Below are 56094 nucleotides of genomic sequence, written 5' to 3'. Positions count from 1 at the left end.
CCGGCCTGCCGACGACGCAGATCTGCCTGACCTGCCACTCGCAGCTGTACCGCGATGCGCCGATGCTGGCGCCGCTGCATGAAAGCGCTCGCACCAACACGCCGATCCGCTGGAACCGCGTGTACGACCTGCCGGATTTCGTGTACTTCGACCACAGCATCCACGTGAACAAAGGTGTGGCCTGCGTCGAGTGCCACGGCCGCATCGATCAGATGCCGCTCACGCGGCGCGTGGCATCGCTCGACATGCAGTGGTGCCTGCAATGCCATCGCAGCGCGCCGCAGCATATCCGTCCGAAGCAGGAAGTGTTTTCCATGACCGGAAGCCGTCCGCACACGCCGCAGGAGGTGGAGCGACTTGTACGGGCATACCACTTGCAGGACACGCGCCGGCTCACCGATTGTTCGACCTGCCACCGCTAGCGATGACGCATCGACCCCACATTCCGATCACAGCTGCTGGCGACGAGCCGCAGAGCGCCGAGCGCCGCGCCTTCCTGAGGATCATGGCGGCGTCGATGGCGCTGGCTGGCGCGGGATGCAGCGGGCCGCCGCAGGAAGTCATCGTGCCCTATGTGCAGATGCCGGAGGAACTGGTGCCCGGCAAGCCCTTGTTCTATGCGACGGCATTCGTGCATCGCGGCCTGGCGCAGGGCGTATTGGTGGAAAGCGACATGGGCAGGCCGGTCAAGGTGGAAGGCAATCCGAACCATCCGGCCAGCCACGGCGCGACCGGCGTGTTCGCGCAGGCCTCGGTGCTGCAACTGTGGGATCCGGACCGTTCGCAGGAGGTACGCCAGGCGGGGGCCTTGTCGACCTGGGATGCGTTCAAGCGCACCTTGCTCAGGCAGCGCGCCGAATGGCAGGCCAGCGGAGGAGCGGGCCTGCGTATCCTCACCGGCAGCGTGGGTTCGCCGACGCTTGCGGCACAGATTGAAGCGCTGCTCAGGCAATATCCGAAGGCGCGCTGGCACTGCCACGATCCGTTGCATGACGACGCCGGCTACGACGCAGCGCAACTCGCGTTCGACAGGCCCGCCGACATGCTGTATCGCTTCGACCGCGCGGCGCTGGTGCTGAGTCTCGACGCCGATCTGTTCGGCGACTGGCCTGGCGGGGTGCGCCATGCGCGCGATTTCATGCAGAACCGTCGCAGCAGCGCGCCACAGTTCGACAAGCGCCTGTATGCGCTGGAAGCTTCGCCGGGGCTGCTCGGCGCGATGGCGGATAACCGCCTCGCCATGCCGCCGCATGCCATCGAACGCACCCTGTGGCGCATCGCCGGGCGGCTCGGCATACAAGGGCTGCCGGGCGACGTGCCGCCGGCGGAAGACCCGCGCGCCGCGAAGTGGGAAACGGTCCTGGCCGATCGTCTCTCGAAGCAGCGCGGCAGCTCGCTCATCGTCGCGGGCCGCAGCATGTCATCCTCCACGCGCGCACTGGTGCACCTGATGAATGCGCATCTCGGTAACCTTGGCAAGACGATCATTCCGATTGCGCCGGTTGAAGCCAATCCACTGGACCACGTCGAGTCGATTGCCGCGCTGGCGGACGATATGCGTGCCGGCGCGGTGCGGTCGCTGGTGATGATCGACACCAATCCTGTGTACGATGCGCCGCCCGACATCGGCTTCGACGAGGCGCTGCGCAAGCTGCCGTTCTCGGCGCATCTCGGACTGTACCGCGACGAAACCGCGCGATCTGCCGTCTGGCATCTGCCGCAGGCACACACCTACGAGCAATGGAGCGATGGCCGCGCCTTCGATGGCACGGCGTCCATCGTGCAGCCGCTGATCGCGCCCCTGTACGGCGGCCGTTCCGCGCATGAGCTGCTGGCGATGCTGGCCGGTGAGGAATCGCAATCCGGCTACGCGCTGGTGCGGCGCTTCTGGCGGGCGATGACGGGCGCGGAGGAATTCGAGCAGTTCTGGATGGACGCGCTGCGCACGGGCATCATCGCGGATTCGGCCAGCCCCGCGCTGTCCTTGCGCCCGGTGCGCGTGGTGCCGCCACCGGATTTCGACGGCCCCGCCTTGCGCGCCCTGTTCGTGGCCGATCCCTCGGTGAGCGGCGGCGAATATGCCAACAATGGCTGGCTGCAGGAATTGCCGCGCCCGTTCAGCACCATGACCTGGGACAATGCGGCGATCATCAGCGTGAATACGGCGAAGGCAAATGGCCTGCGCAACGGCGATGTGGTGCACCTCTCGCTCCAGGACGAACCGGACAGTGTGGTGGATGCGCCGGTATGGGTCTGGAACGGACATGCGGACGGCGCGGTGACGCTGTATCTCGGCTATGGGCGGCGCGCGGCGGGCCATGTCGGCAACGGTGTGGGCTTCGACGCATACCGCCTGAGGACGTCGGACGGCCTGCAGGCCTTGAAGCTGGAGAAGACAGGGCGACATGTGGATTTCGCCGTCTCCGAATACCACCAGCGGATGGAAGGGCGTGACATCGTGCGCATGGCCATGCTGGAGGAATACCGGCGCAATCCGCATTTCGCCAACGACGAGCCGCGCGAGCGCACTCCAGCCATCACCATCTATCCCGAATGGCAGTACAAGGATTACAAGTGGGGCATGGCGATCGACCTGAATGCTTGCATCGGATGCCGAGCCTGCACCATCGCCTGCCAGGCGGAGAACAACATACCGGTAGTCGGACGCGAAGAGGTCAAGCGCGGACGGGAGATGCACTGGATTCGTGTCGACCGCTATGACACCGGAACGGCGGCGCATCCGCGCAGCGTGTTCCAGCCGGTGCCCTGCATGCATTGCGAGACGGCGCCGTGCGAGGAAGTGTGCCCGGTCGGCGCCACGGTGCACGACAGCGAGGGCCTCAACGTGCAGGTCTACAACCGCTGCGTGGGCACGCGCTTCTGCTCGAACAACTGCCCATACAAGGTGCGCCGCTTCAATTTCCTGAAATACACCGATACCTCCATCGACCGTCCGCGTCCTGCGTACAACCCGGACGTGACGGTGCGGCGGCGCGGTGTGATGGAAAAGTGCACGTATTGCCTGCAGCGTGTTACCCGCGGCCGCATCGAAGCGGAAAAGCTCGGACGCCGCCTGCGTGACGGGGAAGTCATCACAGCCTGCCAGGCGGTCTGCCCGACCGAGGCCATCGTATTTGGCGATTTGAACGATCCCGATAGCAAGGTCAACAAGGCCAAGGCATCGCCGCTGGACTACACGCTGCTGGCGGAACTGAATACACGGCCACGCACGACCTATGCGGCGCTGGTGCTGAATCCGGACAAGGACCTGGGAGAGGAGGGGTAGTGGAGATGCAGCCGCACGATTTGATTGAGATTCGGGGGAAGACGTGCAAGGCATTGTGCGGTTTGACTGGGGGCTCAGATATTCGGTTTGGCATCTCCCTTTCCCCGTCGTCCTCGCGAAGGCGGGGACCCATAGGGAGCTTGGGCACCCTCATGTGCCTGTTCGAGGGAGCCTCAGTATCGACCGCGTCATGGGTCCCCGCCTTCGCGAGGACGACGGGGAAGAGGATCACTAAATTGGACTTGCAGCACCCGCCCGCGAGCAATACCCGTACGGACAAGAGCTTCTCACACGCCCGTGAACGACGACAGGAACGATGATTCAAGACCAAGTGTGAACTGAGGCTCGCAACTGAGGGTCACGCATGCATCCGCAGAGAAATGACTGAATCAACCATGAACCCCACATCCGAACAACCGCCCGTCTCGAAGGACATTGGTGTGCTGCGCGCCGGCTGGGGCTATGCGAGCGTGTCCGACAAGATCGCGGACATCGTGCTCAAGCGCCCGGTGCGCTGGCCGTGGATGACGGCTTTCCTGTTCACCTTCGCGGGAACGCTGGTGTTCTTTGGCGCGATTGCCTACCTGTTCGCGGTCGGCGTCGGCATCTGGGGCGTGGATATTCCGGTGGCGTGGGGATTCGCGATAGGCAACTTCGTCTGGTGGATCGGCATCGGCCACGCAGGCACCTTCATCTCTGCCTTCCTGCTCCTGCTGCGGCAGAAGTGGCGCACCTCGATCAATCGCTTCGCCGAGGCGATGACACTGTTCGCGGCCAGCATCGCGGGCCTGTTCCCCATATTGCACCTCGGCCGGCCCTGGTTCTTTTACTGGCTGATTCCCTATCCCGACGTGATGAACGTATGGCCGCAATGGCGCAGCCCGCTGGTGTGGGACATCTTCGCCATCAGCACCTACCTGATCGTCTCGCTGCTGTTCTGGTATGTCGGCCTGATCCCTGACCTGGGTACTTTGCGCGACCGTGCCATGGCGTCGGGCAGCCGCTTCAAGCAGATCGCCTACGGCCTGCTGGCGCTCGGCTGGCGCGGCGAGGCACGCCACTGGTCGCGTTTCGAGAGCGCCTATCTGCTGCTTGCCGGGCTCGCCACGCCGTTGGTGATTTCGGTGCACTCGGTGGTGTCGCTTGACTTCGCGATCGGCAACACCCCGGGCTACCACTCGACCATCTTCCCGCCTTACTTCGTCGCTGGTGCGCTGTTCTCCGGCTTCGCGATGGTGCTGACGCTGGCGATTCCTTTGCGCTACTTCTTCGGCCTGGAAGACTTCATCACGCAAAAGCATCTTGCCAACGGGGCGAAGATGATCCTCGCCACCTGCCTGATCGTGGCCTACGGCTACGCTTCGGAAATCTTCACCGCGTTCTACAGCGGTGACGAATTCGAGGAGTACATGACGCTCAACCGCTGGACCGGCCCCTACGCGCCAGTGTACTGGTCGATGCTGGTCTGCAATGTCGTGCTGCCGCAAATACTGTGGTTCCGGCGCGTGCGGCACAGCGTGCTGACGCTCTTCATTCTCAGCCTGGTGATCAACCTCGGCATGTGGATGGAGCGCTTCCTGATCGTGGTGTCCAGCCTGCACCGCGATTTCATGCCGTCTGCGTGGGGCATGTTCTATCCGACCATCTGGGACTGGATCACCCTGTTCGGATCCATCGCCTTCTTCGTCTGGCTGTTCCTGCTGTTCGTGCGCTTCCTTCCCGCGATTTCGATCGCGGAAATGCGCGAGCTGGTGCACGAGAGCGCGGAGAAGAAATCATGAGCGCAAAGCTCTACGGGCTGATCGCGGAATTTCGCACCGGCGACGCACTGCTGGAAGCGGCAAAGCGGGCCCGCGACGAGGGCTATCGTGAGGTCGAAGCCTATGCGCCGTATCCGGTCGAAGGCATCGCGGAAGCCGTCGGATTCCGCAGTAACCGTGTGCCGCTGATCACGCTGCTGGGTGGCATTGCCGGCGGCGCCGGCGGCTATTTCCTGCAATGGTATTCGGCCGTGATCGACTTCCCGATCAATGTCGGTGGCCGGCCTCTGCATAGCTGGCCATCCTTCATTCCCTCGACCTTCGAGCTGACCATCCTTGGCGCCGCGCTGGCCGCCGTGTTCGGCATGCTATTGGCCAACGGCCTGCCGCGCCTGCACCACCCGATATTCAACGCGCCCGATTTCGAGCAGGCCACGCGCAATCGTTTCTTCCTTTGCCTGCCGGCTCACGATCCGCATTTCGAGCTGAAGCGCAGCAGGGATTTCCTGCAGGCGCTGCAACCGATGGCCGTCAACGAGGTGCCGACATGAGGGCGGCATTCTTCCTGTTGTGCATCTGCTGCCTGGCCGCGTGCGAGAAGGCCAAGCAGGACATGTACGACCAACCGCGCTACAAGCCATTCGCAGAGAGCAATCTGTTCAGCGACGGCAGCTCCTCGCGCACACCGCCGGACAATACCGTGTTGTACTCGCACGGGCCGTTTTCCGACACGTCGAGTGGACGCGCCGGCACGGCCGAAGCGGCGGAGGACATCGCCGCCATGCAGGCGAAAACCAATCCCTATCCCGTCACCATGGCCTTGCTCGAGCGCGGGCAGGATCGCTACACGATTTATTGCCTGCCTTGCCATAGTCCTGCCGGGGATGGGGACGGCCTGATAGCACGGCGCGGTTTTCCGCACCCACCGTCCTATCACATCGACCGCTTGCGGCAGGCGCCGGACCGGCATTTCTTCGACGTCATGAGCAATGGCTACGGCATCATGCACTCCTATGCCGACCGTGTTGCGCCACCTGACCGCTGGGCCATCGTGGCCTACATCCGGGCGCTGCAACTGAGCCAGAATGCCGACGCGAAAAACCTGCCGCCGCAAGTGCAGCAGCAATTGGCAAAAGCACCGGAGGGACCGCGATGAATGCGCGCTCGATACTCGTGCTCATTATCCTGGCGGCCATCTGTGTTGCGGCGTGGCGCTATGCACCGGCCGCGTTTTTCGCAGCCTACCTTGCTGCCTGGTGGTTCTGCACGGGGCTGGTGATGGGCGGCCTTGCCAATGTGTGGGCGCACAACCTCACGGGAGGGCGATGGGGCGAAGCGATACGCGGTCCTTTGCTTGATCTGTCGCGCCTCATGTGGCTGCTGGCCTTGCTGTTCCTGCCGCTGCTGTTCGGTATGCGCGAACTCTACCCCTGGGCCGGGCTGGCCGCGCAGGGGCCGCAACGCTGGGCGGGCGAGCTGCCGCTGCATAGTGCCGGGTTCAAGAGCGCCTGGCTTTCTCCATCGTTCTTCGTGGTGCGCAGCATCGCCTATCTCGTGCTCTGGACGCTGCTGGCGCACCTGAGCCGGCGCCCACGCCTGGAACGTTCGGCGCGCTTCGCTGCTGCCGCGCTGATCCTGTACGGCCTGAGCGTCAGCCTCGCGGCCGTGGACTGGATCATGTCGCTGATGCCGCTCTGGTATTCGAGCGCGTTTGGCCTGGTTGCTGGCACCGGGCAGATGCTGGCGGGAATGGCACTGGCCGTCGTGCTGGCGGCACGGGCGAACCTGCGTGCTGAAGCGTCGCTGCCGCCCATTGTCTTCCGCGACCTCGGCAATCTGTTGCTGATGTATGTGATGACCTGGGCCTATCTCGTCTTCACCCAGTTCCTGATCATCTGGGCGGAAAACCTGCCGCATGAAATCGTCTGGTACGTCGCGCGCATGAACGGCGGCTGGCTGGTCGTGGCATGGCTGCTCACGCTGTTTCATTTCTTCGTGCCGCTGGTGATCCTGCTGTTCCGTAACGTCAAGCAGGCGCCGGTCCTGCTCGGCTGGATCGCGGCCGGCCTGCTCGCCATGCATCTGCTCGACGTGTGGTGGATGATCCTGCCCTCACTTGCAGTGGAATGGATGCAATGGCTGTGGGCTGCGCCGCTGGCGATCCTTGTCTTCGGCGCCATGGCGTGGGCGCTCGTGCGCGGCCCCTATCCAGTGCAGCTGGAGGAGATGAAAAATGGCTGACAGGCAGCAGGAGCAATCGATGCACCAGCCGTCCGGAATGAACGTGCGCAGCGTGCTCTGGGGCGGAGCGGCGATCGCCATCGGCGTCATGCTGGCAGCACTCGTGTCTTATCTGCTATGGAACCTGTGGAGCGCGCCGTCGGGAGCGCAACTGCTTGGCGGGCCGAATACGCGCCTGCGGCCTGCGGTCACGCCGCCCGTGCTGGAGAGCGCACCGCAAATCGACCGCACACAGTATTTTGCCGAAAAGCAGAAGAAGATCGGCTCGTGGGAATGGATCGACCGGCAGAAGGGCATCGCCCGCATTCCGGTGGAAGAGGCGATGCGGATCATGGCGGCGCGCGGGCAGGATGGGCGCAGCCAGAAAGGGCAACCATGATGCGCCTGCCTTTTGCCTTGCTCTTGCCCGCATCCGTCGCTCTTGCCGGGCCGATGGCGGCGCCTGCACCGCCGCAAACGGAATACGTGCAACTTCTCGATGCGCAACTGCCGCTGTCCGGCGCCTTCAACAACGATGATGGCAGCCCGGTGCGGCTCGGTGCATTCTTCGGCCGCAAGCCGGTCGTGCTGGTGCTCGGCTATTACCATTGTCCGAACCTGTGCAGCACGCTCATGGACGGTGTGCTGGAAGGCCTTGCCGATGTGCGCCTGCCGCCGCGTGCTTATCGCGTCGTGGGCGTCAGCATCGATCCGTCCGAGAATGCGGATATCGCCGCGCGCAAGAAGGCGTCCTATGAGCCGCTGGTCGAGCGCGCGGGCGGCGACCTGCATCTGCTGACCGGCATGCAGCCGCAGATCGATGCGCTCGCGCAGAGCGCAGGGTTCCACTACGCGTACGACGCCTCGCTGCGCCAGTATGTGCACCCGGCCGGCTTTCTCATCGCCACGCCGGAGGGACGCATTTCGCATTACTTCATGGGCGTGCGCTTCGATCCGCGCGACCTCCGGTTGGCGCTGGTCGATGCCTCGTCCGGCCGCATCGGTTCGCCGGTTGACCGTCTGCTGTTGCTCTGCTCGCATTACGATCCCGCCACCGGCCGTTACAGTACGGAAGCGATGAACGTGGTGCGGGCAGCCTGCATCGCAGTGCTGGCCGCGCTCGGCGCATGGATGTGGCGCGCGCGCCGCAGGAGGGCGGCATGAACGGCGTTTTTCATCTGTTCCCGCCCAGTGCGTCGACCGCAGCCGGACGCTTCGACACGCTGTTTCTCGCACTGTTCCTGCTGATCAGCTTTGTCGCGATCGCGGTGACCTTCCTGATCGTCTATTTCTCGGTGCGTTATCGCCGCAATTCGCGTGCCGACCGCACTGCGGCGCCGGCGCGCGGCCGCAGGCTCGAGATCGCGTGGACGGTGATACCGCTGCTGCTGTTCCTCGCCATCTTCGCCTGGGCCGCCTACGACTATACAAGGCTGTACCGGGTGCCGGAGAACGCAATGCCGGTGTTCGTGGTGGCCAAGCAATGGATGTGGAAGCTGGAACATGTGAACGGCCGGCGCGAGATCGATGAGCTGCATGTGCCGCTCGGCCAGCCGGTGCGGCTGGTGATGACCTCACAGGACGTGATCCACAGTTTCTTCGTTCCGGCCTTCCGCATCAAGCAGGATGTCGTGCCGGGACGCTATACCACCATCTGGTTCACGGCGACGCAGGCCGGTGAATTCCATCTGTTCTGCGCGGAATACTGCGGCACCGACCATGCCGCCATGCGCGGGCGCATCGTTGTCATGCAGCCAAACGAATTCGCGGCGTGGCTGCAGAGCGGCAATGCGCAAGCGGGCATGGCTGCGCACGGCTTTGAGCTCTATCGCCGTTACGGCTGCAGCGGCTGCCATGAGCCGCAGTCCTCGGTACATGCGCCCGACCTGCACGGCCTGCTGGGACGCACCGTGCACCTGCAGGACGGGCGCACCATCGTCGCCGACGAGACCTACATCCACGATTCGGTGCTGCTGCCGAAAAAGGATGTCGTCGCCGGCTTCGACCCCATCATGCCGTCCTTTGCCGGCCAGATCAGCGAGGAAGACCTGCTGGCCATCATCGAATTCATCCGCTCTACGGGAGGCCGCGATGCACGCACGCGTCAATGAGCCGGCAGCAATCAGTTACCTTGACGAAGGCTTCTCGCTCAAGTCATGGCTGACCACGCACGACCACAAGCGCATTGCCTGGCTTTACCTGGTGTCGATCACCGCCTTCTTCTTCGTCGGCGGCGCGGCGGCCACCATGATCCGGCTGGAGCTCGCCACGCCCCAGGGCGACCTCGTCACTGCCGACACCTACAACCGTCTCTTCACCGCGCATGGCGTGATCATGGTCTGGCTGTTCCTGATCCCCTCCATTCCCTCGACGCTCGGCAACTTCCTGATGCCGATGATGATCGGCGCGCGCGACCTCGCATTCCCGCGCCTGAACCTAGCAAGCTGGTACATCTATGTCCTGGGCGGCATCTTCACGCTGGGCGCGCTGATCCTCGGCGGCGTCGATACCGGCTGGACCTTCTACACGCCGTTTTCGACCATGTTCTCGAACAGTAACGTCATCATGGCGATCACCGGTGTGTTCATCATCGGCTTTTCTTCCATCCTGACAGGCCTGAATTTCATCGTCACCGTGCACACCATGCGCGCGCCTGGCATGACCTGGTTCCGCCTGCCGCTGTTCGTGTGGGCCAATTACGCCACCAGCATCATCCTCGTGCTGGCCACGCCGGTACTGGCGATGACGCTCGCGCTGCTGGCCGCCGAGCGCCTGCTGCACATCGGCATCTTCGATCCCGCGCTGGGCGGCGATCCGCTGCTGTTCCAGCACCTGTTCTGGTTCTATTCGCACCCCGCCGTGTACATCATGGTCCTGCCGGCCATGGGCGTGGCCAGCGAGATCATTCCCTGCTTTGCGCGCAAGCATGTGTTCGGCTACCGATTCATGGCCTATGCGATTCTCGGCATTGCCTCGATCGGTTTCCTCGTGTGGGGCCATCACATGTTCGTCTCCGGCCAGTCGGTCTACGGCAGCATGGTGTTCTCGATCCTGAGCTTCCTCGTCGCGATCCCTTCGGCCATCAAGGTCTTCAACTGGACGGCAACGCTCTACAAGGGTCGAATCAGCTTCACCGCCCCGATGCTGTACGCGCTCGGCTTCGTCGGTCTGTTCACCATCGGCGGCCTGACCGGCCTGGTGCTGGCCGCGCTTGCGCTCGACGTGCATCTCACCGACACCTACTTCGTCATCGCGCATTTCCACTACATCATGGTCGGCGGCTCGGTGATGGCCTATCTCGGCGCCGTGCATTTCTGGTGGCCCAAGATGACCGGGCGCATGTATCCGGAAATGTGGGGGCGCATCGCGGCGCTCATGATCTTCTTCGGCTTCAATCTGACCTTCTTCCCGCAATACCTGCTCGGCTACGAGGGTATGCCGCGCCGCTACCACGAGTACCCGCCGGAATTCCAGGTGCTTAACATCCTGTCCTCGGCGGGTGCATCGATCCTGGCCATCGGCTACCTGCTGCCGCTGGGTTACCTGCTATGGTCTATGCGCTACGGCGCGCGCGCCGACTCGAATCCGTGGCATGCGACCGGCCTTGAATGGCAGACCGCGTCGCCGCCGCCGAAGCATAACTTCGAGCGCACGCCCACGGTCGAGCACGAAGCCTACCTGTACGATCCGGTGACGGGCAGGGAGACGCCGCAATGAATGACCACGTCTTGCCCGTCGCAGAGCAGTTCGATACCCGGGACCAGCAGGGCGAGGCCGCCGCGCTCGGCATGTGGATCTTCATTGCAACCGAACTGATGTTCTTCGGGCCATTGTTCTTCGGCTACTACTACGTGCGGTTCGAATACCCGGAAGGCCTTGCCGCTGCCAGCCGTCATACCGAAGTCATGATCGGCACCATCAACACCGGCGTGCTGCTCACCAGCAGCCTGTTGATGGCACTCGCCGTGCATGCGCGCAAGGCCGGGTTGCTGCGACTCACGTCGAGACTGATGCTGTTCGTTGCAGTGCTCGGCATCGTGTTCCTCGTCCTCAAGGGTACCGAATACTGGATCGAATGGCAGGAACATCTCGTGCCCGGCGCGGGGTTTGCCTTCCCGGACGCGCCACATGCGCATGCCGCCGAGCTGTTCTATTTCCTCTATTTCGGCATGACCGGCCTGCATGCGCTGCACCTGATCATCGGCATCACGGCAGTCTGCACCTTTGCTGTCGGCCTCATGCGCGGCGCCGAGCGCTTCGCCGCACCTGACCGGATCGAAGTGGCCGGCCTGTACTGGCACTTCGTGGACGTGGTCTGGATCTTTCTCTATCCACTGCTTTACCTCGTCGGAAGGAGCGCGACATGAACGATGCATTTCGCCGTTCCCTGCGACGCAGCGTCCTCGTGTGGGTGGCACTGATCGTGTTGCTGCTGCTGACCTTCGGCAGCGCATGGCTCAAGCTCGGGCCGTGGAACAGCGTCATCAATCTCATGATCGCCGTCGCAAAGGCATTGCTGGTGGCGATCTTCTTCATGCACCTGCGCGGCGGCCCGCCCTTGCTGCGCATCGTCGCGGCCACGGCATTGCTCACGCTGTCGCTGCTGTTCGGCGTCAGCCATGCGGACTACGCGACACGGGTCACGCAGCGAGTGCCGTGGCAGACGCCGCCGGTGGAGCAGAAGTAGAACAGGAGCAAAACCCATGGCAGCAAAAATCGTCGTCGTCACCGGGTCGTCAGGCGGCATCGGCCGCGCCACTGCCATCGAATTCGCCAAGCACGGCTGGCGCGTCGGCCTGCTTGCACGCGGCATCGACGGCCTCGAGGGTGCGCGCAAGGATGTCGAGCGCGTCGGCGGGCAGGCGATGGTGTTGCAGGCCGACGTGGCCTACCATGACCAGGTCGAAGCCGCCGCCGCCCGCGTCGAGCGCGAATGGGGCCCGATCGACGTCTGGGTCAACGATGCCATGTCCACCATCTTCTGCGACTTCCTGCACACCTCGCCGGAGGATTTCAAGCGCGCCACCGAAGTCACCTATCTCGGCGCGGTATGGGGCACGCTCGCCGCGCTCAGGCGCATGAAGCCGCGCGACAGCGGCACCATCGTGCAGATCGGCTCCGCGCTCGCCTACCGCTCGATTCCCCTGCAGGCGCCGTACTGCGGCGCCAAGAGCGCGATCCGCGGCTTCACCGACTCGCTGCGCTCGGAACTGATCCACGACAAGAGCAGGGTGCACCTCACTATGGTGCATCTGTCCGCCTTCAACACTCCGCAATTCGACTGGGGCCGCACCTGCTTTCATGAACAGCCCAAGCCGCTCGGCAAGATCTTCCAGCCGGAAGTCGCCGCGCAGGGCATCTACTGGGCGGCGACGCATCGCCGCCGCGAACTCTGGGTCGGATGGCCGGCGGTACAGGCCATCCTCGGCACCCGCGTGATTCCCGGTTTCCTGGACCGCATGCTCGCGCACAAGGCGTACGAAGGGCAGGAGGGCAAGAAACCGGTGTCACCGCAACGGCGCGACAACCTCTACGAACCCGTGCCGGGCGACCACGGCGCGCATGGCCGGTTCGACAGCAAGGCGGTGAACTGGAGCGCGCAGCTATGGCTGGATACGCATCGATGGGTGATGGTGCTGGCCGCGCTGGTGGTGATATTGCTGATTGGAGTGGTGCTTGCGGTGTAGGGTGCAATGTGCGCGAGATGCCACCGTATTTCTCGCTACCGGCTTACTGGTTGGACGGCTGCTTGATCCATCCGGAGATGGTATCCACAGCCTCCTTCTCCATGCCGATGAATCCATGCCAGTGCAGCGCCTCGCATGAATTCCCGCTTGGATTCGCGCCGCCGCTGACCATGATCTGCTTCTTCACCGGCGCGTTCGTCAACCCGTCCAGGATGGCCGGCACTCCGCTCGGGAAGCAGACATTGCATGCGTCCAGGGTGTGATGCATGACAAGTACCGGCATCCTGATTGCAGCCAGATCCTGTGTCGGCACCGCGCCGACCTTCTTGTAGCTGACGACACTCGACGTCAGCACCAGCCCGGCGATGGCTGGATCGTGGATATGGATCGCCGCCGCCGTCGCCGAAATCGTTCCTCGGCTGGTGCCGACGAGCCAGATCGGTGCCGCACTCTGCGTCTTCACATAGTCGAGCGCCGCGTGGATGTCGGTCATATGCGCTTCGCTGATGCGGTCGGGATAATCCAGCTTGTCGAGATCGCTCGACTTGCCGAAGATCGCCACGTTGAAACCGTTCTCCAGGAAGTTCGGCACCGTCCGCACAAGGAAGTTGCGGCTGGTCGGCCTGCCGTCCTCCACCTTGCCGAAGCCGCCCCCGCCGCCGGGAAAGAGGAACACTGTCGCCTTTGCGCCGCCATGTGCTTCCCAGAAGATGTTCGTGGTGATGTCGGGGCGGGTGGGGAGTTTGACGAGTTGGCCTGCGTGGGCGAGGAGGGTGGTGAGGGCGAAGAAAATTGCGAGGCATGTTTTTCTAGTACTTTGGTTGGCGATTTCGCGAAAGTCCAGCAAGTGTTTCCCCTCGTTTCGGCTGGGATGCAATCCCAGCATAATTTGAACGTTTGCCGCTTGCCGGGATTTCATCCCAGCCTACCTGGCTATCTGGCTTGTCAGAATTTTTGCGTCATTCTTCGCAGACTGTGCTGACCTGCAAGGTGCCACTAACTCCGGCCGAAATCCTCTCGTATTAATCGGCACCACTTTCATCTTCTGGTGCGCCATCAACCGTGCTTCTATACTTCACACTATTAAGGCCAGACGCAGCCTCCACCTGAAAAATATCGCCAATGCCCGTTGATCCGGATTCGAATTTTCTTGTTACTAAGTTTAATGACCACAGGCTCCATCGTCGCAATATGTGGATATTGGGTGGCATGGTCGGCTGCAGCCTATGGATATGGGATTACATTGTAGATGCTGTCGGCGCGCAAGAGACATGGGGATTACGCCTGCTCTTCGCAGCCGTCGCATGGACTGCCGCTGTCCTAATGGACTTTCGATCAATCTCCATGCGGCTTTCCCAAACCATTGGTATTGTCGCCTTCCTGATATGTAACGCAATTTTTTTCTTCATACTCATGCGACTCCAGGGCGGCATGGTTCATGGCATTGCCGGATTTGTGTTCTTGCAGATGGGGCTATTGGTGTTCCAGGGCTTTTCCATGGCCACGATCATCTTCCTTCATCTTTCCGTCGCGGCCTTACCCCATTTGCTTGGCCTGAGTTTTCCGAACTCCGGCTTTTTGCATGCTGAATACGCAGTGCTAATGTGGCCGGCGGCCGTCGCCACGATCATCTCCCATTATGGGCTTCACCTTGAATACTGCCGCGCCTACTCGCTGAATAAAAAGCTGGAGATATTGGCAAGAACAGATCCTTTGACGGGTGCATTGACCAGGCGATTCTTCGATGAACTCTCCGGTAAAACATTAAAGATGGCCCACCGCTACTGCAGGCCGACGGCTGTCATGATATTGGACGCAGATCATTTCAAACGGGTCAATGACACCTATGGACATGCAGTAGGCGATAAGGTGTTGCAGATGCTCGCTGATGTGACACGAAAGACACTTCGTGAAACCGACCTGCTTTGCCGTTGGGGTGGAGAGGAGTTTGTGGTGCTGCTGCCTGAATCTGATCTGACCGGGGCAATCAATACGGCAGAACGGCTGCTTGGTTCGGTGCGGGAAACCGCAGTCGCAGTGGAGGGCGCTTCGCCCATCCACGTTACGCTCAGCATTGGCATTTCCCTCGTGCGCCCGGGCGAGCAGGAACTCGCACCAAGCATCGCTCGCGCGGATGAAGCTCTGTATCGCGCAAAGTCCCTCGGGCGAAATCAGATGCAGTTTGATGAATGGGAATTGGCATCGTCTGCTTCAGAACGTAGGTTGGGCTGACGAAGGAAGCCCAACATCGGCCACCCGTAAGAGTCAATTTTCTTATTCGCCCCAGAGGTCGTTTTCATTTTCAGGCAGCAGCTCCCGACTACCGGCCAAATATTCCCGATGAGCTGGGGGGAAGATTGGACTTTTCAGCCCGGTAGGGTGGGATGCAATCCCGGCATGATTTGATCGTTTTTCGGTTGCTGGGATTGCCTCCCAGCCTACAAGCCTACCGGGCTGCGGAGCTCGTTTGTCACAGTGATGAAGTCCAAATATCCTCATGGACGATGAGGATCGGCAGCCCTTCTCGCTTGTACTGCATGGCCTTTTCGATTTTTCTTCCAAAGCTGCCGTGCTTCCATTCGGGGCTCCCAAGACCACCCACAACCAGGTAGCTCAATTTCTTCGTTACGCCGCCAACAATGCCGCCTCGGCTTTCGATAACCTCCGCACATTTCTCTCGTGGGGCGTAAACAAATTCACCCGTGAGGCAAAACCGGGCATCTGGAAATTCAATGCGATCGACGTTATCGAAAGCGAGACTGGTTACATGAGTTGATTCGGCAAGCTCATCAAGGGTGCCGCCGATCAATTGCGTAAGTGTCTCCACCAGATGCGTTCGCTCGCTCTCGGTGATGATGCCGTCGGCGAGTGCTTCCCGAACACGAGCGTGAATGACGTCTCCGGGCCATCTGGTAGCGATCGCATCGTTTTGTACGAGCCAGGCATCCAGAAAACGGATTTCTTCGTCGGTGAGCTGACCATCACACAAGAGCCCTTGCGCTATACCCACCAGAGCACCGAGTGAGCGCTTCATGTCGTTTGCGTAGGCAGCGGCCTGCCTTAAGAAGAAGTTGCTCATCGATTGATGCTCCTCTTTTAGACGGCTTGCGAGTCAGGTAGGCTGGGATGTAATCCCGGCATATTTTGATCGTTTGCCGGTTGCTGGGGTTGCATCCCAACCTACCGCGCTAAGGTCGTGAAATATCTACATGAGCCATCTGACGTTAACTTTCCAACCGCTCGCCGAGAACGCCGGTAAAAGAACGGCTTCTGCATTCCGCTTTGCCGTGGCCACAACTTCAGCACTGCCACAAACTCTTGCTATTTCCTGCTGAGCTTTTCCTAAGGCTGCATCTATTGCTTTAGTTCGATTGGCTGAGCCAGGAATAATGGGTTCAATACCTGTGGCGGTAATTGCGTAGAAATACGAGCCGCCTTTCTCCCGCGGGTCGTGATTGACCCGTGCTGAGAGGGATTTGGGCGCTGGAAGAACAAGCACGGCAGACCTCGAAGTCTTGTCCACCTCCTGGTATTTCGCCAATCGAAAATCTGTGCCGACCAAACAGTCTCCACGGGCTACCAACAGAACTTTGGTTCCACCAAAACGTAGTTCCCAGTTCGTCCAAGGGATGTCTTTAGTTAGTTTTTCGGTAAATTCAATAACATTCGCATAATTGACCTTCACAGATACCAGATGTCCCATTTGTTCGAGCGACATCAGAGGGGGTTGTGGCGGTTGGGTGTTCGAGAGTTTCGGTACGATTAACCACGTTCCGAGTGCGCCAAGTGCAATGGCACCAACTATAGACAAGAGTTTGGTCATTTATGCGTTATGTACCGAGACATGATGTGTGTCGCACAACTTGCGCCCACGATCTTGTGAAGCAATGGCAGGCAGCGCAGATAACGCCAACCAGTGTAAAAAATAAATTTTCAACAAGCAATAAAACAAGCCCTCGCATTGAGCACGAGCGGTAGCTTTACAGACAAATCCCTATCACGCACTGCTCTCCGCTTAACATTCTGTTCAATTGGAGTTACACCCCAAGACATCACCGCCCCGCAACCACCACCGGCCGCATCAACGTAAACCCCTTCACCGGCAACCTCAACGCTACCCCCGCCGCAAACAGCAGCAACGCCCCCGCCGCACCAAACGCAATCCAGTGCGTCCCGAACTTCTCATACCCCCAACCACCAAGCCACGAGCTGATCATCGCGCCGACCTGGTGCCCGAGATAGGCCCAGCCATAAAGCAGGCCGACGAGTCGCACGCCATACACATCCGCCAGGATGGCGGAGGACAGTGCGATGCTTCCGGCCCAGGCGATGCCGCCGATCGTCGCGGCGGCGTACAACTCCCAGTGCGTGCCGACGAGCAGCAGCGCGAAGAAGCCGAGGCCGCGGATGAGGTAGATGGCGGCGAGGATGTTCCGGCGCGGGAGGCTGTCGGAGAGGCGGCCGAGCACTTGCGTGCTGAAGATGGCGACGAGGCCGATGAGGCCGATGCCGAGCGAGCTGGTCATCGCATCGAAGCCGTGGTCCATCAGCATGGGGACGCCGTGCGTGCCGAGCAGGTTCATGCTGAAGCCGCAGGCGAACAGGCCGAGGACGATCTTCATGAAGGGCGCGGTGCGGATCGCTTCGCTGAAGGGGAGGCTTTCCGCGGCGGGTGCCGGGCCTTTCGGTGCCGCGGCGATCTGGTCGGGCAGCAGGTCGGTGTGCGGTGGCGCGGTGTCGCGGATGACGAAGAGGGCGACGGGGATGGTGAGCGCGGCGAAGGCGGCGGCAAAACCGATGAGGGTGCCGCGCCAGCCGGCCGACTCGATGGCGAAGGTGAACACCGGCGTCATGACGGCGATGCCGGCCATCGAGCCTGTCGAAAGAAAGAACAACGCCATGCCGCGCCGGCGCGTGAACCAGCGGCTGATGACGGGCGTGAGCGCGACCGGGCTGGTGAAGGCGAGGCCGATGGACATCAGTACGCCGAAGGCGAGCGTGAAACTGACGGGGTTGGTAGCGGTGACGGTCCAGAGGATGGAGGCGATGACGATGGCGGTGCCGAGCAGCAGCACAGGTCGCGTGCCGTGTTTGCCAACGAGATAACCTGCGATCGGCATGCCGATGCCGTAGCAGATCATGCCGATGGCGACGATCCCGGCGAGCAGGCTGCGGCTGAAGCCGAGGTCTTTGGCAATCGGCAGGAAGAAGGGGCCGATGCCCATGCGCATGCCCACGGTGAGCAGCGTGAGCAAGGTCGCTCCCGCCACGATGTTCCATCCGAAATACCAGCTCCCGTTGCGGCCTTGATCCATGTTGCTGCTTCCCCTGTGTGCGAACGATTGAAGCATCATGCGTTGCGCGTGATGCGTGCGTAGAATGAAATTGTCCGATATTTCGAGATGTAATGCTGAAGGCTGCGCGATGGTTCGCCACGCGGACCACATTGGCTGTCGCCAGCGGATCGGTCCGATAGGGAAGGACTGTCCACGAAAAACACGAAAAACACGAAAGACATGAAATTCAAGAATGCTTTTCGTGTTTTTTGTGTCTTTCGTGGACAAGGGTTTGCAAGTGGTTTCGCAGGATGTGCCGCGCGTGCCACCACTGGTGGCGCACCCTACGTCTGATTAGCGTGTGATGTCCACGAAAGACATTCTTCATGTCCGTGTTTTCCGTGTCTTCCGTGGACAAATGTTTTTTCGCGGCGTTGACAAACCTACGGCCTCAGCTCCACCTTCAGCCATCCAGGTTGCCTCGTATCGAACGCCTTGTACGCATCGATCACCGAGTCCATCGGTTTCTGCTGCGTGACCAGTGCGCGCGGGTCGAATACGCCGGTGCGGATCAGGTCGATCAGGCGGGGGATGTATTTGCGGTGGTTGCAGTTGCCCATCCTGATGGTGAGGTTCTTGTTCATCGCCATGCCGATGGGGAAGGCGGTGTCGCTGGGCGGGTAGACGCCGATGATGGCGAGCGTGCCGGCCTTGGCTAGCGCTTCGATGGCCCATTGCTGTGCCTGTGTCGGCGCATCGCCTGGATGCCAGTTGTGTCCCACGCGGTTCTGCTTCGGCGCGACCATCTGCTGGACTCTGTGGAATTCCTGCTCCTGCTGCTTCGCTTTGTCCGCGGCGGGGCCGTGGTGCGGGTGCTCGGCATCGACGCCGACGGCATCGATGGCGCGGTCTACGCCTATGCCGCCGGTGAGGTCCTTGATCGTCTGCACCGGATCGTCTTCGTTGAAGTTGATCACTTCCGCGCCTTGGCGCTTCGCCATCTCGAGCCGGTCGGGGATGCTGTCAATGGCGATCACGCGGCCGGCATCCATGAGCTTTGCCGATGCGATGGCGAATTGGCCGACGGGGCCGCAGCCGAAGATGGCGACGGTGTGGCCGGGCTTGATGTCGGCGAGGTCGGCGCCGAAGTAGCCGGTGGGGAAGATGTCCGAGACGAGGATGGCTTGGTCGTCGCTGACTTCGTCCGGCAGTTTCACGAGGTTGATGCTGGCGAAGGGAATGCGCGCCTTCTCCGCCTGCAAGCCGTTGAACGCGCCGCTTTGCTGCGGGCCGCCGTAGAAGGCGGTGCCGGCCGCCGCGCCGTTCGGGTTGGCGTTATCGCACTGTGCGTAATAGCCTTCGCGGCAGTAAGAGCAGTAGCCGCAGGCGATGGTGGAGGGAATGACGACGCGATCGCCGACGGAGATGTTGCGCACTTCGCTGCCGACCTGTTCCACCACGCCAACGCCTTCGTGGCCGAGTATCGTTCCTTCCTGCATGCCGCTGACGGTGCCGCGGATGAAGTGCAGATCGGTGCCGCAGATGGCGCTGGCGGTGAGCCGCACGATGGCATCGGTGGGCTGTTCGATGCGTGGCTCGGGCACGTCCTCGAGGCGGATGTCGCCGACGTCATGGAACACAACTGCTTTCATGGAATCCTCCTTGCAGAAAGACGGTGAAAGAGGGCGCGGGCATGCAAATTGGGTGCCCGGGCTGTTGCGGCGATGAACGGGAACCGCCCTTCGCTTGCATGGTCGGAAAGGAGGATGCGCGCAGACAGGCATCGCGCGCCGACAAGGCAAACAACAATGGCTGAATCGCGGATCGTCGTCTACGGCGCCATGGCGGGCAACGTAGCGATCGCAGTAACCAAGTTCATCGTGGCCGGCATCACGGGAAGTTCGGCCATGCTCTCCGAAGCGATCCATTCGAGCGTCGATACAGGCAACAGCGTGTTGCTGCTGGTGGGGCTCAAGCGCAGCCAGCGCGCGCCGGATGCCGAACATCCCTTCGGCTACGGCAAGGAGCTGTATTTCTGGAGCCTGATCGTTGCCGTGCTGATCTTTGGCGTCGGCGGCGGCATATCCGCCTATGAGGGCGTGCTGCACATGCTGCATCCGGAGCCGATGAGTGATCCGTTCTGGAACTATGTGGTGCTCGGTTCAGCAGCAGTGTTCGAGGGCATCAGTTTTTCCATCGCACTGCACGCGCTGTGGAAGGAGAAGGGCAGCAAGCCGCTGTGGAAGGCGCTGCACGCGAGCAAGGACCCGAGCACCTTCACCGTGTTGGCGGAGGACAGCGCAGCACTGGCCGGCCTGTTGATCGCAGCGGTTGGCGTGTTCGCCAGCCATTATTTCGACATGCCGGTGCTGGATGGCGCAGCATCGGTGGCCATTGGCATCCTGCTGGCCGGCGTGGCAATGTTGCTGATCTACGAAAGCCGCAGCCTGCTGGTGGGTGAGGGCGTGGACCGCGACATGGCGCGGGCGATCCAGAAAATGGCACTGGAAGACGAAGCGGTGGCGTCGGCCGCGCAGCCGCTGACGATGTATTTCGGCCCGGACGAAATCCTGCTGACGCTCGATGTGCGGTTCAAGCGCGGTACCTCCGGCAGCGATGTCGCCGCAGCGGTGGACCGCATCGAGCGCAACATCCGTGTGCGCTTCGAGGCTGTGAAACGGATTTATATCGAGGCCAAGCCGATCGCAGCAGCGGCACACGACGCGCCCGCATGAAGGCTGAATGATGCTGGACATCAGCGGCTCCCTTCTCGCGCTCACCGCCCTGCTTGCCTACGTCAACCGCAAGTTCATCGGGTTGCCGCCGATGATCGGCGTGATGGGCATCGCGCTTCTGCTGTCGGCAGCGCTTCTGTTGATGGAAGCTCTCGGGTTTGGCATGTTGCGCAACATGGAAGCGTCGATCCTGAAATCGATCAATTTCTCCGAGGTGCTGATGCAGGGAATGTTGTCGGTGCTCCTTTTTGCCGGCGCCATGCACGTGGACCTCAGCGAGTTGAAAGCGTATCGCTGGCAGGTGGCTGCTCTCGCGGTACTCGGCACGACGGCATCGATGCTAATCGTTGGCTTCGGCTTGTGGTTTCTTTTTCCGCTGGCCGGCATGGCGCTGCCGTTGTCCTATTGCCTGCTGTTCGGCGCGCTGATTGCACCGACTGATCCGATCGCCGTCACGGGCATCCTCAAATCGGCGGGCGCGCCGGAGAGCCTGGAAATCGTGATCTCCGGCGAGTCGCTGTTCAACGACGGCGTGGGCATCGTGCTGTTCTCGCTAGCGGCAGGCATGATTGGCAGCGATAGCGCGCCTTCATTGTCACACGGTGCCGCACTGTTGCTGAGAGAGGCAGGAGGCGGCATTGCGCTCGGCCTCGTGACTGGCTATGCGGCCTATGTTCTCCTGAAAACCCTCGACAGTTATCATGAAGAAGTACTGATTACGCTGGCGGCCGTCATCGGCGGCTATGCGCTTGCCAATCGCATGCACGTGTCCGGGCCGCTGGCGATGGTGGTGGTCGGGCTGATCATTGGCAACCATGGGCGTCAGCGTGCGATGTCGGACCAGACCCGGCGCAGTGTCGATATGTTCTGGGAATTGCTTGATTCGATTTTCAATGCGGCGCTCTTCGTGCTGATCGGCCTGGAAGCGATCCTGATTTCATTCACCCGTGAAAGAATGCTGGTCGGACTCGGTGTGATCATGCTGACGCTCGCGGCGCGATGGCTGACCATCGGCGTGCCGATTGCGCTGCTTCGGCAACATGCCGGACTGCCTCAGGGCGCATGGCAGGTCCTGACGTGGGGCGGCCTGCGCGGCGGCATCTCGGTGGCACTCGCCTTGTCGCTGCCGGCCGGGACCGAACGAGACATCGTTGTGACGATGACTTATATCGTTGTCGTGTTTTCCATTCTGGTACAGGGCCTGTCGATCGGTCGTGTGGTGCGACGACTGGTGCCGTGTGACAAGTGAGCACCGGCGATCCAGGTCCGTCAGCGCATCTTGAAGCGACGCAGGGTCCAGACAGCGATGCGCTGCAGCACGATCAACACCGCCGTGACGGCGACAGCCATGAGGAACAGCGCCAGGTTGCTTTCATCGCCGGCGCGCAGGCCGAACACCAGCGCGGTGGACACGGCGGGCGGATGCATGGCATCCAACGTGACCATGGCGATGATCGCCAGCACCATGGCGACCCCGCCCGAGAAGTAGCCCGGCCCGAGCAGCAGGTAGCAGGCGAGCCCGAGGCTGGCGCTGCCGGCCTGCGCCAGCACCAGCGTGCGGACGTGGTTGATCGCGCCTTCCGGATCGAGGTAGATAAGGAAGGCGCTGGAGGCAAGCGATGCGAACAGCAGGCGTTGCCGGCTCAGGGTTTCGACCAGTGCCAGCACGAAAAGTACCGTGAGCGTGGGCATCAGCGCGAGCAGCATTTCGCCCTTCAGGCCAAGGCGGCGCCGGCGTTCACCGAGTTTCATTGCTGCCGCTCGCCATCGCCGCCGGCCAACTCTTTGGCATGCTGCTTCAGGGCGGGTTCGTCGCTGGCGCGTTCGTCCTTCATTTCCATGCTCAGGAAGTAATTCAGCGCGGTGCGGATGACGGCGATCGCGGCGAGCTTGCCGATGCGGTCCCACGTCGGTGCGACCGAGGTGGACAGGATGTCCGCCGCGAGTTGCAGTTCGAGCGCGAGCGTCAGGAAGCGCGCGAAGGACAGGCGGATCGGCGTGAAGGAACGGCCGCGCTGGAAGGCGAAGTGGCGCAGTATGCCGACGGCTGCCACTGCCACGCCCGCAGCGATGACCAGGGCGCCCATGGTTTCCACCAGCAAGCGTAGCCATTCCACACCGGAGCGTACCTGTTCTTCGACCTGGTCAAACATGTTCGTCTCTTGTGCCTCCGCTTATTCCATCGTGTTATTCCATCTTGTTATCCCATCTTGCTCAGCACGAAGGCCGCGAGGAATCCGAGGACGGTAATCAGCCCGCTGAAGTTGTGCGCGGATTCGAAGGCCTCGGGAATCATGGTGTCAGCGAGCATGGTCAGGATGGCGCCGGCGGCGACGGCATTGGTCGCGGCGATGACGTCATCCGAAAAGTTGCTGAACACTGCGTAGCCGATCCACGATGCCACGCCGCAGATGATGGCGATGCCGAACCACAGGCCGAAAATATAGAGGCGGGATCGGCCTGCCTTTTTCATGCCGGCCGCGCTCGACAGTCCTTCGGGAATGTTGGAGAGGAACACGGCGACCACGGCCACGACGCTGACGGTGCCGCCGGCGATCATGCTCACGCCGATGACGATCGATTCGGGAATGCCGTCCAGTAGCGAGCCGATCGCGATTGCCATGCCGCTGCTGCTTTGCTGCGATTCGGACTCGGCCTGCTGCTTGCCGGAGCGCTTGCGATGTTTCGCGCCAAAGTGGGCGAGGATGACGTTGGCGAGCGTGTACACGGCGGCGCCCGCGACGAATCCGATGGCGGTCGAGTCGAAGCCGCCGCGTTCAAAGGCTTCCTGCATCAGTTCCAGGGACAGTGCCGAGATCAGTACGCCGCTGCCGAAAGCCATGACGCCGGCCACGACGCGTTGCGGGAGGTTGGTGTAGTAGGCGACGCCGGCGCCGATGACGAGTGCCAGGCCGGCGACCAGGCCCCAGAACAGGGCTTGCAGGGAGAGTGACATGGTTCGGCCGCGGCTTTGCTTGGATGGAGCGCGAGATGCAGCAAGGGGCGTACCAGAGTGTCGCATGGCAGGCCCGGCTCGCAGAAGGCTGGTATTTTCTGCAGGAAATCGATTTGGGTAAATACGATTTACACGGTCTTTGTAAATTCTGTCGGTCGCTGGGCAGCCGTTATGCAGGCGCGCTGTTCCGTGCCGCGCCTGCGCTGGCTGGCCGCACGGGGCAGGGGTTACGACATGGTGGTATGAAACATGCAAGTGAACAGCGTGCGGGGAGATGTCGCAGGCATCGCCAATGGGAAATGTTGCCATGGCGCCTGCGCAGCGTCCGGTCTTTCTCAACTATCTGGAAGAAAGGAACCATCATGAAAAATCCGAAATACCTGATTCCGCTTTGTCTCGCGCTCCTGCTGGGCGCGTGCGCTCCGGGGCCGAATTCGCGCTCGACGGGCCAGGCGCTCGACGATGCATCCATCACCACGCGGGTGAAGACCCAGATCGCAAAGAATGAAAGCTTCGGCAAGGCCATGGCGATCGATGTGGATACGTATCGCGGCGTCGTGTCGCTCAGCGGCTTTGTGGACAACACCCAGCAGGCGAGCGAGGCAGTCAAGACCGCCAAGCAGGTGGCGGGCGTGGAGCGGGTGATCAACAACCTGCATGTGAAGCCGCAGGCGACGGGGTCGTCGGGAACTTCTGGATCGTCGGGGTCGTCGTCGAAGTGAGTCCTGGCGGATGCATGACCGCTGCTTCTTCGAGCAGTGATCGGACTTCGCCTGAGGTTTCGGCAAATCGATTTAGCGATGTGCCATGAATGGACTGCGCCTTCCCTCCTGGCAGAGGGAAGGTTGGGGCGGGGGTGTCGAGGCTGAAGTGTCGACGGTGCTGTTCGAGCTCACTACCCCCTCGCCGAGCGCCCCCATCCTGACCGTCCCACCTCGCAGCTTACAAGCTGCTCGGATAAATGCGGCGCAAAGCATGCTTTGCGAAACCCCGCATTTATCCCCCTGCAAGGGGGAAGGAACCGTGCGGTGCGCCGTTGCGGAACTTGTCGCTAATCCTTAGTGCCGCAAGGGGGAGAGCAAAGCCCGGGTGCTACCGTCCGCCCCAGGGCCGCTGCATCTGCTCGCGTTGTTGCGGCGTCAGGATCGCATCGATGCGCTTGCGCTCTTCGAGCGTGTTCTCGAACATTTGCTTGCGCAGGTCCGCCATCGCGTCATAGTTCTTGCGCGCGGCCTGTTCGTCGAACTTGCCGTCACGATAGACGTTGGCCCACTGGTAGCCGAGTTCGTGCATTTTCCCCATCAGCTGCCACCGCCGGTCGCTGAAGTTCTTTTCGATGTCGGTCAGTTTCGTGCGCTGGTCATTGGTCAGGTTCGGGATGGCATATCCCCAGCCGGGGCCGTAACCCCACATCATTCCCGGGCCCATGCCGTAGCCATAGCCGCCCATCATACCCGGCCCGTAGCCGTAGCCGCCGCCACCCATCATGCCGGGCCCCGGTCCGGGACCGTAGCCGCCACCTCCCATCATCCCCGGGCCCATGTGATAGCCGCCGCCGTAACCACCGCCGCCGCCCATCATTCCCGGTCCGGGTCCGTAGGGCTGCGACCATGCGGCCGCGGCGACGACCAGTGCTGTCAGTGCAATCCACTTACGCTTTGCCATGTTCATCTCCTTGTGAGGCAGATTCAGGTGTCTTGGCGCTGCAGCCATTCTCGGCGCATGGCGGCGCGATTTGATTGACGTGAATCAAACAGCCCGGAATTGACGGTGGATGGCGCGATTACCAGACGAGCCAGGTGTCCCAGCCGCCATAACGATGACGGATCGGCCCGCGCGGAACTGCCAGCAGGATCAGAAAAACACCGACAGCCATGTCCGCAACAGTGGCCGGCCAGTTGCCGCCAGCCAGCAGCCATGGCGCGGCCAGCAGCCAGAGCCCGAAGAGGAAGTTGATGGCGCGCAGGGGCCGCGCGACTTCGGCGAAGGCGGCGATGGAAAAGGTGAAGACAAGCGATCCGACGAGGTGGTCGCTGTCTGCCAGCGTGCCGCCCGTATCCAGCGTGGCACGCGTGAACATGAGCCAGATGCCGAGCGCCGCGGATACCGTCAGCGCCTTGGGCAATGCGCGCACCTGGCGCTGCAGGCTCCATGCATGCCAGCGGCCGATCTCGAGCGGCGGCGAAGGATCGCGCGTGGCGCCGCTGACCGTGCCGCCATGCCAGAAGACCTGCCACAGGCTCTTGCCTTCGTGCTTTGCGCGCCGCATGAATTGCAGCATGGCGACGATTTCATCGAAGGTGTAAGGCAGCATGAACACCATCAGCGCGGCGGTGATGAGACACAGCGTGCACCAGGTACCAAGCAATATCGGCTGGATGATGATGAAGAAGATGCTGACGCCACCGAGCGGAACCACCAGCACGCCGAACATGCCCACCATCCATGGCATGGTGCGCCAGCGGCGACGGTCACCCATCATGCCCGACAAGGCTTCGAACAGGTAACTGATCGCGCCCAGCCCGGCATCCGCCACCGGCCATGCCTTCGAGACATGGGAGGTGATGATGTGTGCCGTGCCTTCGCCGAAGAATGGCTCCCTGACCGAGGAGATATGGCCGAGCTGGAAGGCCATCAGATGGCGTGCGAGGAAAAAGCTGATCATCGCGAGCGCGATGATCGGCAGGCGCTGCGCCCAGGAGGAAGGCGAGTAATCCCAGCCGGGCGGAATGTCTTCCTGCGCTTTCATCGACTCCATGCTCATGCCTGGCATCATCGGGATGAGGATGGAAAACGCGATGGCGAGCGCACCGATCAGCAGGTCGTTGTTGGTCGAGCCGGCATCGGGTGCCCAGAACACCAGCGGCGCGAACAGCAGCCAGATGCCGGTGAAGCAGCTTCCCCATTGCGCCCGGCGCTGCCGCCGCCACAGTGACAGGCTACCGAAGACGATGAGCAATATGCCTGCGCACAGGTCGCTCGCCATCATCGCATGCGCGCGCAATTCGGGCGGTGCGAGATGGCGTTCGGCTGTCACGCGCGCCACCTGCGGCCCGAAGCTGCCGGGATCGAGATAGCCAAGCATCGCGGGCGAGGCCAGCAGCCACGCGCCGAGCGCAAGCAGGCCGAATTGCGTCCACAGCGTGTGCAGGTGCCCCATGTACATCTGCTGCATGTGCGGATCGGGCATCCGCTTTGCCGTTGCAGGCTGATCGTGGTTGCTGGCGTCGTCCATGTGTCCTGCTCAGTCGGCGCCGTAGGCGATGGTCGAGAGCAGGGCCAGCGCCGCCTGGCGCGAATCGAGGCGGGTATGCTGCACCACGATGGGAAGGTCGGAATCAAACACGCTGGCGTAGTCGGTTCCCTGTGGAATGGACTCGGGATCGGTGAGGTCGTTGAAGCGCAGGTGCAGCGTTCGCATCGGCGGCACCGTGACGCGGTAAGGGCCGGCAGGATCGCGGTCGCTGAACAGAACGATGATCTCCACGTGCGCCTCGCGATCGTTGGCGTTCAGGATGCAGGCCGCTTCATGGCTCACCAGCGCGCGCCCTTCGCCAGTGCTGTCGGGCGGAATGTAACCTTCAGGGATGGCCCAGCGAGTCTTTCCGATTGGTTGCATGCAGTTCTCCTGGCAGGAGTTCGTGGGTTGCAGAGAAAAATCCTTGTCCACGGAAAACACGAAAAACACGAAAAGTATCTTTTAGTCTTTTGCTTGCATCCAGCAGATTTGGACCAGCAAAGATTTCACAGACGGATTTGCTTCGGAAAACCAACGTTCGGCGAAAAACACAAAGACATTTCCGTGTTTTTCGTGTTTTCCGTGGACACCCATACCGTCCAGAACACTACGGCACCGTGTCAAGACCCGCACCTACTGATGCAAGGCCATGCGCAGCACCTGCGCGAGATGCAGCGCTTCGCGGCCGGTGGTCTGCGCGATCTGCTCGCGGCAGCTGAAGCCGTCTGCGATCAGCAAGGTGTCTTGCGCCGCGGCGCGCACGGTGGGCAGCAGCACCCGTTCGCCGCAGGCCATCGATACGTCGTATTTTTCCTTCACAAAGCCGTAGGAACCGGCCATGCCGCAGCAGCCGGAATCGGGCATGTGGACATCCAGCTTCAGCTTCTGCAACACGCTCATCTCCGCATCGGTATGCAGGATAGACTTGTGATGGCAGTGTGCGTGGACGACGGCCTTGCGCTGTAATGCCGGCACGGAGAAATCGATGTCGTCGCGTTCCAGGAATTCGCTCAGGAGCTGCACTTGCCCGGACAGGCGCATCGCCTGTTCGCTGTACGGGAACAGGTTGGGCAGCTCGTCGCGGAACACGGAGACGCAGGCTGGTTCCAGTCCGATGATGGGCGTGCTGCCGTGGATGTCGTCGGCGAGCGCGTCCATGATCCGCTGCAGGTACGCCTTCGCCCGCTCCAGCATGCCGAACTCATACAGCGGGCGGCCGCAGCACAGGTGCATGCGCGGAATCTCGACGCGGCATCCGGCATGCTCCAGCACCTCGACTGCCGCGATGGCAACATCCGGATGGAAGTAGTTGTTGAAGGTGTCGGGCCACAGGATAACCTTGCGGCCGTCGGCGCGACGCTCGTGGCTGCGGAACCAGTGCGTGAACGGTTGTGCTGCGAAGCGCGTGATTTCGCGCTGCGGCGCGATGCCGACGATCTTCTTCGCGAGCGTGGAGAAGGGGCGGGCATGGGTCAGGAAATTGGCGGCGCTCGGCATGTGCGAGGCCAGCTTCGCCCAACGATCGATCAGGCCGAAGGCGTAGGCTGCCGGCGGGCGCATCTTGCCGTCGTAATAATGCGCCATGAATTCCGCCTTCCACGTCGCCATGTCGACGTTCACCGGGCACTCGCCCTTGCAACCCTTGCAGGAGAGGCACAAATCGAGCGCTTCGTGCACCGCCGGTTCCTTCCAGCCGCCATGGATGGCCGAACCTTGCAGCATTTCGAACAGCAGGCGCGCGCGGCCGCGCGTGGCATGCATCTCCTCGCCGGTGGCCATGTAGCTTGGGCACATGGTGCCGCTCTTCTTGCGGCATTCGCCTACGCCCACGCAGCGCAGCAGCGCCCGCGGGAAGTTGCCGTTGTCATCGGGATAATGGAAATGCACCTTGACCGGCGGCGGATCGTATTCGGTACCGATGCGCAGGTTCTCGTCGGCGCGGTAGGCATCGATGACCTTGCCGGGATTCATTTTCCCCTGCGGGTCCCAGATGCGCTTGAATTCGCGAAAAGCCTGCATCAGTTCATCGCCGAACATGATTGGCAGTAGCTCCGCCTTCGACTGGCCGTCGCCGTGTTCGCCGGAGATCGAGCCGTGCAGGCTGGTGACGAGGTGCGCGGCTTCATGCAGGAAGTCGCGGAACTTCGCGATGCCGGGCGCGGTTTCGAGGTCGAAGTCGATGCGCGTGTGCACACAGCCCTGGCCGAAATGGCCGTACAGGTCGCACATGTAGCCGTACTTCTCGAACAGCGCGCGCAGGGCGCGCAGATATTTGCCGAGGTTTTCGGGCGGGACCGAGGAGTCTTCCCAGCCTTCCCATGTCAGTTTCTGGTTTGGCACGTGCGCCGTCGCGCCGAGGCCGGACTCGCGCACTTTCCAGATGTTCTTCTCCACCGGCGGATCGTCGTACAGCTTCATGCTCGGCGGGTTCTCGACCTTGCTGAGCGCATCCATCATTGCACGCGCCTTGTCGTCCGAGTCTTCCTTGCTGTTGCCGCCAAACTCCACCAGCAGCCAGCCGCCGCCCTTGGGCAGCAGTTCCACGTTCTCGGGATGCAGGTGCACCGCTTTCATGTCGCCGATCAGCCGGTCGTCCATGCCCTCCAGCGCAATCGGCTTGTGCTTCATGACTTCCGGCACATGGTCGCCGGCCTCGTACACGTCCTTGTAGCCGAGCACGACGAGCGAGCTTGCCGCGGGCTTGTCCAGCAGGCGCAGCTTGGCCTCGAGGATGACCACGCAGGTGCTTTCCGAGCCGACCAGCGCGCGCGCCACATTGAAGCCATGCTCGGGCAGCAGCGCTTCGAGGTTGTAGCCGGAGACACGACGCGGAATCTGCGGAAAGCGGCGGCGGATTTCATCGGTATAACGGTCGCGCAGTTTCTGCAACTGATCGTAGATGTCGCCGCGCCGGCCGGGCTGCGCGAGGATTTCGTGCAGCAGTGAATCGCTGGTCTCGCCCACCGTCATGCGCTCGCCATCATAGGTGAGGATGTCGAGTTCGATGACGTTGTGCACGGTCTCGCCGCCCATCACCGAATGCGGCCCGCAGGAGTTGTTGCCGATCATGCCGCCCAGCGTATTGTGCGTGTGCGTGGCGGGATCGGGCGCGAAGGTCAGGCCGACCTTTCCTGCGGCGTCGCGCAGGTCGTCGAGCACGCAGCCGGGTTGCACGCGCGCGGTCTTTGCGTCGCGGTCGATCTCGATGACCTTGTTCAGGTACTTGGAAAAATCCATCACCACCGCAACGTTGCAGCACTGCCCGCACAGGCTGGTGCCGCCGCCGCGCGAGAGCACCGGCGCGCCATACTGCCAGCACAGGCGCACGGTGGTGACGACATCTTCGACGGTGCGCGGAATGACGACGCCGATCGGCACCTGGCGGTAATTCGAGGCATCAGTCGCATAGAGCGCCCGGCTGCCGGCATCAAAGCGCACTTCGCCTTCAATGCTGCGTGCGAGTTCCGTTTCCAGTTTTTTCATGTCGCCGTAGCTCGCGGCGCCTGCACGCCGCGCGCTTGGGCGGGTGTCGACTAGACTTCGTAACATCGTGCATCCTGTCTCTTGAATTCGATGCCCAGGCCCGGCCTGCCGAGATCTGGCATCAGCTTGCCGTTGTCCGGGACCGCGGCGCCATCGAACAGCATCTGCTCGATGCGCGCATGGTCGTAAAAGTATTCGAGATGGACCGCCGGACGCGCGGCACAGCACAAGGGCAGGTGCAGCGCCGGCGCGCAGTGGCTGGAGAGCGGGATGCCGAACGCTTCGCACAGCGCCGCCGCGCCAAGAAAGCCGGTGATGCCGGCGCAACGGGTGGCGTCCGCCTGCAGCACGTCCACCGCCTGCGTTTCCAGCATGCGCCGGAAGTAGGGCAGGTCGTAGCCATATTCGCCTGCGGAGATGGCCATGCCTCCCGGCCCGCGTTCGCGCAGCAGGTACAGGCCCTCGAGATCGTCGGAAGACACCGGCTCTTCAAACCATGCAACGCCGTATTGCGCGAATTGCTGCGCGAAGAACAGCGCCTGCTTGCGCGTGTAGGCGCCGTTCGCATCGACGAACAATTGCGCGTCGCCGATCGCATCGCGTGCTGCCTTTACCCGAGCGAGGTCCTGCTCAGGCTCGCGTCCGATCTTCATCTTCACCATGCGCATGCCGCTTGCCGCCCAGCCGCCGAGCTGCTCGCGCAGGCGGTCGAGCGAATAGCTGGTGAAGCCGCCGCTGCCGTACACCGGGATCGCTTGCCGTGTCGCGCCGAGCAGGGCGGCGAGCGAGACATTGAGCAGCTTCGCTTTCAGGTCCCACAGCGCATTGTCAACGGCGGAGATCGCCATCGAGCAGATGCCCGGACGGCCGACGTTGCGGATGGCGCGCACCATATCGAGCCAGCGCGCATTGATCGCCAGCGCATCGCATCCATGCAGCAGCGGCGCCAGTTTTTCGCGGATCAGGGCGGCGGTGGCGATGCCGGCGTAGGTGTAGCCGATGCCGCTCATGCCGCCGGCATTGATGTGCGCCAGCACCAGCGTGGTGGAATTCCACTCCAGCGTGCCGTCCGACTCCGGTCCGTCGGTTGGAATGGTGTACGCTTCCACGCCGACATGGTTGATGGGCACGGGTGATTCCTGCGTAGCCATGGCAGCGCCTTATTTCTTGCCGGGGAACAGGCCGTCCCACACTTCCTTGAACGACGACTGGATGATGCTGATGGAGTCCGGATCGCGGTTCCAGAGCGCCTCAAGGTAATGTTTTGCCTGGTTGGCCGAGATGTGCGGCGGCAGCGGCGGCACGTCGGGATCGGTCACCATTTCGACCAGCGTCGGCACGTTCGCCGACAGCGCGCGGTCCCAGGCCGGGCCGATGGCTTCGGGCTTGTCGACGCGGATGCCGCCCAGGCCGAGCAGGTCGGCATAGGCGGCATAGGGGAAGCGCGGCAGCGTCTGCGATGCCTGGAACTTCGGATCGCCTTCCATCACGCGCTGCTCCCAGGTCACCTGGTTCAGGTCGCTGTTGTTGAGCACCAGGATGGTCAGCTTGCCGTTACCCCATTCCTTCCACACTTTCGAAATCGTGATCAGGCCGTTGATGCCGTTCATCTGCATCGCGCCGTCGCCCACCATCGCGATCACATGCCGGTCCGGATGCGCGTACTTGGCACCGATCGCGTACGGCACGCCCGGCCCCATGGTGGCGAGGCCACCGGACAGCGAGGCCATCATGCCGCGCCGGATCTTGAGGTCGCGCGCATACCAGTTAGCCGCCGAGCCGGAGTCGCAGGTCAGGATGCAGTTGTCAGGCAGGCGCGGCGAGAGTTCCCAGAACACCCGCTGCGGATTGATCGGCTTGGCCTCGTTCATCGCGCGCGACTCCAGCACGCGCCACCAGCGGTCGACATTTTTTTCAATGTCCTCGCGCCAGCTGCGGTCCTTCTTGCGCTGCAGGTTGGGGATCAGCGCGCGCAGGGTTTCGCGGCTGTCGCCGACCAGCCCGACTTCCATCGGATAGCGCAGGTTGAGCATGCGGCCGTCGATGTCGATCTGCACGCCGCGCGCCTGGCCTTCCTTGGGCAGGAATTCGGAGTAGGGGAAGGCGGAACCGACCATCAGCAAGGTATCGCATTCGGTCATCATGTCCCAGCTCGGCTTGGTGCCGAGCAGGCCGATCGAGCCGGTCACGAAGGGCAGGTCGTCCGGCACTGCGGCCTTGCCGAGCAGCGCCTTGGCGACACCCGCGCCGAGCAGGTCGGCCACCTCGATGATCTCGTCGGTGGCATGCAAGGCGCCCGCGCCAACCAGCATCGCCACCTTCTTGCCGCCGTTCAGCACATCCGCAGCGGCGAGCAGGTCGGCCGCGCCCGGCACGACGCGCCTGCCGGTCAGGCCGATGCCGGTGTGCACCGTTCCATGCTGGCGCGGCGGTTTCTCAACGGCGGGCATTTCCTGCAGGTCATTGGGAAAGATGATGCAAGTGACCGTGCGCTGGTCGCGCGCGATGCGCACCGCGCGGTCCACCAGGTGCCGCACCTGCTCGGGCACGACCGCCATGTGGACGTATTCATGCGCCACGTCCTTGAACAGCGAGATCAGGTCGACTTCCTGCTGGTAATCGCCGCCGAGCGCCATGCGGTTTTGCTGGCCGACAATCGCGACCACCGGCTGGTGATCCAGCTTGGCATCGTACAGGCCGTTGAGCAGGTGAATCGCACCCGGCCCGGACGTGGCGAGGCAGACACCGACCTGGCCGCTGAACTTGGCATGCGCCGTCGCCATGAAGGCCGCCAGTTCCTCGTGGCGCGTCTGCACGAACTCGATATTTTCCTTGGTGCGGCCGAATGCCCCGAGAATCCCGTTGATGCCGTCGCCGGGATAGCCGAACACGCGCCGCACGCCCCAGGCAGCGAGACGTTGCAGAAGAAAATCTCCAACGGTGGTTTCCATTTCCGCCTCCATGAAGATGGGATGCTGTGGTGCCGCAAAGGGCGTGCCAATATATTTGGGCAAATGCATGGCGGATGCGGGCGGGATATGGACGCGCGCGAAAAACGCGAAAGGTAAAAGCCTCGCACGCGCCGTGCACACGGCACGGGGCGATATGAAGATTCGTGCACATGGCGCAGGTTACGGGCGTGCTGGCGAGGCGACGAATTACAAGAAGGAATTGTTGTTTTTCCGTGTTTTTTGTGTTTTCCGTGGACAAGGGTTTCTGGACGCTGAACGATTTACCCGGCATCGGTAAATTCTTCAGCCTTGCAGGGGCGAGCGAGGCGGGAGGCAAGAGGCAGGAGCGTTCCCTCCCATCAACTGGGCGGATATGCAACTTGTCATTGTCCCGGGGGTCACATTCATGCCCACTGCGACTTTTCAGGATCAGATCACTGCCCCTGCCATGGACGCTCAAGCATCCCGCTACCCTTCCATTGCCGACTATGCCTTGATCAGCGACTGTCATTGCGCGGCCTTGATATCGAAGGCCGGATCGGTCGACTGGTGCTGCATGCCGCGTTTCGATGCGGACAGCTGCTTCGGACGATTGCTGGACTGGGACAAGGGCGGTTTCTGCGCGATTGCTCCCGTTGCCGAAACGAAGGAAACGAAGCGACGCTATGTGGATGGAACGATGGTGCTGGAAACCTGTTTCCGCACTGCGGATGGCGAAGCGCGGCTCTACGATTTCTTCGCCATGGACAGCGACGTGAAGGACCCGACCCATCCCGAGCATGTGCGTTTGATCGAAGGCATTTCCGGCTGTATCGAATTTCACGCGGAAATCTCTCCGCGTTTCGACTTCGGCGAAATCGTGCCGCATGTGCGCGAGCATGGCGAGGGCATCTACTCGGCGATCGGTAGCAACGTGGGCCTCGTGATTCGCGCCAATACGCGCTTTGATGTCATGCGGGACCGCGGGCTCTCGACCGTCGTTGCCGTCAAGGCCGGTGAACGCGTGCGGATCTCAATCTGTTTCACCCCACCTGAACAGATCGATGACAACCCCGCCATCCTGCAGCCCGACGGCGACAGGGTCGATACGGCATTCGATCGCACCTGCGCCTGGTGGCGCGAATGGATGAGCCGCATCACGCTTCCTCAGGGCCCCGACGAACACACCGTGCGCTCGGCGATCGTGCTGAAGTCGCTGAGCTTCGAACGGACCGGCGCGATCGTCGCCGCGCCGACCACCTCTTTGCCGGAAAGCATGGGCGCGGAGCGCAACTGGGATTATCGCTTCAGCTGGGTCAGGGATTCCGTTTTCACGGTGCGCGCGCTCTATGAGCTGGGGTGCGAACGGGAAGCCGACCGTTTCCTCAAGTTCGTGCAGCGCAGCTCCGCAGGCAGCGCGGTCGAAATGCAGATCATGTATGCGGTGGACGGCAAGCGCCGGCTCACCGAAGTGGAGCTCCACTGGCTCGAAGGTTATGGCGGCTCGCGGCCGGTGCGCATCGGCAATTTCGCATCGGAACAGACCCAGCTCGACATCTACGGCGAGATCCTGGAGATGGCATGGGAGGGGCATGCCAAGGGGCGCGAAATCGATACCCAGTACTGGAACTTCCTTTCGGACGTCGTGAACATGACCGCGGTGAAATGGAAGGAGAAAGATCACGGCATCTGGGAATTCCGCGATGAGCCGCGTCACTTCGTGCACTCCAAGGTCATGTGCTGGAGCGCGCTCGATCGCGGCATCCGGCTGGCGCAGGAAAATCGCCTGCCGGCGCCGCTGGACAACTGGGCCGAAGCACGCGATGCGGTGCGCGCCGCCATTGAACGTGAGGGCTACGACTCCAAGCGGGGCGTGTTCGTCCAGGCCTTCGAGAACCAGTACCTCGACGCGGCGCTGCTGCTGCTGCCGCGCACCGGCTTCGTCGATTACAACGACCCGCGCATGGTGCGCACCACCGACGCCATTCACCAGCAGCTCAACCGCAACGGCCTGCTGGACCGTTACGACTCGCCGGACGGCTTGCCCGGCAACGAAGGCGCTTTCGTGCCATGCACCTTCTGGCTGGTGCGCTGCCTCGCCTACCAGGGAAAGACGGACATGGCCTGGGACTATTACCGGCAAGCACTCGGCTGCGCCAACGAACTCGGCCTGTTCTCGGAAGAATACGACGCCGCACGCGGCCGAATGCTCGGAAATTTTCCCCAGGCATTGACGCATGTGTCGCAGATCACGGCGAGGTTGGCATTGGAGAAGGCTAAAGTCTGATGTCCACGGAAAACACGAAAAACACGGAAGAATTCCTGGATGCATTTCGCTCTCGGGTTACCGCCGAGCATGCAGCATGCGCTATGCGCACGAAATGGAATGATATGAACCTACTGCCGCATTTCGTGCGTATCGCGTATGCGGCGAACTGTTGATTTTCGACTTTTCCGTGTTTTTCGTGTTTTCCGTGGACAAGGGGTTTGCTTCAACCACGCTTCTGCAACGTCAACCTCACCAAATCCGGAATGCGCTGTGTGCCGAGCTTGGCCATCATGCGGGCTTTGTGGACTTCGACGGTGCGCGTACTGATGCCGAGCAGGTCTGCGATCTCGCGGTTGTGGCGGCCTGCGACCACGAGGTCCATGACTTCGCGTTCGCGGGCGGTGAGGGTGCCGAGCAGGCGCTCGAACTCGGTCGCCTGTTCCTGCGTTTCGTGCGCTTGCGACTGGCGGCGGAAGGCTTCGTCGACGGCGGCCATCAGGCGGGGCTGGTCGATCGGCTTTTCGAGGAAATCGACGGCCTGTGAACGAAAGGCTTCGCGCGCTGATTCCACGTCGCCGTGGCCGGTCATGACGACTACCGGCAGGACGCTTCCCACTTCGCGCAAACGTTTCTGCAATGCGAGGCCATCCATGCCTGGCATGCGGATGTCGATAAGGATGCAGCCGCGCCAGTCGGGGCGGTAGGCATCCAGGCAGCTTTCCGCGTCGGCGAAGAGCGTGATCGGATAGCCCTGCACGCTCAGCAGCAGGCCCAATGCATCGCGCACCGAACGGTCGTCGTCGACGATGAAGACGGTATATCCGCTAGGCGGCATGGTCGGCTCCTTGGGTTGTGATCGTTGATCTCGTTCCCTCTACCGGCAGGAACAGTTTGAATATGCCGTGGTCCGCCGCTTCGGCCACCAGGCTGCCGCCGTGCGCCTCGGCGATGGCGCGGCTGATGGTCAGGCCCAGTCCCAGGCCGCTTGCCTTGCTGGAGTGGAAGGCTTCGAACAGGTGCGCAGCCAGTTCGGCCGGCACGCCGGCTCCGGAATCCTCGACGCGGATGCATACCAATTTCTGGCTTTCCATGTGCGCCGACAGGGTGACGCTGCGCTTGCCGCGCGGCTCATCGGCCACCGCGTCGAATGCGTTGGACAGCAGGTTGCGCAGCACCACCTCGATCTGCAGCCGGTCCGCCAGCAGCGTGCACTCGGGAACGTCGCCGCTGTGCAGGACGATGTCCTGCTGCTTTGCCTTTTCCGCAAACAAGCCGGTTGCGGCCGACAACAGTTCGCGTAGCGCTACGGGTTCGAGTTGCGTCGCGCCGGTGCGGAAGAAGTCGCGCAGGCGGCGCACCACGTCCGCCGCGCGGTGCGACTCGGCCACCATGCGCTGCACGGCGTCCCGCAGGCGCTCGCCGGTGTCGCCGCGCGCCAGCAGCTGTTCGCAGGCGGCACCGTAGGCGGAGAGGGCAGTCAGGGGCTGGTTGATCTCGTGTGCCAGCGCGCCGGCCATTTCACCCGCTGCTGCAAGGCGCAGCGTCTGGCGCAGCTCCGCGCTGACGCGCTGCCTTTCGTCGACCACGATGCCGATGAAAAAGCCGAGCAGGGCCAGGACCACCATCAGGGTCTGGATCTCCAGCACCGTAAGCGCGGGGAAGCCGAGCAGCTGCACGCTGCCGATGATGCCGAGCTGCACCATCGTCGCGCCCAGCACTGCGCCGGTCAGGCCATCCCTCGCGGCGGTCCAGACGATGGGCAGGAACAGCACGTAGAAATACTTGTAGTTCGCCTGCGCCCCGATGCCAAAGGCCACCCACAGCGAGATGAGTGTGACCAGCAGGTAGAGCGCCATGCGCCAGGTGGTGCAGACGGCGCGCAGTTTCGCGCGACCGCGCTCGTCCAGCAGCATCCAGAAGACCGGCATGCAAACGATGATGCCGACGCAGTCGCCCACCCAGTAGCGCACCAGCGCATCGATCCATGCGCCGCCGGGAATCAGCCGCGCGAACGACAATGCGGAGACGAAGGCGATGCTGTTGAGCAGGGTGCCGACCGCGACGATGGCCACCCATTCGAGGAGCCCGCGCAGGTCCATGAACAGGGCGGTCCCGGCGAGACGGCGCCGCAGTATCGCGGCAATGGCCCAGTAGCCGGCGGTCAGCAGGGCCGAGATGCCGAACCAGAGCGGGAGCGCGGCCGGCAGGTGGCGCACCCAGGCATCCGCGATCAGGATGGCCACGCCGAGCGCAAGTGCTGCGCGCGGACCGTAACGCAGCACATAGACCAGCCCCAGCGCCGCAGCCGGGCTCCACGGCGTGATGTTCAGGCCGTACAACGGGTGGATGTAGCTCACCCAGTCAAGGAAGACATAGCCCAGGATGAGCAGCAGTACGTCATGCCAGGCGAGTCGCAGGGTAGGAAACATGGGCGCAACCTGATCGTTCCATCTCATCGGTCTCATATTGTGTGCGCTCGTGGCAATACTGGAAATTGGCGAAGCCCCGTAAGGGATTTACGTATTGTCGCTAAAACCAGGTGCGCGGGCAATGCGCCGCGGCGGGTTTGGTAGATGGCCACGAAGGGAACGGAAAACACGAAAACGGCAAAACCAGGCAGCATCATTTTCCGTGCTTTCCGTGTTTTTCGTGGACTGGATTTCTAGCGGTTCCCCCTACGAGCCTGCCCGAATTTTCAAGCGCATGCCGCGCGCCTAAGATGGATTGCATCGCAACCTGCATCCTGAACGGCCATGGCATCGCTCACACCGAACACTGTTGAAATCATCGCAGCGGTCGTCTTTGCCGTCGCGGTCATGCATACCTTTTCGACCGGGTTGTTCGCGCAACTGGGGGCGCTGTATCCGCGCCATGCCGGACTGTGGCACCTGCTGGGCGAGGTGGAGGTGGTGTTCGGCTTCTGGGCGCTGGTGCTGGTCGTGATCATGTTCTTCGTCACGGGCAGGGCAGAGACGGTCCACTATCTCGACGGCCGCAATTACACCGAGCCGATGTTCGTTTTCGTCATCATGGTGATTGCGGCGAGCAGGCCGATCCTGCAGGCCGTGCTGGCGCTGGTGCAGAAGCTGGCTCAGCTTCTGCCGGTGCGCGACGCGCTCGCGGTCTATTTTCTCTGCCTGTCGCTGGTTCCGCTGCTCGGGTCTTTCATCACCGAGCCGGCAGCGATGACGCTTGCGGCCATCCTCCTGCGCAACAGCTTCTTTTCGAACCATCTCGGCACGCGCCTGCAGTATGCGAGCCTTGGCGTATTGTTCGTCAATGTCTCGATCGGCGGCACGCTCACGTCCTTTGCCGCGCCGCCGGTCCTGATGGTCGCTGCGACCTGGCACTGGGACACCGCCTACATGTTCACGCACTTCGGCTGGAAGGCTGCGGTGGCCGTCATCGTTAACGCAGCGGCGGTGACATGGATCTTCCGCCACGAAATCGCCGAGCGCGGACCGTCTGCCGTCACCGGCAAGGACCAGGGATGGGTGCCGCTGCCGGTGGTCGCCGTGCATGCCGCGTTCCTGTTCCTCGTGGTCGTGTTCGTACATCATTCGACCATCTTCATGGGCCTGTTCCTGTTTTTCCTTGGCTTCACGCATGCCTACCAGCGGTACCAGGACCGGCTCATCCTGCGCGAAGGCTTGATGGTGTCCTTCTTCCTCGCGGGCCTCGTTACCCTGGGCGGCCTGCAGCAATGGTGGCTGGAGTCGACGCTGGCAAATGTGGAGGCGACGCCCCTGTACTTCATTGCCACCGCGCTCACTGCCGTCACCGATAACGCCGCGCTGACTTATCTCGGTTCGCTGGTGGAGGGCGTTTCGCCGCAATTCAAGTATGCGCTGGTGGCCGGGGCGGTGACGGGCGGCGGGCTGACCGTGATTGCGAACGCGCCCAATCCGGCGGGGTTTTCCATTCTGAAGCCTTATTTCCGCGACGAGGCGATCAGCGCGTCGGGCCTGTTCGCCGCGGCGTTCCTGCCGACCTGCGTCGCCATTCTTGCATTCCAGGTGCTCTAGTCATCAGTTCTATTTTTATTTTTCTACGAACTTCTGAAGCAGGACATTAGTGGACCCGACGAATACAACCAGTCATGACGGTAGCAAGGGCACCGGCGGGTTTCGCTTCGCTCTACCCACCCTACCGGAAGTAACCCGAGGCACGCAACCAGCATGGAGGCTGCGATGAGTGAGATGTCAAGACAAACAGAAGCAGGGCACGGCGTGGAGCGGCCTCTCCACCTGCTGATTCCGGTCGATGCCACCGACAGGTCGCGCTGGGGCATCCGCCATGCGCTTGCGCAGCATCGCGCGGGCGTGCCGCTTCGCGTGTCCTTGCTGTTCGTCGCGGTGCCGCCCGATGAATGGAGGATCCTGCGCTTCAGGAGCGAGGAAGAAATCCTGCGCTTCCAGTTCGAGCGCGGGAAACTGCTGATGGACGACGCCGCATCCGAACTGCACAGGGCCGGCATCGAGGTCGACTATCTGGAGCGCGAAGGCGATGTGGTATTCCATATTCTCGACGCGGCCGAGCAGCATGACTGCGACGCGATCGTGATGCCGGTGCCGTACCCGAGGCTGGTGAAGTTGCTGTCGGTGGATGTGGCTCGTGAAGTCATGCGACGCCAGCGCGCCGTGCCCGTGGTGAGCGTGGACAATGAAGGCCTGGCCGTCATGACGGCCTAGGAGAGCGCCGGGTGACGATGGCGTCAGCCTTCAGCCATGCTCCTTCCCGCGCCGCGCTCGCGGCCGGTAATGCGCATGCAGGTATTGCGCCAGCCAGGCATGGATCTCGCACGGCATGGCGACGCCGTCCACCGGTTCACCGGAATCGAGCATGCGCGTGCCTTCTCCGTAGCTCACCGAAGCCACAATCGGCATCGCCCGCTGCCCCTGCATCCGCCACATGACGAATACCTTGGGCTCGGGTGCGGCCCAGTTTTCGAAATAGCCGTCGTCTTCGTCGGGATAGAGTTCGAGCCGCAGGCCCGATACCAGGTACGATTCGTTTCCAGCCGCGCTGCCGAGCGGGGTGATCGGGGCAAGGGTGCCGATATCGGGAATGACCGCCACGGCGGCCCACGTGTCTTCAGCCCAGCGGTGGCGCGCGGCGCGGCGCTGCATGATAACGGCAATCGGCATCTCGGCCATTCGCATTGCATCCTCCTTGATTGTGCTTGTTCCTGCGGCAATGCATGCCTGGTCTCCCTTTGCAAGGGGAAGGAATCGTCACTTGATCTTGTCGGGCGGCCCCTGTTTTTCCGGCTGCTTGACGTCGGCGCTCGGCGGCGCGGTGCCCAGCTTTTCGCTTTTCACTGGAACCGCATTCGTCGTCGGCGGCGCCTGCGTCTTCGCGCCGCTGGCGCGCCAGCGGGCGGCGATCTTGTCCATCGTCTCCGTCAGTTGCTGCTTTTCCTTTTCAGCCTGGGCAGCCGCCTGTGCTTTCTTGGCGGCCGCTGCCTGCTGCTGTTCGGGCGTGGGCGGAGGGAGCTTCGCGACAGCGCTGCCGCAAAGCAGCAGGGCAATCGTCAGGATGATGGGCTTGCGCATGATGGGATCCTCGCTACTGCTTGCCCTTTTGTTCGGGCTGCTGCTCCTGTGGCGTCGGCGCCGCTTTCGTTCCGGCCGCACCGGGCGTGGTGCCGCCCATCGCCGGGCCGCTCGTCGTACCGCCTGCGCCTTCGGGAATGCTCGGTGTGCCGCTGACGCTGCCTCCGGGCAGCGTTGCCTGGCCGCGTTTGCTTTCGCCGCCGGCTTGCGGTGCGGCCGCCGCGGGCGCGCTTGTGGTGCCGCCCGCGCGCGCCATCACTTCACCGCTGGTGCCGCCGCCAGAGGTCACGCCGCCTGGGAAATGCGTCTGGCTGGCGCCCGCCGAGGAGCTTGTATTCTTGTCGCATCCGGCCAGCGCGCCCAGCAGCGCACAGGAGCCGGCAAGGAGAAGGACGCGCTTGTCCATGGAAGATCCTTTCTCAGCTGCCAGGGCGCGGCGATGCGCCAGGCGGAACCGGGCGACCGGGGGGCACCGGATTGCGGGCCTCGGCCTGTACTTCGTCGTACCAGAGTTCATGGTGGGTCCTGGCCCATTCCTCGTCGACCGTGCCGTAGCGCATCGCCTCGTATGCGCCCGGTGTGCCAAGCGTGCCGAGATAGATGTGCCCCATCGCCGCGATGATGTACAGCGTCGCGCCCGCGAGGTGGAAGTAGTTGGACATCTGCAGCAGGTAGCGCGTGAAGCCGGTGTTCGGGCCGGCGTTGATGAAGTAGGGGAAATCCAGCAGCAGGCCGGTGATCGTCATGACGAGGCCGAGCAGCGTGAGGCCGCCCCAGAACCACAGCTTCTCGCCGGGATTGAAATAGCCGGCGGGCACATGCTCATGGCTGATCATGCCGCCCGCTTTGCGGAACCATATCCAGTCGTGGCGATGGAAATGGTTCTTGCGCACGAAATTGAAGAACAGCATGATCGAGCAGGCGATGAACAGCGGCCCGACGAAGTTGTGCAGGTACTTCGAAATCACGGCCAGCCAGGAAAACACCTCGTGGCCCATCCACGGCAGCAGCACCTTCTTGCCGAACAGGACGATCAGGCCGGTGAAGGCCATGGTGAGAAAGGCGATCGCGGTCGTCCAGTGAATGAGACGGTCCCAGTCGGAGAAGCGCCGTATCCTGCGGCCGGTTTCCGGGCCTTCGATGCGCTGCGGGCCGAAGGTGCGATAGAACACGAAGATCAGCAGCGGCACCACCAGCACCAGCACGCCGGAGATTGTGGCGAAGGGGCCGTTGCGCAGTACGCGCCAGGTATTCCCGCCGCGCTGGAGGATCATGTCCTGTTCCGGCATGAAGCCGGGTGGGATGATGTAGTGGCGGTCGAAGTGCTCCCGGCCGGAGGCGGCGTCGCCATAGCCGGGTTCGGGCAGGTTCTTTTCCGCCTGCAGGATGGTCTGTTCCTCGGCATAGGCGGGTACCGCGCTCTCGTTAGGCACCGCTGCCCTGGAAAGCAAGGGCAGCAAGGCGAGCAGCAGGAGCAGGGCAAACAGGAGTGGCATGCTGGTTCGGGCGCGATGCATGGCGGCCTCCGTCAGGGGTTGGTCCGGTTGTATTCGTTCTGGCGCTGGTTGCGGTTGTTGATGGCCGCGTACCAGGCCAGTCGGTCGTTATGGAAATACGCCTGCTGCGGCAACCTGTCCTGCTTGCCGTCGTACTTGCCGTCGATCCAGGTCGGGTGCTGCTCCACCTCGAGGCAACCGGCCAGCAGCAGCGGCAACAGGGCCGCGAGGAATCGGAGGTTCTTCATGTCGGCAGCTTTCGCGGATTGTTCTGGAAATCGTCGAGATCCTGGTTGGGGCGCGGTCCGTCGCCCCGCGCCTTGATCTCGCCGTCCTTCGGAGGCTTGTAGGCGATGTCCCAGCCCCACAGTTCCGGACCGTAGCCGCGCGTCTCGACGCGTGCTTCATAGATCTTCGCGATGATGTTCGCATCGCCGCCGAGCAGCGCCTTGGTGCCGCATTGCTCCGCGCAGGCCGGCAGCTTGCCTTCGCTGATGCGATTGCGGCCGTATTTCTGGAACTCTGCTTCGGAGTTGTCCGGCTCCGGACCGCCGGCGCAGAAGGTGCACTTGTCCATCTTGCCGCGATGGTTGAAGGCGCCAGTCTGCGGAAATTGCGGCGCGCCGAACGGGCAGGCGAAGTAGCAATAGCCGCAGCCGATGCACATGTCCTTGTCGTGCAGCACGATGCCGTCCTCGGTGTGATAGAAGCAGTCCACCGGGCAGACGGCCATGCAGGGCGCGTCGGTACAGTGCATGCAGGCGACGGAAATGTAGTGCTCGCCCGGCACGCCATCATTGATGCTGACGACGCGTCGCCGGTTCACGCCCCACGGCGTTTCATTCTCGTTCTTGCAGGCGGTCACGCAGCCGTTGCAGTCGATGCAGCGTTCGGTGTCGCAGATGAACTTCATTCTGGCTGCCATCTCATCCTCCATGCTTCGCAAGCCGGCACAGCGATGCCTTGGTTTCCTGCATCATGGTCACCACGTCATAGCCGTAAGTCCATCCGGTATTGACCGCTTCGCCGCGCACGATCGGTGCGGCACCTTCGGGATAATGCGGCTCCAGGTCTTCGCCCATCCACCAACCGCCGAAGTGGAACGGCATCCACACCAGGCCTTCCGGCACGCGTTGCGTCACCAGCGCGCGCACCTTCAGCCGCGCGCCGCTCGGCGTTTCCACCCAGACAAATTCGCCCGTCTTCACGCCGGCACGCCCCGCATCGTAGGGGTTGACCTCGACGAACATCGTCTGCTGCAGCTCGGCCAGCCAGGGATTCGAGCGCGTCTCGTCGCCGCCACCTTCATACTCGACCAGCCGGCCGGAAGTCATGATGAGCGGGAAGTCCTTGGCGAAGTTCACCGACTGGACCGACTTGAAGAGGGTCGGGAGGCGCCAGAAGGCAGCCTTGTCGTCGTAGGTCGGATACAGCGCGGCGAGATCGGGACGCGGCGTGACCATCGGCTCGCGATGTACCGGCACCGGATCGGGGAAGTTCCAGACGTTGGCGCGCGAACGGGCATTGCCAAAGGGAGCGCAGCCGTGCTGAATCACCACGCGGATGATGCCGCCGGAGAGGTCGGTCTTCCAGTTCTTGCCTTCGGCCAGAGATTGTTCCTGCGGCGTCAGCTCGTTCCACCAGCCGAGCTTCTTCAGGAACACATGGTCGAATTCCGGATAGCCGGTATCGATCTCGCTGTCCTTGTTGGTCGAGCCGTCCGCGGCCAGCAGCGGCGCGCCGTTGTGCTCGACGCCCCAGTTCGCGCGGAAAGGAAGGCCGCCACCGATTACCGGCTTCGACAGGTCGTACAGGATGGGTGTGCCGGGATGTTTCAGTTCCGGCGTGCCCCAGCACGGCCATGGCAGCCCGTAGTAATCGCCCTTGCAAGGGCCGGATTCCGCGAGCAGCGTGGTCGGATTGAAGGTGTGCTTGTTCTGCATATGCAGCTTCAGCCGTTCCGGCGAGCAGCCGGTGTAGCCGATGGTCCAGCAGGAGCGGTTGATCTCGCGCAGGATGTCCTCGATTACCGGCTCGTTCTTGACCACCTTGATGTTCTTGCAGAGTTCTTCCGCGAAGCCGAACTTCTGCGCGAACAGGTACATGATTTCATGGTCGGTCTTGCATTCGAACAGCGGCTGGATCACCCGCTCGCGCCACTGCAGGCTGCGGTTGGAAGCCGTGACCGAACCTTGCGTTTCGAACTGCGTCGCCGCCGGCAGCAGGTAGACACCATCCTTGCGTCCGTGCATCGCGGCCGTCATGGTCGGATAGGGATCGATGACGACGAGCATGTCGAGTTTCTGCATCGCCGCCTTCATGTCGGGCAGGCGGGTCTGGCTGTTCGGCGCGTGGCCCCAGTAGAACACTGCGCGCAGGTTGCTCGGCTGATCAATGAACTCGTTCTTTTCCAGCACGCCGTCGAACCAGCGCGACACGGTCATGCCGGGCTTCTCCATCAGTTCCTTGGATGCGAACCGTCCCAGCAGCCAGTTGTAGTCGACGCCCCACACCGCCGCGAAATGCTTCCACGCGCCTTCGGCCACGCCATAGTAGCCGGGCAGCGTGTCGGGATTGGGGCCGATGTCGGTCGCACCCTGCACATTGTCGTGGCCGCGATAGATGTTGGCGCCGCCGCCGGAGACGCCGATATTGCCCAGCGCCAGCTGCAGGATGCACAGCGCGCGCACGTTGGCCGTGCCGACGTGGTGCTGCGTGATGCCCATGCACCAGACGATGGAAGAGGGGCGGTTCTTCGCCAGCATTTCCGCGGCGAGGCGCACGCTTTCCTCCGGCACGCCGGTGACGTCGGCTACCTTGTCCGGCGTCCATTTCGCCACTTCCTTGCGCACGTCGTCCATGCCGTAGGTGCGGCGCGCGATGTACTCCTTATCCTCCCAGCCGTTGTTGAAGATGTGCCACAGCACGCCCCATACGAAGGGAATGTCGGTGCCCGGGCGGATGCGCACGTAGTGGTGGGCAAAGCGCGCGGTGCGCGTGAAGCGCGGATCGACCACGACCATCTTCGCGCCCAGCTCCTTCGCATGCAGGAAGTGCAGCATCGAGATCGGATGCGCTTCCGATGGATTGGAACCGATGAACATCACCGCCTTGCTGTGCGACAGGTCGTTGAAGGAATTCGTCATCGCGCCGTAGCCGAAGGTCTGGGCCACTCCCGCGACCGTGGTCGAATGGCAGATGCGCGCCTGGTGGTCGCAGTTGTTCGAGCCCCACATCGACACGAACTTGCGCAGCAGGTAGGACTGTTCATTGTTGTGCTTGGACGAGCCGATCCAGAAAATCGCGTCCGGCCCCGCCTGCTGGCGGATCTGCAGCAGCTTGCCGCTGATTTCGTTGATCGCCTGGTCCCAGGAGATGCGCTGGTACTTGCCGTCGACCAGTTTCATCGGATAGCGCAGGCGGCGTTCGCCATGGCCGTGCTCGCGCACAGAGGCGCCTTTCGCGCAATGCGCGCCCATGTTGAAGGGCGAGTCGAAGGCTGTGTCCTGGCGCACCCACACGCCGTTCTGCACGATGGCTTCCACCGAACAGCCGACCGAACAGTGGGTGCACACGGTGTGTTTCAATTCTGCCTGGCCCGTAGCGGCGGGCGGTGCGTCTGCAGCTGCGGCAGGACCGATTACGTTCAGCGGAAGCTGGCGCGCGACCACGGCGGCGCCTGCGGTGACGCCCGCACGCATCAGGAAGCCGCGCCTGGTCAAGGTGTCGACGTGGCGATCCGCGCTCCGGCGCAGCGTGCGCTGGCCGACCGTGCCGCCGGACTTGCGAACAAGGGACATGGCAGCGCCTCCTCAGAAAGCTGCGGTGGAATAGTATTTCCGGATGTGTTCTGTCTCGTGATACCCCTGCGGCCCCTCGGATGCGGAGGGCGCGGCGGGTGCGACGGTCGATGCGGGGGCGGATTTGTCCGCCATCAGCGCGCCGGCAACAGCCAGCGCCGGTACGCCTGCCGCGGCGGCGAGGAAGTGTCGGCGCGGCCGGATTTTCGAATTGTGCTCCAGGTCTTCCTTGTTCATGTTGTAGCCCCTCCGGAGTTTTATTGCCTTCAAGCGTCATCCATCTCGAATGCTTCTGCCTCAAGTTCGAAAAACGCCTGGACGAAATCGGCGACTGTCCGATAGAAATTCGCGCCCTCGGCGCTTCGGATGTGGTCCAGGCAGGGCGCGTACCAAGGCGCGATATGTTTCTGGAAAAAAGCCTTTTGCTCGGACACTGGCCGGGGCGCGATCCCGGGACCGCCGGCGATGAGGAGCCGCATCGTTTCACACAGCGCGCCGAGGTGATCCTCGAGTTCGCCGCTCCCCTCCCTGCGTGCCAGGCCGAGTGCGGCCAGGTCGCTGCGCAGGGACGCAAGCGGCTTTTCCATCAGGAAGCCGGCGAGGTACAGCGATGCATAGGGATTCACGATCGGCGTGGCGACGCTGATGAACATGGCATCGAATTCATCCCGCACCGCATCGGCGGGCGTCACCGCCGCGGCGAAAACCAGCTTTTCCCAGGCGCGGTCGAGCGGGTTGCCGTCGTTTTCCGCTGAAAGGGAATCGGCCGTGGCAAGGCCATCGAGCAGGGCGACATCGGGAGGAATGAGCATGAGGCGGGCGATGAGCGCGTAGAAATCGGCACGCGCCTGCTCCTCCGCACAGGTCTCTGGTGGCGGCGAAATCAGCCCGTCAAGCGCGGGCATCGTCTCCGTCCGGTTCATTCGACGCACTTTCTGTTCAAGCTGCGCCTCCATGGTGTGATGCGGGAAAGAAACCAGCGCGAGGTGTAAACATGCACACATCGCGCTTCCCGACCGTTATTTGATTCCTGCAAATGAAAATGTTTCAGGCAAATGTGTCGCGGGAAGAACTAGTCGACAGGTATTTGCGTATCATCAAAAAACGGGCGCAAAAAATGCCGCCCGTCATTGCTCCAGCCTGGGGCCGTGCACGCTGCTGCCGCCGGCCTGCATCATGTCGATGACGCGGCAGTCGCCGCACATCTTCAGCCGTTCCACGCTTCCGCTGAACGCTTCATGCGTTGCCAGCCGGGCCAGCATGCTTTCGATCACTTTTTCCGTTCCAAAGGGCTTGCCGCAACGAATGCAGGCGAAGGGGCGGGTTTCATTCAGGACTGCCGGTTTTTTCGCGGCTTCATCCAGCAGCAGTCGCGGCACGAGTTCGAGCGCATGTTCCGGGCAGGTCTGCACGCACAGGCCGCATTGCACGCAATTGTTTTCGATGAAACGCAACTGCGGCCGGTCCGCCGTATCCATCAGGGCGGAGGAAGGACAGGCGCCGGCGCATGCCATGCAGAGCGTGCAGCTTGCGGTATCGACCCGTACGGCGCCGAAGGGCGCACCCGAGGGCAGAGGAATCTGTTCGGGCTGATGCGGCGCGTGCTGGCGCAAATGCGCGAGTGCGAAATCGAGCGTCGTGCGCTTTTCGGGAAAAGCGTTGAAGGCGGCCGCGCTTGCGGGCGTCGCGCCGCGTTGCACCTGCTGCAGCGCGGCGTCCAGGTCCTCCGGTTCGTCCGCTTCGATCAGTTGCACGTGATTGCCGGCATAGCCGAGCCCCGAGAGGATCGCTTGTGCGATGCGCATCTGCTTCTTCAGGGCCTCTACGTAGGACGGCGCCTCTTCGCCCGTCGCCAGCACGGCGATGCCCGCCGCGCCATAGGCGACGGCCGCCAGCCACAGATCGATACCAACCGATGCCACGTGGTGCACCGACAGCGGAATGACGCGGGCCGGCATGCCGCGCCAGGCTTTGCCGCTGCGTGCGAGCCGTCCCAGAGCATTCACGAGTTCTGTGCCGCGCTTGCGGCTGTGCAGCAGGAGCACCGGCTGCGTTCCTCCTGCGGCCGCATAGGTGGCAAGCAGGGTCTTCATGCGGCGGCCGAGGTAGGGTGCGTCGGGGTAGCCGTAGGTGAGAGCGCCCGAGGGGCAGACCGTGGTGCAGCCGCCGCAGCCCATGCAGAGGAAGGGATTCACCTTGACGTGGTCGCCGTTGCTGCTGATGGCCGCCGTGGAGCAGACGTCGATGCAGGCGGTACAGCCGGTCTTGCGATTGCGGCTATGTGCGCACAGCTTTTCCTTGTAGCGGAAATATTTCGGCTTTTCGAACTCGCCCACCATCTGCGCGAGACGCAGCGCGGCGTCGTACTCCGCCATCATCTCGCGTCCGGCCGCGACATAGCCTTGCGGCGGTTCGTCCAGCGCAAGCAGCGGATTCATCGAGAGGTCGAACACGAGGTCGCAGTGTTCTTCATGCGGCTGCGCCTGGCGCGCAAAGTCGATCGCGGCAACCGGGCCGCAGGCCTCGATGCACTCGCCGTGCCGCTGGCAGCGTTGCATGTCGATCTGGAAAACCGGACTGATGGCCTTTTCCGGGCAGGCGGCGATGCAGGCATTGCAGCGTACGCAGCGGTCGAGGTCGATCGGGTTGTCCTGTTGCCAGGCCACGCTGAAAGCGCCCAGCCAGCCGTCGATCTTCACGTTCGCTCCGGAAAACACCGGGTACCGCCTTTCGTGCGGCATGATCGCTGCGGCGCGCGGACCGGTCAGCAGGACGCTCACGCTCAACTGATCGCACAGACGCTCCGCCCAGGGCAGCACACGGTCTGCGCCGCCGATGATCATGACGCGGCCCTGCGAGACGTAGTTCACGGCTGGTACCGGTTCCGCATCCGGCAGGGCGGCATCTGCCAGCAGGGCAGCCATTTTCGGCAGGGCGCTGGCGGCCTGCGCGCTCCAGCCTCCGGTTTCGCGCAGGTTGACGAAACGCAGCGGAAATCCCGTTTTCTTCTGCTGCGCCAGTTCTTCGAACAAGGCCTGTTCCTGCGTGCAGCCGACGACCACTTGGGCATTGCCGTCGAGCGCCTCAAGATAGGCATCAACCTGCCTGCCGCACAATTCGGTCGCAACCGGCAGCGGGCCTGCGCCGAGCGCCTTGCCGATTCTTTCACCCGCCGCCGCATCGAGCGGCATACTGCGATTGCAACTGCAAATCCGGAACGTTGTGCTCATGCCGTCTGCCTTTCTGTCATGGTTGCGCGTCCGCATCCGGGTCTGGTTCTGGAGGCGAGTCGTCTTCGGGCGCTGCTGTTGCTGCTGCTGCCGGCTCGCTGGTGTCGGCCTGCTCATCCTTTTCCGCTGGCGGCAACAGGCTGCGCGCATGCTGAAGCGCTGCGAGCATGACGGGCGACAGGGGCGTGTATTTCGTGTAGTCGCCCATGTAGATGTCCAGTCCGTCCATGCTGTTGAAGTGCGGATCGGCGAAAAGCGTTTTCAGTGCGGCGCGGCGCACGGCAGGATCCGTCCCCTTGGCGAGAAAGAGCGAATAGTCGGAGTCGGGCGTCAGGCGCCGCACGTCGTCCAGCGTGGGAAGCCGGGGCGGTTCTGCCGCGGGTTGCGTTTCTTCCGGCTGCGGCGGTGCTACGCTTTCGCGCGCCTTGCCGCTCTCGGCCTTGCGCCGCGACCAGCGCCGGAAAAAGCTTTCTGCGGCCATCTCATGTCTCCGGTTCAGACTGCTTGCTGCAAACCACTTACTGCTTTTCCGCCGACGGATAAAAAAGCTGCTGGCCGTCCACCCGGAAGGAAGCGATTTTCTTCTGTCCTTCGGGCGAGGTCAGCCAATTGATGAAGCGCATCGCGCCCTGATAATTGACGTCCTTGTGCTTTTCCGGATTGACAGCGATCACGCCATAAGGATTGAACATCTTCGGATCGCCCTCGACCATGATCGCCAGCCCGGTCTTCGCGCGGTAGGCGCCGTAGGTGGCGCGGTCAGTAAGGGTGTAGGCCTGCATCTCGCCCGCCATCGAGAGCACCTGCCCCATGCCCACGCCGGCGGATATGTAGGATTCACCGCCCGGCGTGATGCCGATCTGTTTCCAGTACGCCTTTTCCATCTGGTCGGTGCCAGAGTTGTCGCCGCGTGAAATGAACTTCGCATGCTTGCCGTCGATCGTCTTCATCGCCTGCAGCACATCCTTGCCGCCATGAATGCCGGCCGGATCGGACTGCGGGCCGACCAGCAGGAAGTCGTTGTACATCACGTCGCGCCGGTTGACGCCATATCCTGCCGCCATGAATTTGTCTTCCGCCGGCCGCGCATGCACCAGCGTCACGTCGACGTCGCCATTCTTTGCCAGTTCCAGCGCCTTGCCGGTGCCCACGGCGATGACTTTCACCTTCAGGTTCGTTTCCTTTTCAAACTGCGGCAGCAGGTAGCCGAGCAGTCCCGAATTCTCGGTGCTGGTGGTGGTGGAGAGCCGTAGCGTTTGCGCCATGGCCTGCGGCAGGGCGCAGACGAGGGTGAACACGGCGAACAATGCGGCGGGCAGGCGGCGGTGCAGGGAAGGCAGCTTCATGGGTTTCCTTTCATGAGTGCGCCGGGACGGCGCGGGTTTGCAGATGGCCGTCGCGCAGCTTCATGCGCTGCATGCCGGGCACGGCAATCAGGTCGCGGTCATGGCAGGCGATCACGACGCTGTTGCCCGCCTCCAGCAGCGAAGGTATGAGGGCGATGACCTGCTCCTTGGCGCGGCCGTCGAGATTGGCGGTCGGCTCGTCGAGCAGCAGGAGGCGCGGCGCGAGCACCTTGGCGCGCGCAAGCGCCACACGCTGCTTTTCGCCGCCGGACAGCACCGCGGGCCTGCTGCCGCGCAGATGCGCCACGCCCGCCCAGGCGATCGCCTCTTCCACGCGCCGCGCAATCTCTGCCTTCTCGATACCGCGCGCGAGCAGACCGTAGGCGATGTTATGAAACAGGCTGGTCGAAAACAGCACCGGATGCTGGTGCACGTACACGATGGCGTCGCGCATCGTGCGGGGGTAAGGCGACAGTCGCACCGCATCGCCGCCAAAACTGGCGCGCGCAATCTCCGCAGGTGCCAGGCCGGCCAGCACCCGCAGCAACGTGCTCTTGCCCGAGCCGTTGGCGCCGGTGAGCACATAGGCGCAGCCGGGTTCGATGCGCAGCTGGTCGATATCGAGCAGCAGGCGCTGGCCGACCGTTTTTTGCAGGTGCTGGAGCTGGAGCAGCGGACGCGTCATCATCGTCATGCTCCCAGGGAAGCCTTGGCATTGCCTTGCAGCAGCAGCATGGCAGCGTTGATGAAGAGCGCGATCGCCATCAGCACGATGCCCAGCGCGATGCCTTGCGCAAACTCGCCCTTGCTCGTTTCGAGGGCAATCGCGGTCGGCATGGTGCGCGTGTCGCCCGCGATATTGCCGCCAACCATGAGGGCGCAGCCGACTTCGGAAATGATGCGGCCGAAGCCATTGACGGCGGCGACCATCACGCCGAAGCGTGCTTCGTGCAGCACCGTGCACATCAGCCGAAAGCCGGAAGCGCCATGCGCGACGGCTGTTTCCGCCAGGCGCGGATCGGTGGCCTGCACGGCCGAGAGAGTCAGCGCCACCAGCAGCGGCAGCAGGATGAGCGCATCGCCGAAGACGATGCCGGATTGCGTGAATAGCCATTGCAGGCTGCCGAGCGGACCGCGGCGCGACAGCATCATATATAGCAGCAGTCCGATGAGCACCGTGGGCAGCGACAAGGCCGCTTGCGTCAGCAGGATCACGATGCGGCGGCCTGCAAAGTTGCGCGTGCCGATGAAGTAGCCGAGCAGCAATGCGGGCGGGCCGGCGACCAGCATGCCGAGCAGGGATGTTTTCAGGGAAACCCAGACGACCTGCCATAATCCGCCGTCGCCTGACAGCAACAGGGAGAACGCATCACGCACGGAATCGCTCAGGTCCATGAAAGCCGGTTGTGGTCAACGGGAAATTGGTGGCGACATGTCGCCGGTGCGGATCATGTTACGACGGTGACAAGGCTTTCATCCCCGCATCACGCAAGGCTTATGACGCTACTCAATAAATGCGGCTCGTAAACCAGCCGTTCCTTTCCTGTGAGCAGCAGGAAATGCTTGCCGGTGCAGCGCGCCAGCAGTGTCATGTCAAGGCCCTGCGCGACCATGTGCCCCATGCGCGTGGTGCCGGAACGCGACAGCAGGAAGGGGATGCCCATCTGCGCGCCCTTGATCACCATTTCCGAGGTCAGCCGACCGGTGGTGTAGAACACCTTGTCGTCGCCGTCGATCTCGTCCAGCCACATCTTGCCCGCGATCGTGTCGACCGCATTGTGCCGGCCAACGTCTTCGATGAAGTAAAGCAACTCGCCTTCGGGAGAGAACAGTGCGCAGCCATGCACCGATCCAGCCTGCTTGTAAATCGAGGGCTGCACGCGGATCGTGTCGACGATGTGATAAAGGACGGATTGCCGCAGGCGTGCGTCCGGCGGCAGCGTGATGGTATCGACTTCTTCCATCAGGTCGCCGAATACCGAGCCTTGGCCGCAGCCGGTTGTCACCACCTTGCGCGCGGTCCTTTCTTCGATGTCAGCGATGCCGGAGCGAGTCCGGACGGCAACGGCGTTCACCTCCCAGTCAACTTGCACTGACGCGATTTCGTCGACGGAGCGCACGAGGCGCTGGTTGCGCAGGTAGCCGAGCGTCAGCGCCTCCGGCGCGCTGCCCAGCGTCATCAGTGTTACCAGCTCGCGCTTGTCCACGTAAACAGTCAGCGGGCGCTCGGCCGGGATCGCGATGGTGGAGCGGCGGCCGCGTTCGTCCAGCACGTCCACGTCATGGGTCAGGTCGATGCTTGCATGGGACAGCTCGGGACGGCGCGACATGTTGGCTGGAAAATCCATGGGTGGAGTGAACCATGTTGCCAAATGGCGTACAGGCTGTCTTGTGCGGCATCAACCCGCTGCCTATGAAACATGGCACTGGCGTGAAGGCGTGAAGGCGACGGGCGAGAAAATGCGCCTCCGGCTATCATCATGAGATCGATCGCAGGAAGGCCGGAGATGATTCTCGCGGCAGTCCTGCGCCACCGCACGCCACCCAGGAAACCCATGATTCCTTTTTCCGTTCTCGATCTTTCCCCGATCACCGAAGGCAGCGATGCCGCGCAATCCTTTCGCAATACACTCGACCTTGCGCAGCACGCGGAGCGCTGGGGATACCGCCGCTTCTGGCTGGCGGAGCATCACGGCATGCCCGGCATCGCCAGCGCGGCGACATCTGTGCTGATCTGTCATGTCGCGGGGGGCACCTCGCACATCCGCGTCGGCGCGGGCGGCATCATGCTGCCCAATCATTCTCCGCTCGTGATCGCCGAACAGTTCGGAACGCTGGCGTCGCTGTTTCCCGATCGCATCGATCTCGGCTTGGGGCGAGCACCCGGCTCGGACCCGACCACCGCGCGTGCGTTGCGCCGCAACCTGGCGTCGGACGCGGACGAATTTCCGCAGGATGTCGTCGAGCTGATGGAGTATTTCGCAGACACATCGCGCCGCCCGGTCCGTGCCGTGCCAGGCGCCGGCCTGAACGTTCCGCTCTGGATCCTCGGATCGAGCCTGTTCGGCGCGCAGCTCGCCGCGGCGCTCGGCCTGCCGTATGCATTTGCCTCGCACTTCGCGCCGGCGCAGATGATGCAAGCGATTGACCTGTATCGCAACACCTTCCGTCCCTCGGCACAGATGGACAAGCCGTATGTCATGCTCGGTTTCAACGTCTTTGCCGCCGACACGGACGAGGAGGCGCGTTTCCTCGCGACCTCCGCACAGCAGGCCTTCGTCAACCTGCGCAGCGGCCGTCCTTCGCGCCTACCGCCGCCGGTGAAGAACTACCGCGAGAGCATCGGACTGCAGGAAAACGCCTTGCTGGACAGCGTGCTTTCCTGTGCCGCGACCGGATCGCGTGACACCGTATCGAAAGAGATTGCCGCCTTCATCGCGCGCACCGGCGCGGACGAGCTGATGATCACGTCGCAGATGTTCGACCATGCCGCGCGGCTGCATTCCTATGAAATTGCTGCGGAGGTTCAAAAGGCGTTGCATTAAGCTGAACCGTGGTGAACCTTCGATCGCGCATCCAAGTCGACAAGACTGCGTGGTATCTGAACCGTGAACATTGATGGAAAGGAATGGATAATGAAAACACGCCGCCTCGGTAAAGACCTGCAGGTATCCGCCATCGGCCTTGGGTGCATGGGCATGAGCGACTTTTACGCCAACCGCGATGACAAGGAATCGATTGCCACCATTCATCGCGCCATCGACCTCGGCATCACTTTCTTCGATACCGCGGACATGTACGGCCCGCATGCCAATGAAGAGCTGCTTGGGCGCGCCATCAAGGGCAAGCGCGACGGACTGGTGATCGCCACCAAGTTCGGCATCGTGCGCACGCCGGAGAATCCGGCCAATTACGGTGTGAATGGTCGGCCGGAATATGTGCGCAAGGCAGTGGAGGGCAGCCTGCAAAGACTTGGCATCGACACGATTGACCTGTACTACCAGCATCGCGTCGATCCCGACACGCCGATCGAAGACACGGTCGGTGCGATGGCCGACCTCGTCAAGGAAGGCAAGGTCCGTTATATCGGCCTGTCAGAAGCCGGGCCGCGCACGCTGGAGCGCGCATCGAAGGTGCATCCGATTACCGCTTTGCAGAGTGAATATTCGCTCTGGACGCGCGATCCGGAAGGCGAGGTGCTGGACACCTGCCGCCGGCTCGGCATCGGCTTCGTTCCCTACAGCCCGCTGGGGCGTGGTTTCCTGACCGGCGAGATCAGATGCCCACAAGACTTCGCGCCCGACGACTACCGCGCGCGTAGCCCGCGCTTCCAGGGCGAGAACTTCGCGAAGAACCTGGAACTGGTGGACAAGGTGAGGGAGATTGCTTCAGCGATGGGATGTACGCCGGGGCAGCTTGCATTGGCATGGGTGCTGGCGCAGGGGGATGACATCGTCCCGATCCCAGGGACCAAGCGGCGCAAGTATCTGGAGCAGAATGTGGCGGCGGTGGAGCTCAAAATCGATCAGGTGCATATGGATGCGATCAATGCGATCTTTCCGAGGGATGTGGCGGCAGGGTTGAGGTATCCGGAGGCGATGATGGCGAGGTTGAATGCTTAGGTTTGGGTTGTGTTGTGTGCTTTGTGTATCTTGTGTGTTTCTTCGGTAATGCAATGCGGTAGTCTCTCCGTGGATGCTTGCCGGGGGCGGCCCGGCAGCCGCTCACTTTTCTTGTCTCGCCAAGAAAAGTAAGCAAAAGAAGGCGACCGCAAAGTCTCCGCCCCTTCGGGGTGCCCGCAGCAATGCAGGCGAAAGCGGGAAGCGA

The 56094-nt window shown here is 62.6% G+C and carries 53 protein-coding genes (1 of these 53 only partly in view); 22 read left to right on the top strand and 31 right to left on the bottom strand.

What is annotated here, in order from left to right; all coding sequences use genetic code 11:
- The 13 genes from VJ698_RS00370 to VJ698_RS00310 all read left to right on the top strand — a co-directional run.
- Positions 1-422, top strand: the 3' portion of a protein-coding gene (locus VJ698_RS00370; protein ID WP_324100652.1) for a cytochrome c3 family protein. Its footprint begins 229 nt before the window's first position; the window shows 422 of its 651 coding nt (coding positions 230-651); the start codon falls outside the window, past its left edge; its stop codon occupies positions 420-422.
- Positions 423-424: 2 nt separating this feature from the next.
- Complete coding sequence (locus VJ698_RS00365) at positions 425-3286, top strand: 4Fe-4S dicluster domain-containing protein (protein ID WP_324100651.1); 2862 nt, start codon at positions 425-427, stop codon at positions 3284-3286.
- A gap of 395 nt (positions 3287-3681) precedes the next feature.
- Complete coding sequence (gene nrfD, locus VJ698_RS00360) at positions 3682-5067, top strand: NrfD/PsrC family molybdoenzyme membrane anchor subunit (protein ID WP_324100650.1); 1386 nt, start codon at positions 3682-3684, stop codon at positions 5065-5067.
- Positions 5064-5597 (top strand): DUF3341 domain-containing protein, encoded by a 534-nt coding sequence (locus VJ698_RS00355; RefSeq protein WP_324100649.1) that lies wholly within the window; start codon positions 5064-5066, stop codon positions 5595-5597. Before nrfD ends, VJ698_RS00355 begins: the two co-directional genes overlap by 4 nt.
- Positions 5594-6202 (top strand): cytochrome c, encoded by a 609-nt coding sequence (locus VJ698_RS00350; protein ID WP_324100648.1) that lies wholly within the window; start codon positions 5594-5596, stop codon positions 6200-6202. Before VJ698_RS00355 ends, VJ698_RS00350 begins: the two co-directional genes overlap by 4 nt.
- The gene (locus tag VJ698_RS00345; RefSeq protein WP_324100647.1) at positions 6199-7287 is read left to right on the top strand and encodes a hypothetical protein; all 1089 of its coding nucleotides are present in this window, start codon (positions 6199-6201) and stop codon (positions 7285-7287) included. Before VJ698_RS00350 ends, VJ698_RS00345 begins: the two co-directional genes overlap by 4 nt.
- Positions 7280-7666 (top strand): hypothetical protein, encoded by a 387-nt coding sequence (locus tag VJ698_RS00340; protein ID WP_324100646.1) that lies wholly within the window; start codon positions 7280-7282, stop codon positions 7664-7666. Before VJ698_RS00345 ends, VJ698_RS00340 begins: the two co-directional genes overlap by 8 nt.
- The gene (locus VJ698_RS00335; RefSeq protein ID WP_324100645.1) at positions 7663-8430 is read left to right on the top strand and encodes an SCO family protein; all 768 of its coding nucleotides are present in this window, start codon (positions 7663-7665) and stop codon (positions 8428-8430) included. The genes VJ698_RS00340 and VJ698_RS00335 overlap by 4 nt, the downstream gene beginning before the upstream one ends.
- On the top strand, positions 8427-9377 hold the full coding sequence (gene coxB, locus VJ698_RS00330; RefSeq protein ID WP_324100644.1) for a cytochrome c oxidase subunit II: 951 nt from the start codon (positions 8427-8429) through the stop codon (positions 9375-9377). The genes VJ698_RS00335 and coxB overlap by 4 nt, the downstream gene beginning before the upstream one ends.
- Entirely contained in the window at positions 9358-10983 is a 1626-nt protein-coding gene (gene ctaD / locus VJ698_RS00325; protein ID WP_324100643.1) for a cytochrome c oxidase subunit I, read from the top strand. The genes coxB and ctaD overlap by 20 nt, the downstream gene beginning before the upstream one ends.
- The gene (locus VJ698_RS00320; protein ID WP_324100642.1) at positions 10980-11633 is read left to right on the top strand and encodes a cytochrome c oxidase subunit 3; all 654 of its coding nucleotides are present in this window, start codon (positions 10980-10982) and stop codon (positions 11631-11633) included. Before ctaD ends, VJ698_RS00320 begins: the two co-directional genes overlap by 4 nt.
- The gene (locus tag VJ698_RS00315; RefSeq protein WP_324100641.1) at positions 11630-11953 is read left to right on the top strand and encodes a cytochrome C oxidase subunit IV family protein; all 324 of its coding nucleotides are present in this window, start codon (positions 11630-11632) and stop codon (positions 11951-11953) included. The genes VJ698_RS00320 and VJ698_RS00315 overlap by 4 nt, the downstream gene beginning before the upstream one ends.
- Before the next feature lie 16 nt (positions 11954-11969).
- Entirely contained in the window at positions 11970-12953 is a 984-nt protein-coding gene (locus VJ698_RS00310; RefSeq protein WP_324100640.1) for an SDR family oxidoreductase, read from the top strand.
- 43 nt (positions 12954-12996) lie between these two features.
- Here VJ698_RS00310 and VJ698_RS00305 read toward each other — a convergent pair whose 3' ends face one another.
- Positions 12997-13800: an alpha/beta hydrolase gene (locus tag VJ698_RS00305; RefSeq protein ID WP_324100639.1), complete on the bottom strand. Its 804-nt coding sequence runs from the start codon at positions 13798-13800 to the stop codon at positions 12997-12999.
- Positions 13801-14075: 275 nt separating this feature from the next.
- On the opposite strand from VJ698_RS00305, the gene VJ698_RS00300 reads away from it, so the two are divergent.
- Positions 14076-15185 (top strand): GGDEF domain-containing protein, encoded by a 1110-nt coding sequence (locus VJ698_RS00300; protein ID WP_324100638.1) that lies wholly within the window; start codon positions 14076-14078, stop codon positions 15183-15185.
- 238 nt (positions 15186-15423) lie between these two features.
- Here the strand turns inward: VJ698_RS00300 and VJ698_RS00295 are convergent, their stop codons facing one another.
- From VJ698_RS00295 to VJ698_RS00280, 4 genes are all read right to left on the bottom strand, one after another.
- Entirely contained in the window at positions 15424-16032 is a 609-nt protein-coding gene (locus VJ698_RS00295; RefSeq protein ID WP_324100637.1) for a BRCT domain-containing protein, read from the bottom strand.
- Positions 16033-16158: 126 nt separating this feature from the next.
- Entirely contained in the window at positions 16159-16776 is a 618-nt protein-coding gene (locus tag VJ698_RS00290) for a DUF4230 domain-containing protein (RefSeq protein WP_324100636.1), read from the bottom strand.
- A 229-nt stretch (positions 16777-17005) separates the two neighbouring features.
- Positions 17006-18268 (bottom strand): MFS transporter, encoded by a 1263-nt coding sequence (locus VJ698_RS00285; RefSeq protein ID WP_324100635.1) that lies wholly within the window; start codon positions 18266-18268, stop codon positions 17006-17008.
- Positions 18269-18672: 404 nt separating this feature from the next.
- Entirely contained in the window at positions 18673-19881 is a 1209-nt protein-coding gene (locus VJ698_RS00280) for a zinc-dependent alcohol dehydrogenase (protein WP_324100634.1), read from the bottom strand.
- Positions 19882-20037: 156 nt separating this feature from the next.
- Here VJ698_RS00280 and VJ698_RS00275 point away from each other — a divergent pair, with 156 nt between their 5' ends.
- Both VJ698_RS00275 and VJ698_RS00270 read left to right on the top strand, forming a co-directional pair.
- On the top strand, positions 20038-20964 hold the full coding sequence (locus VJ698_RS00275; RefSeq protein WP_324100633.1) for a cation diffusion facilitator family transporter: 927 nt from the start codon (positions 20038-20040) through the stop codon (positions 20962-20964).
- A gap of 7 nt (positions 20965-20971) precedes the next feature.
- Complete coding sequence (locus tag VJ698_RS00270) at positions 20972-22213, top strand: sodium:proton antiporter (RefSeq protein WP_324100632.1); 1242 nt, start codon at positions 20972-20974, stop codon at positions 22211-22213.
- A gap of 20 nt (positions 22214-22233) precedes the next feature.
- Here VJ698_RS00270 and VJ698_RS00265 read toward each other — a convergent pair whose 3' ends face one another.
- Genes VJ698_RS00265 through VJ698_RS00255 form a run of 3 tightly spaced genes read right to left on the bottom strand, consistent with a single transcriptional unit; the run spans position 22234 to position 23920 of the window.
- Positions 22234-22716, bottom strand: coding sequence for an HPP family protein (locus VJ698_RS00265; RefSeq protein ID WP_324100631.1), 483 nt, complete (start codon positions 22714-22716; stop codon positions 22234-22236).
- Positions 22713-23117, bottom strand: coding sequence for a DUF1622 domain-containing protein (locus VJ698_RS00260; RefSeq protein WP_324100630.1), 405 nt, complete (start codon positions 23115-23117; stop codon positions 22713-22715). Before VJ698_RS00260 ends, VJ698_RS00265 begins: the two co-directional genes overlap by 4 nt.
- A gap of 47 nt (positions 23118-23164) precedes the next feature.
- The gene (locus VJ698_RS00255) at positions 23165-23920 is read right to left on the bottom strand and encodes a ZIP family zinc transporter (RefSeq protein WP_324100629.1); all 756 of its coding nucleotides are present in this window, start codon (positions 23918-23920) and stop codon (positions 23165-23167) included.
- Between the two features lie 35 nt (positions 23921-23955).
- Here VJ698_RS00255 and VJ698_RS00250 point away from each other — a divergent pair, with 35 nt between their 5' ends.
- On the top strand, positions 23956-24642 hold the full coding sequence (locus VJ698_RS00250) for a BON domain-containing protein (protein ID WP_324100628.1): 687 nt from the start codon (positions 23956-23958) through the stop codon (positions 24640-24642).
- 370 nt (positions 24643-25012) lie between these two features.
- Here the strand turns inward: VJ698_RS00250 and VJ698_RS00245 are convergent, their stop codons facing one another.
- The 6 genes from VJ698_RS00245 to VJ698_RS00220 all read right to left on the bottom strand — a co-directional run bounded on the left by VJ698_RS00245 (position 25013) and on the right by VJ698_RS00220 (position 33592).
- Positions 25013-25585 carry a Spy/CpxP family protein refolding chaperone gene (locus tag VJ698_RS00245; RefSeq protein WP_324100627.1) on the bottom strand — a complete coding sequence of 191 codons (573 nt, stop codon included), beginning with the start codon at positions 25583-25585 and terminating at the stop codon, positions 25013-25015.
- Positions 25586-25703: 118 nt separating this feature from the next.
- Complete coding sequence (locus VJ698_RS00240; protein ID WP_324100626.1) at positions 25704-27155, bottom strand: vitamin K epoxide reductase family protein; 1452 nt, start codon at positions 27153-27155, stop codon at positions 25704-25706.
- 9 nt (positions 27156-27164) lie between these two features.
- The gene (locus VJ698_RS00235; protein WP_324100625.1) at positions 27165-27539 is read right to left on the bottom strand and encodes a sensory rhodopsin transducer; all 375 of its coding nucleotides are present in this window, start codon (positions 27537-27539) and stop codon (positions 27165-27167) included.
- A gap of 252 nt (positions 27540-27791) precedes the next feature.
- Positions 27792-30707: an FAD-binding and (Fe-S)-binding domain-containing protein gene (locus tag VJ698_RS00230; protein ID WP_324100624.1), complete on the bottom strand. Its 2916-nt coding sequence runs from the start codon at positions 30705-30707 to the stop codon at positions 27792-27794.
- Complete coding sequence (locus VJ698_RS00225; protein ID WP_324100623.1) at positions 30692-31792, bottom strand: enolase C-terminal domain-like protein; 1101 nt, start codon at positions 31790-31792, stop codon at positions 30692-30694. The genes VJ698_RS00230 and VJ698_RS00225 overlap by 16 nt, the downstream gene beginning before the upstream one ends.
- Before the next feature lie 9 nt (positions 31793-31801).
- Entirely contained in the window at positions 31802-33592 is a 1791-nt protein-coding gene (locus VJ698_RS00220; protein ID WP_324100622.1) for a thiamine pyrophosphate-requiring protein, read from the bottom strand.
- A 448-nt stretch (positions 33593-34040) separates the two neighbouring features.
- On the opposite strand from VJ698_RS00220, the gene VJ698_RS00215 reads away from it, so the two are divergent.
- Positions 34041-35858: a glycoside hydrolase family 15 protein gene (locus tag VJ698_RS00215; protein WP_324100621.1), complete on the top strand. Its 1818-nt coding sequence runs from the start codon at positions 34041-34043 to the stop codon at positions 35856-35858.
- Between the two features lie 205 nt (positions 35859-36063).
- Here VJ698_RS00215 and VJ698_RS00210 read toward each other — a convergent pair whose 3' ends face one another.
- Together VJ698_RS00210 and VJ698_RS00205 are read right to left on the bottom strand one after the other, a co-directional pair.
- Entirely contained in the window at positions 36064-36675 is a 612-nt protein-coding gene (locus VJ698_RS00210; protein WP_324100620.1) for a response regulator transcription factor, read from the bottom strand.
- Positions 36665-38269: an ATP-binding protein gene (locus tag VJ698_RS00205; RefSeq protein ID WP_324100619.1), complete on the bottom strand. Its 1605-nt coding sequence runs from the start codon at positions 38267-38269 to the stop codon at positions 36665-36667. Before VJ698_RS00205 ends, VJ698_RS00210 begins: the two co-directional genes overlap by 11 nt.
- A gap of 324 nt (positions 38270-38593) precedes the next feature.
- Between VJ698_RS00205 and VJ698_RS00200 the strand changes: the two genes are divergently transcribed.
- Positions 38594-39865: a putative Na+/H+ antiporter gene (locus VJ698_RS00200; protein WP_324100618.1), complete on the top strand. Its 1272-nt coding sequence runs from the start codon at positions 38594-38596 to the stop codon at positions 39863-39865.
- 174 nt (positions 39866-40039) lie between these two features.
- A complete protein-coding gene (locus tag VJ698_RS00195; protein ID WP_324100617.1) occupies positions 40040-40531 on the top strand; it encodes a universal stress protein in 492 nt (163 codons plus the stop codon).
- A 30-nt stretch (positions 40532-40561) separates the two neighbouring features.
- Here the strand turns inward: VJ698_RS00195 and VJ698_RS00190 are convergent, their stop codons facing one another.
- The 15 genes from VJ698_RS00190 to VJ698_RS00120 all read right to left on the bottom strand — a co-directional run bounded on the left by VJ698_RS00190 (position 40562) and on the right by VJ698_RS00120 (position 53597).
- Complete coding sequence (locus tag VJ698_RS00190) at positions 40562-41002, bottom strand: DUF3305 domain-containing protein (protein ID WP_324100616.1); 441 nt, start codon at positions 41000-41002, stop codon at positions 40562-40564.
- A gap of 72 nt (positions 41003-41074) precedes the next feature.
- Complete coding sequence (locus VJ698_RS00185; protein ID WP_324100615.1) at positions 41075-41395, bottom strand: hypothetical protein; 321 nt, start codon at positions 41393-41395, stop codon at positions 41075-41077.
- 13 nt (positions 41396-41408) lie between these two features.
- A complete protein-coding gene (locus tag VJ698_RS00180) occupies positions 41409-41801 on the bottom strand; it encodes a hypothetical protein (RefSeq protein ID WP_324100614.1) in 393 nt (130 codons plus the stop codon).
- Positions 41802-41814: 13 nt separating this feature from the next.
- Entirely contained in the window at positions 41815-42912 is a 1098-nt protein-coding gene (locus VJ698_RS00175; protein ID WP_324100613.1) for a formate dehydrogenase subunit gamma, read from the bottom strand.
- Positions 42913-42923: 11 nt separating this feature from the next.
- On the bottom strand, positions 42924-43139 hold the full coding sequence (locus VJ698_RS00170; protein ID WP_324100612.1) for a hypothetical protein: 216 nt from the start codon (positions 43137-43139) through the stop codon (positions 42924-42926).
- On the bottom strand, positions 43136-43816 hold the full coding sequence (gene fdh3B / locus VJ698_RS00165) for a formate dehydrogenase FDH3 subunit beta (protein ID WP_324100611.1): 681 nt from the start codon (positions 43814-43816) through the stop codon (positions 43136-43138). Before fdh3B ends, VJ698_RS00170 begins: the two co-directional genes overlap by 4 nt.
- Before the next feature lies 1 nt (position 43817).
- Positions 43818-46691 (bottom strand): formate dehydrogenase subunit alpha, encoded by a 2874-nt coding sequence (locus tag VJ698_RS00160; RefSeq protein WP_324100610.1) that lies wholly within the window; start codon positions 46689-46691, stop codon positions 43818-43820.
- Between the two features lie 12 nt (positions 46692-46703).
- Entirely contained in the window at positions 46704-46928 is a 225-nt protein-coding gene (locus tag VJ698_RS00155) for a formate dehydrogenase (RefSeq protein WP_324100609.1), read from the bottom strand.
- Between the two features lie 29 nt (positions 46929-46957).
- A complete protein-coding gene (locus VJ698_RS00150) occupies positions 46958-47614 on the bottom strand; it encodes a TorD/DmsD family molecular chaperone (protein ID WP_324100608.1) in 657 nt (218 codons plus the stop codon).
- Between the two features lie 204 nt (positions 47615-47818).
- A complete protein-coding gene (locus tag VJ698_RS00145) occupies positions 47819-49921 on the bottom strand; it encodes a 4Fe-4S binding protein (protein WP_324100607.1) in 2103 nt (700 codons plus the stop codon).
- Between the two features lie 16 nt (positions 49922-49937).
- Positions 49938-50402, bottom strand: coding sequence for a DUF3306 domain-containing protein (locus VJ698_RS00140; RefSeq protein WP_324100606.1), 465 nt, complete (start codon positions 50400-50402; stop codon positions 49938-49940).
- Between the two features lie 37 nt (positions 50403-50439).
- Positions 50440-51267, bottom strand: coding sequence for an extracellular solute-binding protein (locus VJ698_RS00135; protein WP_414691062.1), 828 nt, complete (start codon positions 51265-51267; stop codon positions 50440-50442).
- A 10-nt stretch (positions 51268-51277) separates the two neighbouring features.
- A complete protein-coding gene (locus tag VJ698_RS00130) occupies positions 51278-51961 on the bottom strand; it encodes an energy-coupling factor ABC transporter ATP-binding protein (RefSeq protein ID WP_414691061.1) in 684 nt (227 codons plus the stop codon).
- Complete coding sequence (locus VJ698_RS00125; RefSeq protein ID WP_324100605.1) at positions 51958-52662, bottom strand: ABC transporter permease; 705 nt, start codon at positions 52660-52662, stop codon at positions 51958-51960. The genes VJ698_RS00130 and VJ698_RS00125 overlap by 4 nt, the downstream gene beginning before the upstream one ends.
- Before the next feature lie 89 nt (positions 52663-52751).
- A complete protein-coding gene (locus VJ698_RS00120; protein ID WP_324100604.1) occupies positions 52752-53597 on the bottom strand; it encodes a formate dehydrogenase accessory sulfurtransferase FdhD in 846 nt (281 codons plus the stop codon).
- Between the two features lie 225 nt (positions 53598-53822).
- Here VJ698_RS00120 and VJ698_RS00115 point away from each other — a divergent pair, with 225 nt between their 5' ends.
- Positions 53823-54812, top strand: coding sequence for an LLM class flavin-dependent oxidoreductase (locus tag VJ698_RS00115; protein WP_324100603.1), 990 nt, complete (start codon positions 53823-53825; stop codon positions 54810-54812).
- A gap of 90 nt (positions 54813-54902) precedes the next feature.
- Positions 54903-55889, top strand: coding sequence for an aldo/keto reductase (locus tag VJ698_RS00110; RefSeq protein WP_324100602.1), 987 nt, complete (start codon positions 54903-54905; stop codon positions 55887-55889).
- Positions 55890-56094 lie beyond the last annotated feature (205 nt).

The organism is Noviherbaspirillum sp., from assembly GCF_035254685.1.
GTDB lineage: Bacteria > Pseudomonadota > Gammaproteobacteria > Burkholderiales > Burkholderiaceae_D > Noviherbaspirillum.
Note: the sequence above shows the minus strand (reverse complement) of the source record. Positions and strands in the feature narration are given on the sequence as shown.

Excerpts from the sequence above, each read along its gene's own strand:
- VJ698_RS00275 (WP_324100633.1), top strand. The coding sequence starts at position 20,038 with ATGGCTGAATCGCGGATCGTCGTCTACGGCGCCATGGCGGGCAACGTA.
- VJ698_RS00220 (WP_324100622.1), bottom strand. The coding sequence starts at position 33,592 with ATGGAAACCACCGTTGGAGATTTTCTTCTGCAACGTCTCGCTGCCTGG.
- VJ698_RS00240 (WP_324100626.1), bottom strand. The coding sequence starts at position 27,155 with ATGGACGACGCCAGCAACCACGATCAGCCTGCAACGGCAAAGCGGATG.
- VJ698_RS00320 (WP_324100642.1), top strand. The coding sequence starts at position 10,980 with ATGAATGACCACGTCTTGCCCGTCGCAGAGCAGTTCGATACCCGGGAC.
- VJ698_RS00170 (WP_324100612.1), bottom strand. The coding sequence starts at position 43,139 with ATGAAGAACCTCCGATTCCTCGCGGCCCTGTTGCCGCTGCTGCTGGCC.
- VJ698_RS00190 (WP_324100616.1), bottom strand. The coding sequence starts at position 41,002 with ATGCGAATGGCCGAGATGCCGATTGCCGTTATCATGCAGCGCCGCGCC.
- VJ698_RS00130 (WP_414691061.1), bottom strand. The coding sequence starts at position 51,961 with ATGACGATGATGACGCGTCCGCTGCTCCAGCTCCAGCACCTGCAAAAA.
- VJ698_RS00345 (WP_324100647.1), top strand. The coding sequence starts at position 6,199 with ATGAATGCGCGCTCGATACTCGTGCTCATTATCCTGGCGGCCATCTGT.
- VJ698_RS00215 (WP_324100621.1), top strand. The coding sequence starts at position 34,041 with ATGGACGCTCAAGCATCCCGCTACCCTTCCATTGCCGACTATGCCTTG.
- VJ698_RS00115 (WP_324100603.1), top strand. The coding sequence starts at position 53,823 with ATGATTCCTTTTTCCGTTCTCGATCTTTCCCCGATCACCGAAGGCAGC.
- VJ698_RS00285 (WP_324100635.1), bottom strand. The coding sequence starts at position 18,268 with ATGGATCAAGGCCGCAACGGGAGCTGGTATTTCGGATGGAACATCGTG.
- VJ698_RS00175 (WP_324100613.1), bottom strand. The coding sequence starts at position 42,912 with ATGCATCGCGCCCGAACCAGCATGCCACTCCTGTTTGCCCTGCTCCTG.
- VJ698_RS00160 (WP_324100610.1), bottom strand. The coding sequence starts at position 46,691 with ATGTCCCTTGTTCGCAAGTCCGGCGGCACGGTCGGCCAGCGCACGCTG.
- VJ698_RS00155 (WP_324100609.1), bottom strand. The coding sequence starts at position 46,928 with ATGAACAAGGAAGACCTGGAGCACAATTCGAAAATCCGGCCGCGCCGA.
- VJ698_RS00295 (WP_324100637.1), bottom strand. The coding sequence starts at position 16,032 with ATGAGCAACTTCTTCTTAAGGCAGGCCGCTGCCTACGCAAACGACATG.
- VJ698_RS00210 (WP_324100620.1), bottom strand. The coding sequence starts at position 36,675 with ATGCCGCCTAGCGGATATACCGTCTTCATCGTCGACGACGACCGTTCG.
- VJ698_RS00205 (WP_324100619.1), bottom strand. The coding sequence starts at position 38,269 with ATGTTTCCTACCCTGCGACTCGCCTGGCATGACGTACTGCTGCTCATC.
- VJ698_RS00110 (WP_324100602.1), top strand. The coding sequence starts at position 54,903 with ATGAAAACACGCCGCCTCGGTAAAGACCTGCAGGTATCCGCCATCGGC.
- VJ698_RS00180 (WP_324100614.1), bottom strand. The coding sequence starts at position 41,801 with ATGGACAAGCGCGTCCTTCTCCTTGCCGGCTCCTGTGCGCTGCTGGGC.
- VJ698_RS00125 (WP_324100605.1), bottom strand. The coding sequence starts at position 52,662 with ATGGACCTGAGCGATTCCGTGCGTGATGCGTTCTCCCTGTTGCTGTCA.
- nrfD (WP_324100650.1), top strand. The coding sequence starts at position 3,682 with ATGAACCCCACATCCGAACAACCGCCCGTCTCGAAGGACATTGGTGTG.
- VJ698_RS00265 (WP_324100631.1), bottom strand. The coding sequence starts at position 22,716 with ATGAAACTCGGTGAACGCCGGCGCCGCCTTGGCCTGAAGGGCGAAATG.
- VJ698_RS00365 (WP_324100651.1), top strand. The coding sequence starts at position 425 with ATGACGCATCGACCCCACATTCCGATCACAGCTGCTGGCGACGAGCCG.
- VJ698_RS00315 (WP_324100641.1), top strand. The coding sequence starts at position 11,630 with ATGAACGATGCATTTCGCCGTTCCCTGCGACGCAGCGTCCTCGTGTGG.
- fdh3B (WP_324100611.1), bottom strand. The coding sequence starts at position 43,816 with ATGGCAGCCAGAATGAAGTTCATCTGCGACACCGAACGCTGCATCGAC.
- VJ698_RS00290 (WP_324100636.1), bottom strand. The coding sequence starts at position 16,776 with ATGACCAAACTCTTGTCTATAGTTGGTGCCATTGCACTTGGCGCACTC.
- VJ698_RS00280 (WP_324100634.1), bottom strand. The coding sequence starts at position 19,881 with ATGAAAGCAGTTGTGTTCCATGACGTCGGCGACATCCGCCTCGAGGAC.
- VJ698_RS00270 (WP_324100632.1), top strand. The coding sequence starts at position 20,972 with ATGATGCTGGACATCAGCGGCTCCCTTCTCGCGCTCACCGCCCTGCTT.
- VJ698_RS00300 (WP_324100638.1), top strand. The coding sequence starts at position 14,076 with ATGCCCGTTGATCCGGATTCGAATTTTCTTGTTACTAAGTTTAATGAC.
- VJ698_RS00340 (WP_324100646.1), top strand. The coding sequence starts at position 7,280 with ATGGCTGACAGGCAGCAGGAGCAATCGATGCACCAGCCGTCCGGAATG.
- VJ698_RS00355 (WP_324100649.1), top strand. The coding sequence starts at position 5,064 with ATGAGCGCAAAGCTCTACGGGCTGATCGCGGAATTTCGCACCGGCGAC.
- VJ698_RS00255 (WP_324100629.1), bottom strand. The coding sequence starts at position 23,920 with ATGTCACTCTCCCTGCAAGCCCTGTTCTGGGGCCTGGTCGCCGGCCTG.
- VJ698_RS00145 (WP_324100607.1), bottom strand. The coding sequence starts at position 49,921 with ATGAGCACAACGTTCCGGATTTGCAGTTGCAATCGCAGTATGCCGCTC.
- VJ698_RS00185 (WP_324100615.1), bottom strand. The coding sequence starts at position 41,395 with ATGCGCAAGCCCATCATCCTGACGATTGCCCTGCTGCTTTGCGGCAGC.
- VJ698_RS00260 (WP_324100630.1), bottom strand. The coding sequence starts at position 23,117 with ATGTTTGACCAGGTCGAAGAACAGGTACGCTCCGGTGTGGAATGGCTA.
- VJ698_RS00195 (WP_324100617.1), top strand. The coding sequence starts at position 40,040 with ATGTCAAGACAAACAGAAGCAGGGCACGGCGTGGAGCGGCCTCTCCAC.
- VJ698_RS00135 (WP_414691062.1), bottom strand. The coding sequence starts at position 51,267 with ATGAAGCTGCCTTCCCTGCACCGCCGCCTGCCCGCCGCATTGTTCGCC.
- VJ698_RS00335 (WP_324100645.1), top strand. The coding sequence starts at position 7,663 with ATGATGCGCCTGCCTTTTGCCTTGCTCTTGCCCGCATCCGTCGCTCTT.
- VJ698_RS00150 (WP_324100608.1), bottom strand. The coding sequence starts at position 47,614 with ATGAACCGGACGGAGACGATGCCCGCGCTTGACGGGCTGATTTCGCCG.
- VJ698_RS00225 (WP_324100623.1), bottom strand. The coding sequence starts at position 31,792 with ATGGCTACGCAGGAATCACCCGTGCCCATCAACCATGTCGGCGTGGAA.
- VJ698_RS00310 (WP_324100640.1), top strand. The coding sequence starts at position 11,970 with ATGGCAGCAAAAATCGTCGTCGTCACCGGGTCGTCAGGCGGCATCGGC.
- VJ698_RS00350 (WP_324100648.1), top strand. The coding sequence starts at position 5,594 with ATGAGGGCGGCATTCTTCCTGTTGTGCATCTGCTGCCTGGCCGCGTGC.
- VJ698_RS00250 (WP_324100628.1), top strand. The coding sequence starts at position 23,956 with ATGCAGCAAGGGGCGTACCAGAGTGTCGCATGGCAGGCCCGGCTCGCA.
- VJ698_RS00120 (WP_324100604.1), bottom strand. The coding sequence starts at position 53,597 with ATGTCGCGCCGTCCCGAGCTGTCCCATGCAAGCATCGACCTGACCCAT.
- VJ698_RS00200 (WP_324100618.1), top strand. The coding sequence starts at position 38,594 with ATGGCATCGCTCACACCGAACACTGTTGAAATCATCGCAGCGGTCGTC.
- VJ698_RS00140 (WP_324100606.1), bottom strand. The coding sequence starts at position 50,402 with ATGGCCGCAGAAAGCTTTTTCCGGCGCTGGTCGCGGCGCAAGGCCGAG.
- coxB (WP_324100644.1), top strand. The coding sequence starts at position 8,427 with ATGAACGGCGTTTTTCATCTGTTCCCGCCCAGTGCGTCGACCGCAGCC.
- VJ698_RS00230 (WP_324100624.1), bottom strand. The coding sequence starts at position 30,707 with ATGTTACGAAGTCTAGTCGACACCCGCCCAAGCGCGCGGCGTGCAGGC.
- VJ698_RS00245 (WP_324100627.1), bottom strand. The coding sequence starts at position 25,585 with ATGGCAAAGCGTAAGTGGATTGCACTGACAGCACTGGTCGTCGCCGCG.
- ctaD (WP_324100643.1), top strand. The coding sequence starts at position 9,358 with ATGCACGCACGCGTCAATGAGCCGGCAGCAATCAGTTACCTTGACGAA.
- VJ698_RS00235 (WP_324100625.1), bottom strand. The coding sequence starts at position 27,539 with ATGCAACCAATCGGAAAGACTCGCTGGGCCATCCCTGAAGGTTACATT.